The organism is Caulobacter sp. DWR1-3-2b1 (genome assembly GCF_049895765.1).
Lineage (GTDB): Bacteria > Pseudomonadota > Alphaproteobacteria > Caulobacterales > Caulobacteraceae > Caulobacter.
The window spans coordinates 1-57,671 of the sequence record NZ_JAFCSZ010000019.1 but is presented as its reverse complement, the minus strand read 5'-3'; the positions used below and the strand labels follow the sequence as shown (position 1 = coordinate 57,671).

The window sequence follows — 57,671 nt, the reverse complement described above, 5'->3', positions numbered from 1 at the left end:
ACTGTCGCAAAGGCCGGGCTCAGATATTCCATCTCCATCGTGTCGGCCCGCCTGATCCAAAGCACGTCTGTCGAGGAGGCCGCGAACTGCGCGAAACGCTCATCGCTCTCGCGCAGCGCCGCCTCCGCGCGTGCGCGTTCGACCGCTGCCCAAGTGCGTTCGGCGACTTCTTCGACAAGGGAGACCTCGCCCTTTGTCCAGCCTCGAGGGGCGGTTGAGACGGCGCAGATCGCCCAAAGCGGGTTGTTCTCGCCTTTGCGCAGGGTCGCGGCGATCAAAGCACGCATGCCGAGGCCATTGAAACCGGCTCGGTCGACGTCCGAAAGGTCCTCCATCTTCACGACATCGTCGATCACCACCGTCCGACTGAACGCTACCTGAAGGGCGTCGGGAAAATCGGATAAACGCACCTGAGCGGGCAAGGGGGGCAGACGGTCGTTGTGCACCTGGTGGGGAAACTCGCCGATGTCCTCCGCCAGCCGGTAGATCCCGTTGTAGCAGCGATCGAGGCGCATCTGCTCCATGAGCATCCGGAGCGCTCGGTTCGTTATGGCTTCGGCGCTTGGCTCCGCCCGCAGCGCATCGCTGAGTCGCAGCAGGAACGCCTGCCGCTCCCCGCTCTCCTGCGACGCCAACTCGGCGCGCTTGCCTTCAGTTACATCGCTATAGATGGCCACAACGCGGCGGCTGCCGGCAGGGCCGATACGTGCGAGATAGACGCTGAACCAGCGGCCCAGCCCCGACGCCGGCATTTCGAAGCGTACCGCCTCACCGGTCCTCGCGACCTGCCCGAACCGTTCGACCCATTCCGGCTCCCGGTTGGGCACGACCTCGCTGGACAAGCGGCCCTCAATGTCCCTGAGCCCGGTCAGCCGTTCAAGCGCCGGGTTGACCGTCACATAGCGAATATCGATGTCGCGCCCGTCCGCGTCCTGGACGACCTCGACCTCCATGAAGCCTTCGTCGAACGAACTGTACAAGGTGCGATAATGCGCTTCGCTTTTGCGGAGGGCGGCAAGCGCAGCATTGGCTTCGTCTAGCTGGCGCTTCAGCGCCTCGATGTCTGCGTCATGCTCCATGCCTATCAGTCGCATGAACTGAGCAGCTTTGGGAGAACGGTGATCGCGACCAACCCTTTCATTTGAGTGTACAGCGAAGGGTCTTCAGCCACCGCCATTTGGAGGACCGTCGTCGCGTCTGAGCCCGGCCAAAAAAAGACTGAAGCCAAGCGCGCTTCCCACCCCCAGCAGACGATCACAATGCCCGCTGTCGGTGCAGGAAGCGGTGTTTCCCTCGTTCAAGGGCTAGAGCATTTTCCGATTAGTGTGAAACGGTTATCGGATCGAAAAATGCTCTAAACTTTTGATTTAGAGCCCTTTTCGCCCGACCCTGATGAAGCCATCAGATCGGAAAGGGCTCTAGCATGACGGAGAGTTGCTGGCCGCCTAATCCCGCCGCAGCTTCACGACGATCGGTCGATGATCCGAGCCGAGGGCGGGGCCGCGCGTCACGCTGACGGTCTTCCAGGCCTTGCCGGCATAGACGTGGTCGATCGGTAGGAACGGGGCCGGTGCGTCGGCGATGCGCGAGAAGCGTCCCGAGGGCCAGGAGGGCAGGGCGCGGGTGCGGCGCTCCAGGCCCAGGGCCTTGTCCTGACGCTTCAGCGAGAACGACCAGGGGGTAGAGTTGAAATCGCCGGTCAGGATCAGGCTCGACTTGTCGAACCGGGCGACGGCGTCGGTCAGCCGCTTGGACTGCTGTTGTTGCGGGCCGGCCGGGACCGGCCAGGCATAGTGGATGCCGGCCACGGTGAAATCACCCTTGGGGTCGGCCAGGGTCGCCCAGGCGCCGGCCAGTTCACGGCCTTCGGGATAGAAGCCGTTGCGGGCTATCATCCGCTTGCGACTGAAGATCATCGTGCCGCAGCGCTTCTTGCCATCGCAGGTGACGTGGAAGGGGTAGTAGGCCTTCAGCGCCTTGACTACGGGGCCAGAAGCCTCCTCGATCACCACCACGTCGGCATCCTGCTCAAGCAGCCAGCGCAAGGTGCGTTCGGGTGTCTCGTTCGAATGCCAGATGTTGAACTGAATGATCTTCAGGTCATCAGGGCGCGCCGCCAGCCGCTTGGTTCCTGCGGCGGCCAGCAGTTCGGGTCCCATCAGGATCGCGCAGGCAAGGACCGCCGCGCCGCCCAGGCCGACAATGGTCGCGCGCTCGCCCTGCCGGGCGAAGATCCAGCCCAGGACGATCGCGCCCACGCCCATCGCCAGCCAGAGGGGCGTGAAGTGCGTGAAGGCATCCAGCCGGTCGCTGAACACGCCGCCCAGGCAAGCGACGGCGAAGCCTGTCCCAACCACGCCCAGCATCAGGCCCGTGCCCCGGAAGAACAGACTCAAAAGGCGCAGCAACAGATCCATGGCCTGCCCATAACACGGTAGAGAACGGCGCCGGCGACCTTAGTCGCCGGCGTAATAGATGAAGCTGATGTTGCGTATACGCTCGGCGCCAATCTGCAGGCCGCCGGTCAGCACGATCTTTGGCGGTCCAGGTGGGCCGGCGGCCTTGGCTGCCTTCAGGGCAGCGACATCGAACATGCCCGAGAAGATCACCTCGCCAATGCGCGGGTCCTTGCTGCGGAACATCACCTCCCGGGGGGTGACCCGGTAAGTGTCGGCCTGCAGGCGGAAGCTGACTGTGTGATGGATCTGGCCCAGTTCGTTCTCGGTCGTGGGGCTGGTGACATCCTCGAATTCCAGGAAGAACGGCCCGTAATTGCTGGGGCGCTTGCCTTCTTCCCAGGACGCGAAATCGCTGGTCATGCCCATGTTCACGGATGTGAGCTTCCAGTTGCCGACTTGAACGGGGTTCTGGGTGAAGTAATAGCCAAAGGCGTCCAGCGCCGGATCGTGCTGGAAATCGGCGACCGCCGGATCAGCCGCGGGCGTGGTCGCGGTCGCCGTCGCCGCCGGTGTCTGGGCAGGCGCGTCGGCGGCGGGCCTGGTGTCACAGGCGACAAGCAGGAACGGCAGCAGGGCTGCCGAGGCAAGCAGGCGTTTCAAGGCAATCTTCCCCCGAAGACTATTGTATCCGGGAGATTGGCGGCGTCCGCGTGCATTGTCCATGTCGCTCGCGCGACGCGCTATCTTGACCTGAGGGCCTGCCCGTGTCCTTGAAGCCGCCCCATGCGCCTTTCAGATTTCGACTTCGTCCTGCCCGAGGACAGCATCGCCCTGCGTCCGGCCGAGCCGCGGGATTCCGCGCGCCTGCTGGTCGTGCGGCCGGGCCAGGACCTGGCCGATCACGTCGTGCGCGACCTGCCTGATTTACTGCGCCCGGGAGACGCCCTGGTGTTCAATGACACTCGGGTGATCCCCGCGCGGCTGTCGGGCCTGCGCGAAGGTCGGATGACCGGAGGCGGCGACGGCGCGCCGGTGGCGGTCGAGGCCACGCTGCATCGCCGCGTGTCACCCAACCGCTGGAGCGCCTTCATGCGCCCCGGCAAGCGCCTGAAGATCGGTGACCGCGTCGCCTTCGGGTCGCGCGACGACAGAGCGTGCGAAGCCGATCGGCTGGACGCTGCGATCCTCGAAAAGCATGAGGGCGGCGAGGTGTTGCTGGGCTTCGACCTGTCCGGACCCGACCTCGACATCGGCATCGCCCGCCACGGCGAGATGCCGCTGCCACCCTATATCGCCGCCAAGCGGGCCGAGGATGACCGCGACCGCGCCGACTACCAGACTGTCTACGCGCGGGAGGACGGCTCGGTCGCCGCGCCAACGGCGGGCCTGCACTTCACACCTGATCTGCTTGAGGCGCTGAAGGCCAGGGGTGTCTCGCTGCACTTCGTCACCCTGCATGTCGGAGCCGGCACTTTCCTGCCCGTGAAGACCGATATCGTCGCCGAGCACAGGATGCACGCCGAGTATGGCGAGGTGCCGGCCTCGGTGGCAGACGCCCTGAACGCCGTGCGCGCAGCCGATGGCCGGATCGTCTGCGTCGGCACCACGTCCCTGCGTCTGCTGGAAAGCGCCACGGGCGAGGATCGCGTGGTGCGGCCTTTCGCCGACGAGACGGCCATCTTTATCACTCCCGGCTACCGTTTCCGCGCCGCCGATGGGCTGATGACCAATTTCCACCTGCCCAAATCGACCCTGTTCATGCTGGTCAGCGCCTTTGCCGGTCAGGCGACGATGCGCGAGGCCTATGAGCGGGCCATCGCCACCGGCTATCGCTTCTATTCCTATGGCGACAGCTCGCTGCTGTTCCCCGCCGACCCGGCCGAGACTTAAGCCATGGCCGCGTTTCCCTTCGAGATTTCCGCCACCGACGGCAAGGCCCGCACCGGCGTGCTGAGGACCCCCCGCGGCGACATCCGCACCCCGGCCTTCATGCCGGTGGGCACCGCCGCGACCGTGAAGGCCATGACCGTCGATCAGGTCAAGGACACCGGCGCCGAGATCATCCTGGGCAACACCTACCACCTGATGCTGCGGCCCACAGCCGAGCGGGTGAAGCGCCTGGGCGGGCTGCACAAGTTCATGCGGTGGGACAAGCCGATCCTGACCGACAGCGGCGGCTTTCAGGTGATGAGCCTGTCGGGGATCAGCAAGGTCACCGAGGAGGCCGTCACCTTCGCGAGTCACATCGACGGCTCCAAGCATGTCCTCTCGCCCGAGCGATCGATGGAGATCCAGGCCGACCTGCTGGGCAGCGACATCGTCATGCAGCTGGACGAATGCGTGGCCTGGCCGGCCGAGGAGAAGCGGGCCCGCGAGGGCATGGAGCTGTCGGCCCGCTGGGGGGCGCGCTCCAAGGCGGCCTTCGGGATGCGCGACAGCCAGGTGCTGTTCGGCATCCAGCAGGGATCGACCTTCGAGACCCTGCGCCTGGAGTCGTCGCAGCGCCTGCAGGACATCGGCTTCGACGGCTACGCCATCGGCGGCCTGGCGGTGGGCGAGGGGCACGCGGCCATGTGCGAGGTGCTGGACTACGCGCCCGATATGCTGCCCGCCGACAAGCCGCGCTACCTGATGGGCGTGGGCAAGCCGATCGACCTGGTCGAGGCGGTGGCGCGGGGCGTCGACATGTTCGACTGCGTGCTGCCCACCCGCTCAGGCCGCCATGGCCAGGCCTGGACCTGGGACGGCGCGCTCAACATCAAGAACGCCAAATATGCCGACGACGAGTCGCCGCTTGACCCGAACAGCGATTGCTCGGCCAGCCGTGACTACTCGAAGGCCTATCTGCGCCACCTGTTCAAGGCCGAGGAGATCCTGGGCCAGGTGCTGCTGTCCTGGCACAACATAGCCTTCTTCCAGGCCCTGACGGCGGCCATGCGCGACGCGATCAGCGAGGGAAGGTTCGAAGCCTTCCGCCGCGACTTCGCGGCGCGCTATAACACGGCCTGACCAACTAGTTCTTGGTCGGGAAGCGCGGCTTAAAGCCCTCGCGCGGCGGCGGCATTCCGGGATCGACCACGGGGATCGGCGCGGGCGGCTTATGCTGCGGCGTGGCCGGGGGATCGCAGCCGCGCGCCTCGCCCAAGCCCTTTAGATAGGCCCGGCGGACATTGCCCGAGGTAATGGCGCTCTGGACCAGACGGTCGTGGCGTTCTGCGCCGCTCAACTTACGCACCCAGCCGCGCATGGGGATCAGGTCCTGGGCGGCGCTGGCCACGGCGCCCAGGGCGGCGGCTCCGGCGGCTTTGCGGCCACGATCCATCAGGTCTTCGTTCTCTTCCGGCGGATGCTGGTCGAGATCCTCGCCCAGGGCGATATCAAGCGGGCCGACCAGGCCGATCAGTGTCGGGCAGTTGACGCTCAAGGGGCGGGCGTAGGGATCGCTCATCGCCTCGATCAGTACCGGCGGGATCTTGGTGCGGACGATATTGACGTCGCGCAGCGGTGCGCTGACCGCGCCGGAAATGCCGTCCTTGTTGGCGTCAGACGTGGTCTGGATTTTCGAATCAGCGGGCGGCGGAGTGGGAGGAGGAAGCTGTTCCTGCCGCGCAAAAGCCGGCGTACTCGCTAAGGAAAGTGGGAAAACCAGGGTCGAAAGGAATAATCTTCGCATATACCAGCCTTAGCGCGCCAAAAGCGGCGCAGTCATGTCGAACAACCGTCGAACCCCGCTTGCGGCTGCGGCGCCCCCCGACTATGTTCCGCGCCGCTTCCACCGGCCACGCCGCGTCGTAGCGGGCCGGTAGCTCAGTGGTAGAGCATTCGACTTTTAATCGAATGGTCGTGGGTTCGAACCCCACCCGGCCTACCATTTTCGCCAGCTCCAAAGAGCCGGCCGAGCGCGTCGTGGCGCATGCCAATTCCAGGCGCGCCTCGCATCCGATCAAACGTTGCCTTTGAGCTTCCGTTCCGCATCGGGCGAGGGATCGCCCTGATGGCGCGCGGTGAGTTTTTCTGCGACCGTCGCCGGCTAATTCTCAATTGACCCCACTAGCGCGGTGGGGATTTAAGCTGACTAGCTTTTCGACCCGATGCACCCCTTGGGGATCGGGCGCGTTTCATACCGGACTCGCCGGAACCAGGACGACGATCAGACGATGACCGCCGAGACCGCCGCCGCGATCCGTCCGAAACTGCCGGGGGCAGGCCCCGTCGCCCGAAGGCCGCTGTTCCGTCGTCGGTCGGCAATCCCGGGGTTTGGCCTGACCCTGGGCGTGACCCTGACGATCCTGTCGCTGATCGTGCTGATCCCGTTGTCGGCCGTAGCCCTGAAGGCCGCCGAGCTTTCGCCCGCCGAGTTCGCCGCCGCCGCCTTTTCTCAGCGGGCCATGGCGGCCTATCGCCTGACTTTTGGGGCCGCCTTTGTCGCCGCCGCGATCAATGGCGTGTTCGGCGTGCTGACCGCCTGGGCGCTGGTGCGCTACGACTTCCCGGGCAAGGCCCTGGTCAACGCCCTGGTCGACCTGCCGTTCGCCCTGCCGACCGCCGTGGCGGGGATCGCCCTTGCCACGCTCTATTCGCCCAATGGCTGGGTCGGCGCCTATCTGACGCCTCTGGGTATCAAGGCCGCCTATAATCCAATCGGCGTGACCATCGCCCTGATCTTCATCGGCCTGCCGTTCGTGGTCCGCACCATCGAGCCCGTGCTGCGCGACCTGTCGGATGACGTGGAAGAAGCCGCCGCCAGCCTTGGCGCGGGCCGCATCTCCACCATCGCCCGTATCGTTCTGCCCGCTCTGGGACCCTCCTGGCTGACTGGTTTTGCCTTGGCCTTCGCCCGAGGGGTCGGCGAGTACGGCTCTGTGATCTTCATCGCCGGTAACATGCCCTACAAGTCCGAGATCGCGCCGCTGCTGATCATCATCCAGCTGGAGCAGTTCGAATATGCCAACGCCGCCGCCATCGCCGTGGTCATGCTGGGCGCCTCATTCCTGATGCTGCTGGTCATCAACGCCGTCCAGGCCTGGGCGAGAAGGTTCTCCTGATGGCCGCTCCGCGCCTTTCCACCGAAGACCCCGCCTGGGCCAAGGTCCTGATCATCACCCTGGTCCTGGCGTTCCTGGGCCTTGTCCTGGTCCTGCCGCTGGCCGCCGTGTTCGCCGAGGCCCTGCGCAAGGGGCTACAGCCGGCGCTGGACGCCATCGCCGATCCCGACGCCATCGCCGCCGTGAAGCTTACCCTTCTGACCGCCGCGATCACGGTGCCGTTCAACGTGGTGTTCGGCCTCTGCGCCGCCTGGGCCGTGGCCAAGTACGAGTTTCCGGGCAAGGCCCTGCTGATCACCCTGATCGACCTGCCGTTCTCGGTCTCGCCGGTGGTGGCCGGCCTGATCTATGTGCTGGTCTTTGGCCTGCAGGGCTGGGTCGGCGACCATCTGGTCAACAACGACATCAAGATCATTTTCGCCGTGCCCGGCATCGTGCTGGCGACCATTTTCGTGACCTTCCCCTTCATCGCCCGCGAGCTGATCCCGCTCATGCAGGAGCAGGGGACCAGCGAGGAGGAGGCCGCCGTCTCGATGGGCGCCTCGGGCCTCTACACCTTCTGGCGGGTGACCGCGCCGAACGTGCGCTGGGGCCTGCTGTACGGCGTCCTGCTGTGCAACGCCCGCGCCATGGGCGAGTTCGGCGCCGTCTCGGTGGTCAGCGGCCACATCCGGGGCCTGACCAACACCATGCCACTGCACGTCGAGATCCTCTACAATGAGTACGATTTCGTCGCGGCCTTCGCCGTCGCCGCCTTGCTGTGTTTGCTGGCGATCGTGACCCTCGTCCTCAAGACCGCGCTTGAAGTCGCCCAGCCCGGCTCGCGCCGGCGCGGCCACTGATCGGAACGCCAGACCCATGACCATCTCCATCCGTTCCGTCGAAAAGAGATTCGGTCGCTATCCGGCTCTGAACAAGATCGGGCTCGAGATCGCCGATGGCGAGCTGCTGGCCCTGCTGGGGCCGTCGGGCTCTGGAAAGACCACGCTGCTGCGCGTCATCGCTGGCCTGGAATTCCCCGACGCCGGCCAGGTGCTGTTTCACGATCAAGACGTCACCTTCGCCTCGGCCGCCGCGCGCCGCGTGGGCTTCGTGTTCCAGCAATATGCGCTTTTCAAGCACATGACCGTTGCCAAAAACATCGCGTTCGGCCTCGATGTGCGCAAAGGCAAGGACAAGCCGTCCAAGGCCGAAATCACCAAGCGGGTCGACGATCTGCTGCGCTTGGTCGAGCTGGAAGGCCTGGGCGGTCGCTATCCGTCGCAGCTGTCCGGCGGCCAGCGCCAGCGTGTGGCCCTGTCGCGGGCTCTCGCCGTTCAGCCCAGCGTGCTGCTGCTCGACGAGCCGTTCGGAGCCCTGGACGCCACGGTCCGCAAGTCGCTGCGCAAGGAACTGCGTCGCGTGCACGACGCCACCGGCGTCACCACCATCTTCGTCACCCATGACCAGGAAGAGGCCCTCGACCTAGCCGACCGCGTGGCCATCCTCAATCAAGGTGTCATCGAGCAGGTCGGCACGCCGACCCAGGTCCACGACCAGCCGGTTTCGCCGTTCGTCTGCGGCTTTGTGGGCGAGGCCAATCGCTTCGAGGGCGCTGTCTCGAACGGACACTTCACCTCCGGCTCGGTAGTTTTGCCAGCCGACAACGTGGTCGGCGGCAAGGCTGTGGCTTTCGTTCGCCCTCACGATCTGGTGCTCGACGCCAACGGCTTCGAGGTCCAGATCAATCGTGTCCATGTGCAAGGCGCATTGGCCGCCGTTGACGGTCTCACGCCCAGTGGCCAGCGGATCGAGGTGACGGTGTCACGCGACCAGGCCGACCAGTTTAGCGGCGCGGTGAAGCTGTCGGCCCGCCAGGCGCACGTCTTCCCGGCCTGAGCCTATTGCTGCTGTTGTTGCTGCTGCTGGTGCACATCCTGCCGTAGCGCATCGGCGTTCTCCGGGCGACGTCGGCCGCCGGCGAAGTTGGGGCGGGCCATGCGCAGGAACTCCGGTTCTGCCAGGGCCGCGCGCGCTCGGCGCACCGAGACGCCCACCGCCAGCTCGCTGTCTGAATCGCCCTTGTAGACGCCGCGCGAGGGCGTGACGTCGGCATAGTCCCGGCCCACGGCCACGGCCACGTGGCGCTCGCCGGTCATCATGTTGTTGGTGGGATCAAAGCCCACCCAGCGCAGGCTGGGCAAGAACACCTCGACCCAGGCGTGAGTGGCGTCGGGATCGGAGCGGTCGCCCGCTTCGCGGTCGGTGAACAGGTAGCCCGACACATAGCGCGCCGGGATGTTCCACGACCGGCAGATCGCCAGCATGATGTGGGCAAAGTCCTGGCAGACCCCGCGCCCGGCGCTCAGCGCCAGATCGATGGGGCTGTCGGCGTCGGTGACGCCGGGCTGATACTCGAACGCCTGATAGATGATCTCCGACAGCGCTCGCATCGCCGTGAGCGGATCCTTGCGGCGCAGATCGTCCAGATTGTGCTCGTTGGCGAAGGCGCTCAGCGCTTCGGTGGTCTCGACGAAGCCGTGCATCCGCAGGAAATCGAAGCACTCGCCGCGCACGAACTCGCTACGCAGACGGTCCCATTCGCCCATGTCCAGGGCGTTGGGCCGTTCGCCCGGCGACTCGGTTTCGACTGCTGAACGGGCGACTATGGTCAGCTTGTCGTGCGGCTGGGGGACATCGAAGTGATAGACGGCGTTGCCGAAGCTGTCGGCATAGGAGAACACCTGGGCCGCCGGATTGATGTCCAGTTCGAAGCTGACCAGACGCTGGCGAGCGGTCTTCTGGGGCTGCATCCACAGCTCCATCAGGCTTTCGCGAACCGGGCGTTCGTAGTGGTACTGGGTGACGTGGCGGATTTCGAGGAGCACGGGAAGAGTCCTTATTGGGTTGCGTGACGGTCGCCGAAACCGCTGACATTTTCGGCTGTCACGCTCGCAGTCCTTAGGCCGGTAGGCGCATTTCGAGCGGATAGGCCACGAAGGTCTCGTAGATCGCCTCGTGGATGCGCGCGCATTCATTGACCACGGTGGTCAGCAGGGCGCCGGCGCCCTGGTTTTCCAGCTCGTTGATATCGGCGAACTGCAGCCTGGCCTTCAGGCGACCGGCGATGCGCTCCGGCCCAGCCCCTTCGCCACCGGCCCGGCGGGCCAGCACGCTGAGATTGGCTTCGATCTGAGAGGTCGCAAAGCGGATCGAGCGGGGGAAATCCTCGTCGAAGACCAGGAACTCCAGAATATGCCGAGGCTCGATCTCGGCGGTATAGACCCGCAGATAAGGCTCCAGGGCGCAGGCCATGCGCAGCAGGCTGACCAAGGCGAGGTGGTCATTGATCTGCCGGCCGGGCGTTTCGGCGAAGCACACCTCGAGCAGGCGCGAGACCAGCTGCGCGCGCTCCAGATACATGCCCAGCATCATGAACCGCCAGCTCTCACCATGGCTCATGGTGGTGTCGGCCGCGCCCTTGAACAGGTGCAGGTCGGCGATCACGTCATGCAGGAAGGTGGTGGAGCCGTCGGCGAACTCGCGCCCGGCGTTCTCGTCGGTGACCTTTAGATAGAGAAGGTTCAACCGTTCCCAGGTTTCGGTCGTGATGTGATCGCGCACCTGGCGTGCGTTTTCGCGGGCGCGGGACAGCGACGAGACCACCGAATTGTGGTCGGTGCGGTCCAGAACCAGAGCCTCGGCGGCCTCGAACGAGCCGATGGCGCTGCTCACTTCCGGCTCGCCGACAGCGGACAGGGCGATCCACACCGCCTGCACGCCCGAATCGGTCTGATCCAGGGTGGCGTTCAGCATGACGCTGGACAGTCGCGACAGGTGTTCGGCGCGTTCGATGTATCGGCCCAGCCAGTATAGGCTGTCGGCAACCCGAGCGAGCATCATGCGAGCGACCTCTCACGGGAAGGAACAGCGAGCATCATGGGCGCGCGCCCCCATTGCCGTTTCCATTGCCGTTGATGTGATTGTCGTCGGCTAGCACCCAGGTGTCCTTCGATCCGCCGCCTTGGCTGGAATTAACGACCAGCGAGCCTCGTTTCAGCGCGACGCGGGTCAGGGCGCCAGGCGTGACGATAGTCTTCTCGCCCGACAGGATGAACGGCCGCAGATCGACGTGGCGCGGCTCGATCCGCCCATCCACCAGGCACGGCGCGGTCGAGAGCTGGATGGTCGGCTGGGCGATGTAGTTCTCCGGATCGGCCTTGATGGCGATGGCGAAGTCGTCGCGTTCCTTCTGGGTGGCGTGCAGGCCGACCAGCATGCCGTAGCCGCCCGAAGCGCCCACGGCCTTGACCACCAGCTTGTCCAGATTGGCCAGCACATAGCCCAGCTGCGTCGGCTCCCGACACAGGAAGGTCTCGATATTGGGCAGGATAGCGTCCTCGCCCAGATAATAGCGGATGATCGCGGGCACATAGGCGTAGACGGCCTTGTCGTCGGCGACCCCGGTGCCCGGCGCGTTGCAAATCACCACATTGCCGGCGCGATAGGCGTTGAACAGGCCAGCTGCGCCCAGCGACGAATCCCGCCGGAAGGTGAGGGGGTCGATGAAGTCGTCGTCCACACGGCGATAGATCACGTCAACCCGGCGGATGCCGGTGGTGGTGCGCATATAGACCATGTTGTCGTGGACCACGAGATCGCGGCCCTCGACCAGTGGCACGCCCATCAGGCGCGCCAGATAGGCGTGCTCGTAATAGGCCGAATTGTAGACGCCGGGCGTCAGCACCACGACCTGGGGGTTGGGCCGCCACTCGGGGCTCATGCTCTTCAAAGTGGCCAGCAGCAGGTCCGGATAGCGCTCGACCGGCCGCACCCCGGCTGCGCGATAGGTGCCCGGGAAGGTGCGCTTGGCCGCGTCGCGATTGGCCAGCATGTAGGAGACGCCCGAAGGCACCCGCAGATTGTCTTCCAATACCGCGAACTGGCCGTCCTGGCAGCGGATCAGGTCGCTGCCGCAGACATTGGCGTAGGATTTGTGCGGCACATAGATGTGCTGCATCTCGCGGCGATAAGACGGCGCGCCCAGCACCAGCTCGCGCGGCACCACGCCGTCCATCAGGATCTGCTGATCGCCATAGATGTCGGCCAGGAACAGGTTCAGGGCCAGCAGGCGCTGGGTCAGGCCCGCTTCGATCTGGGCCCATTCATGGGCGGGGATGATGCGGGGAAAGAGGTCGGTCGGAATGATCCGCTCGGTCGTGCTCTCGCCGCCATAAACCGTGAAGGTGATGCCCTGCAGCAGGAAAGACCGTTCCAGCGTCTGCTGGCGTTCCGCCAGTTCGGCGCCGCCAAGTGTCGACATACGGGCATGCAGCGGATCGTAGTGCGAGCGCACCGCGCCGTCGGGCGTGAACATCTCATCATAGGCGATGCCAGGCAGGTACGCCGCCTCCGTCATGGGCAGGGTCGGAGCTTCGAGATCTTGAATTTTTGCCGCCACGCCTTCGTCCACGCTTGTTCGCCTTTGGGTCTACGTCGAGTCAGACGCGCCATGAGCACCCTAGAACGGCGCGGCGTCTGAAGTCGGTGATTTTAGCTGTCGCCGCGCCGATGCGCACGACTGCCTGTCATTTGGGCGCCTTTTTCCCAAGGAGGGAAGCGCTGGCCGTCTTGCGCCTCTCGCATTTACGACCGTGACAGCAGCGAGGTCGCCGACTACAGGGGAGCGGGGCGCTCCGCGCGGGGATTACGGCTTGGTGCGTAGACGATTGGCCCTTGGGATCGCGACAGCGGCGTTGCTGGCTGCTGGCGGCGCTTGGGCGGACGAGCCCTCGGCTACGATCACCGGGGTGGAAGACAGGACGCTGCGCGACGCCATCCTGCGCGTGCTCTCCATATCCAAGACAGCGCCCCAGAGCCGGGCCGAAGCCCGCCGTAGGGCCCGCGACGCCGGCGACGATGTGGTCGCGGTGCTGCGCGCCGAGGGCTATTACGCCTATGCCGTCGAGCCCGATATCAGCGAAGAGGATACGCCGCGCGGCGTGGTCAAGGTCACGCCGGGGCCGGTGTTCGTGCTCGCCGATCCCAACATCGTCTGGCGTGGCGCGCCCCCCGACGAGGGGGTGAGCCAGCGAGCCGTATCGGCCATGCGAATCACCCCCGGCGAGCCCGGTCGCGCCGTCGATATCCTGGGCGCCGAGGGGCGGGTGATCGCTCAGGTCCAGCAGTTGGGCTATGCCGACGTAGCCGCCGAACCGCGCGAAGTCGTCGTCGACCACGCCGATCACACCGTGCGCCCGACTTTCAATATCGCCGCCGGGGACCTGACGCGTCTGGACGGTGTGGAACTGATCACCAAGGGGCGGAGCAACCCGGCCTGGGTGGCGCATCTCACGCCGTGGCAAGCGGGCGATGTCTATGATCCCGAGGATGTCGCCGAGCTGGAGCGTCGCCTGCGCGACACCGCCGTCTATGATTCGGTGTCGGTCTCAATCGCGCCGCGAGACAAGATCCTGCCTGATGGCCGCCGCCCCGTTGTCGTCAACCTGGCGGACCGGCCGGAGCGCACCATTGAGCTGGGCGCGGGCTATTCGACCAGCGAAGGGCCGGGCGTCGATGCGCGGCTGATCCGCTACAACCGCCTGCGCCGGGCCGACACCACCACCTACACCGCGCGCCTGGCCAAGCTGGAGCAGCGCGTGGAAGGGCAGGTGGCCTTGCCGCACTGGCGCAAGCCGCAACAGACCTTGAAGCTCAATGGCGCGCTGTTCCGTGAAACCACCGACGCCTATGACGAGACCGGTGCAACGATCAGCGCCGACCTGACCCAACGTCGCAAGACGACGTCCTATCGCACCTATGGCGTGGCCCTGGACGTGTCGCAGTCCGAGCAGTTGGAAGCGACGCCCGGGGTCTCGGTCAAGAAAACCCTCAACCTGGCCACCCTGACAACCCTGGGCGCGATGGCGTGGGATCAATCCGACAATATTCTGGACCCGACGCGGGGCTGGCGCTTCGAGGCGCGCGTCGAGCCGACGACCAGCTTTGGCGACACCACCCTGGCCTATCTGAAGACCCAGGTTCAGGGCTCGGCCTATTTTCCGTTTGGCGAGCGCGCCAGCACGGTGGTGGCCGGCCGCGTCAAGGTCGGGGCGATATTCGGCGCTCTGGTCTCGGAAATCCCGGCCTCGCGTCGCCTGTTCGCGGGCGGTGGTGGTTCGGTGCGCGGCTACGCCTATCAGGCCATCGGACCGCGCCTGGCCGACAACACCCCGCAGGGCGGCGTGTCGCTTGTCGAGACCTCGATCGAGGTGCGTCACCGCTTTACCGAGCGCTGGGGCGGCGTGGCCTTCATCGACGCTGGCGCCATCGGTCCCGAGCGCAAGCCCGACACCGAGGACTTCCGTTTCGGCGCGGGTATCGGTGTTCGCTACGATCTGGGCTTTGGCCCGATCCGCGCCGACATCGCCATTCCGCTTGGAAAGCGCTCGGGCGACCCCGCCTTTCAGATCTATCTCAGCATCGGGCAAAGCTTTTGACCGACGCGCCTGAGCACCCCATCGAAGACGCGGTTGAAGAGGCGGTCGACACCGTCGTCGAGGTGGCCAAGAAGGTCGGTGGTCCCGGCTGGTTGATGATCGTCTCTCTGGTGGCGGTGGTCATCGTGGCGGTGTTCTTCGGCGGCCTGCGCTACGTCCCGATCACGCCTCAAGGCCGTATGTTCCTGGAGGCGCGGGCCAGCGGTTTGAAGCTGGGCCGCATCGGCCGGCTGAAGATCGAGGGCCTGTCGGGCGACATCTGGAAGGACTTCGCCGTTCGCCGCCTGACCATCGTCGACGAGAAGGGCGTCTGGCTGGAAGCCCATGACGTTCGCGTCGCCTGGCGCCCGACCGAGCTCTTCGGACGCCGTTTCCACGCCGAACGCATCGACGCCCGCGACGTCGTCGTGCTGCGCCGTCCAACCCTGACACCCAAGGGCAAGTCCGGCGCGGCGCCGGTTTCGGTGGATCTGGACGCCTTCGCATTTCGGCTGATCACCAAGCCCGAGTTCAGCCGTCAGGCGGGTGACTTCGATGTCGTCGGCGCCTTGGAAATGGCGCGGGTGGGCAGCAAAAAGGGCAAGATCGGCGTGGCCAGCCGGCTGCACCGGGGCGACTACCTGAACCTGGATTTCGACCTCGGTCGCGAAGAGACTATCCGCTTGAACGCCGACGCGGTTGAGGCCAATGGCGGCGCCCTAGCCGGCGCCCTCGGCTTGCCTGTCGACCGGCCGTTCGATCTGAAAGCCAAGGCCGACGGAACGATGAGCAAGGGCGCGTTCACCGTCACAGCGCGTACCGGAAACGACGTGCCGCTCGATGCCACAGGCGCCTGGGCGCCTAGCGGCGGCTCGGCGCGGGGCCGCATGGACCTCGGCGCTTCCAGCCTCACGCGAGGGCTGAAAGTCATGTTCGGCCCCGAGGCCGCGTTCACCATCGATGGCCGCAAGGCCTCGGGCGGGCTTTACGACCTGACCACCCATATCCGCGCCGAGAACCTCGTCCTCGACTCTCGGGGACTGGCCGATATCGGCAAGAAGCGCACCGGGCCAGACGGCCTGCCGTTCACCGCGCGCGTCGGCTCGCTGAAAAGGATCGTCTCGATCCCCGAGATGGGAGCCGGCTCGGTCCAAGGCCGCTTCCGCCTCGATCCCGACGGCTTTACGGTCGAGGGCGACGCCGACGTCTCTAACCTGTCCCTTCTGGGCTATCGGCTGGCGCGGGCCAAAGGGCCGGCCATGGTGCGGTGGTCCAAGAGCGAACTGACGATCAAGGCCGGGGCCGCTGGCCAAGGCGGCGGCGGAAGCGGCGTGCTGGCCGTGCTCGGCGCCAGCCCCAAGATCACATTCGACGGCGCGCGCCTCAAGGACGGCCGGTTCCTGATCCGCTCGGCAAAGGTCACCGGCCCCAATCTGGTGGTCACGGGCGAGGGCGACCGCGGCCTTCTCGGCGGCTTGAACTTCAAGGGCGAAGCGCGGGTCGCCAGCCTGGCGCCGATCCGCGCCGGCGCGCGCGGCAAGCTGGTCGCCAAGTGGTCGGCCAGCAGTTCCAACGGCAAGCCGTGGGCCTTAACAGTGGACGCCAGGGGGCAGGATTTCGCTCTCGGCCTGGCCGAACTGGACCGCCTGCTGGGCAAGGCGCCACGCCTGAGCGGCAAGGGCGCCTGGAACGATGGCGTGCTGTCGATCGCCAACGCCAGGCTCGACGGCGCAGCGGTCGAGGTGCGGACCTCCGGCGCCATGCAACGCGGCGGTGGTCTCGGCTTCAAGCTGGACTGGACGGCCACGGGGCCGTTCCGCGCGGGTCCTATCGAGGTCGCGGGCAAGGCCAAGGGCGATGGCGCGATCACCGGAACCTTGTCTGCTCCAAAGGCCGACCTGACCGCCGATTTCGACTCGATAGACCTGCCAAAGCTTCCGCTGACCAATGCGCATCTGGTTCTGACCTTCGCTCGGACCGCCAGCGGCGCCGACGGCGTGGCGCGGCTGACCGGCCAGAGCAGCTATGGACCGGCCAAGGCCGGCGCGGCCTTCCGTTTCGCCACGGGTGGGCTCGACCTCAGCGACGTGGATATCGACGCCGGCGGGGCCAAGGCGACGGGCTCGATCTCCCTGCGCGGCCGGCGGCCGGCCTCGGCGGATCTAAACGTCGCCATTGGCCCCGGAGCCTTCCTGCCGCAAGGCCGGGTGTCTGGTTCGGCCAGGATCATCGACGCGCCCGGTGGCGGCCGCGCGACCCTGGACCTGACCGCCGAGGAGATCGCCAGCGGCAACTGGAAAGTGCGCTCGGCCCGGATCAAGGCCGACGGACCCATGGCCAACCTGCCGCTGACGCTCGACGCCCAGGGGGTCGCGCCCGGCGGCCGGTGGCGCGTGGCCGGGTCCGGCGCTCTGGCTCAGTCGGGCGACAACTATGCTCTTTCGCTCGACGCCGCCGGTCGCATGGGCCGTACTGACGTCAAGACCCGCGAGACCGCGCTGGTGCGCTTCGGCGGGACCTCCACTGTCACGCGATTGCGGCTGCTGATCGGCGACGGCCAGGCCGACCTCGATGCCGACCTGGGCAGCGAGAACGCCAACCTCAAGGCGCGTCTGGCCGGCGTCAGCCTCACGGCGTTCGACCCCGACCTGGCCGGCGACATAGACGGGACTTTCAACCTGCATGGCCAGGGCGAAACCCTGCTGGGCGACTTCGCGGCCAAGCTGACAGGGGCGCGCGAACGCGGCTCGAAGATCGAGCAGTCGCTGGACGCCCAGATCCAGGGCGAGCTGAAGGATCGCGTGTTGAACATCGCGGCCAACGGCGCCAACCGGCAGGGCCTGAAGGCGGAAGCGCGCCTGCTGCTGCCGGCGGAGGCCTCAGCCAAGCCGCTGCGTCTGGCCATCGACCGTAGGCGGCCTGTGATGGGGACTTTCAAGGCCCAGGGCGAGATCAAGCCGCTTTGGGACCTGCTGCTGGGGCCGGAACGGTCGCTGTCGGGCAAGATCGACGCCGAAGGCACGCTCGCCGGCACCTTAGCCGACCCGCGTCTGGTGGGCAGCGCCGCCCTCGACGGCGGCGGGTTCGAGGAAGGCCAGACAGGGCTGCGGCTGCGCAACATCACGCTGCGCATGAAGCTGGCCGACAATGCCATCGATGTCAGCCAGGCCACGGCCGAGGATGGTCTTGGCGGCTCTCTGGCCGGCGGTGGGCGCATCAGCCTCAACCGCGAAGGTATCAGTGGCTTCAAGCTGGACCTCAAGGGTTTCCGCCTGATCGACAACGATCTGGCCACGGCCACTGCTACCGGACAGGCGACCGTCAACCGGTCGGCCGACGGCAAGGTCAAGCTCAGCGGCGACCTGACCATCGACCGCGCCGACGTCTCGGCCCAGAGCAAGACCCCGGCCGGGGTGGTGAGTATGGATGTCGTTGAGCGCAATCGCCCGACCGACCTGGATCAGGGCACGCAGCCGCGCCGGGCCAGCCCCGGCGGCGGCATCGCGCTCGACATAAACCTGAAAGCGCCGCGCCGTGTGTTCGTAAAAGGTCGCGGGCTGGACGTCGAACTGTCGCTGGACGCCCATGTCGGCGGCACCTCGTTCTCGCCCAGCCTCGACGGCGTGGCACGCATGGTGCGCGGCGAGTACGACTTCGCCGGCAAGCGTTTCGAGTTCGACGACAACGGCGTGGTCACCTTGTCGACCCAGCTGGACCGGATTCGGCTGAACCTCAGCGCCCGCCGCGAGGATACGTCGCTAACCGCCATCGTCCGGATTCAGGGCACGGCCGCCAAGCCGGAAATCACCCTGACCTCAACGCCTGAGCTGCCCAGCGACGAGGTGCTGAGCCAGGTGTTGTTCGGCGCGTCGGCGGCCCAGCTGTCGCCCATCGAGGCCGCGCAACTGGCCTCCGCCTTGGCGGCTCTGGCGGGCGGCGGCGGCTTTGACGTGATCGGCAACCTGCGCAGCTTCGCTCGCCTCGACCGTCTGGCCTTCGCCGAGAGCGCCACCGGCATGACGGTGGCCGGCGGCAAGTACGTCACCGACGACGTCTATCTGGAAATCATCGGCGGCGGCCGCGAAGGTCCCGAGGCCCAGGTCGAGTGGCGGATTCGCCGGACCCTCTCGCTGGTCTCGCGGATCGGCGGGCAGGGCGACGCCAAGCTTTCCGTCCGTTGGCGAAAGGACTACTAAAGGGCAAGGCTGTTGCGCGGGCGCCCGGTTACCTCGTCAGAGGAAGCACGTTTTACCCGCGGCCCTTGGTTTATCGTGACTGAGGGAGGAACGGCATGTCGATGCGACTCAAAGACGAGGATCGCGCTGTTTTGGAGGCTATCGCTTCCGACGGCGGTTGGATCATCGACCGGGCGGTGGCCTGGTGCGCGATAAACTCGGGCAGCCTTCATCTAGCGGGACTGGAGCGTCAGAGGCAGATTTTGCTCGACGCCATCTCGACGCTGCCTGGCGCGCCGACCGAAATCCCTCTGGCCGCTTCCGAGGTGATCGGCCCTGACGGCCGCGTAGGCGAGCAGCATCACACGCCGGCCATCGCCGTGGTTGTGCGCCCCGAGGCGCCGTTGCAGGTCGTGCTGACCGGCCACTACGACACCGTCTATCCCGAGACCAGTGGCTTCCAGACCGTGCAGACCCGCCCTGACGGCGCCCTGCGTGGCCCCGGCATCGCCGACATGAAGGGCGGGATCAGCGTCATGCTGGCCGCCTTGGAAGCCTTCGAACGCCATCCCGACGCGGCAAATGTCGGCTATCGCGTGCTGCTGTCGCCGGACGAGGAGATCGGCTCCATCGCTTCGGGGCCGATCCTCAGCGACTTCGCACGGCTGGGTCATGTGGGCCTGACCTATGAGCCGGCGCTGGCCGACGGCTCTCTGGCCTCTTCGCGCAAGGGTTCGGGCAACTTCCACATTGTCGTGCACGGCAAGGCCGCCCATGCCGGTCGCGACTTCGGCGCTGGCCGTAACGCCGTGATCGGTGCGGCCCGGATCGCGGAGGCCCTGCACGGCCTGAACAACCAGCGCGACGGCGTCACCGTCAATGTCGCCCGCATCGACGGGGGCGCGCCGTTGAACATGGTTCCCGAGGTGGCCATCGCGCGGTTCAATGTCCGCTTCCCCGACGCCGAAGCCGCTGCCTGGTTCGAGGCTAGGGTCGCCAGCATTGTCGCCGAGCCGCGCGAGGGTCTGCATGTCCATTTGCATGGCCTGATCACGCGCGGCGCCAAGCCATTCAACGCCGCCCAGCAGCAGCTGTTCGGCGCGGTCAAGGAGGTCGGGGCGCTGCTGGGCCAGGACATCGCCTGGAAGCCCTCCGGCGGGGTTTGCGAGGGCAACAACCTGTTCGCCTCGGGCCTGCCCAATGTCGACACCCTGGGCGTGCGCGGTGGCGACATCCACAGCGAGGCTGAACACGCCTTCCCGGAAAGCTTCGTCGAGCGCGCTCAGCTCTCGGCCTTGATCCTGATGAAACTGGCCAGTGGCGAAATCGACGGACGCTCGATCCGCGCGGCTATGAACCCTCTTGGGGAGACCCACTAGAATGCTCGTCGTACGTCCCGCCGGCCCCTCCGATTTCGACGCCCTGATGGAGCTGGCCGTGCTGTCGGGCCGCGGCTTCACCAGCCTGCCCGAGGACGAGCAGACCCTGCGCGCGCGCCTGACCCTGTCCGAGGCCAGCTTCCAGGCCGAGGTCGCGGCGCCCGAGGCCTGGTACACCCTGATGCTCGAAGACTTCGAGGCCGGCGATGTGATCGGCGTGGCCGGGGTCAAGGCGGGGGTGGGCCTGAAGCGACCGCACTTCTCGTTCCGGGTCGTGACCCTGGCGCAGTCGTCGCCAACGCTTGAGAAGCGCTTCGACCATACGGCCCTGGTGCTGGTCAACGAATGCGCCGGATGGTCAGAGGTGGGCTCGCTTTTCCTCAAGCCCGAACGCCGCAAGGGCGGGGCGGGGCGGCTGCTGGCCCAGTCGCGCTACATGCTGATCGGCCTGGAGCCGCAGCGCTTCGCCGAGATGGTGCTGGCCGAGTTGCGCGGCTGGTTCGACGAGGACGGCGGCTGCCCGTTCTGGGACCATGTCGCCAACAAGTTCTTCCGGCTGGGGTTCGACGAGGCCGACATGATGAGCGCCTCCACCGACGGTCAGTTCATTCTCGACCTCGCCCCCCGTCACCCGATCTATGCCGAGTTACTGCCCAAGGAGGCGCGCGATGTACTGGGCCGTGTGCACCGCGAGGGCGAGGCGGCGCTGGCCATGCTGGAGAGCGAGGGGTTCCGCTATCAGGGCCTCATCGACATCTTCGACGCTGGACCCACGGTCGCGGCGCGGCGCGACGACATCAAGACGGTGCGCGAGGCCAGGCGGCTTCGCCTGAAGCTGGGCGAGGATGCCTATGGCGAGGAAGCCCTGGTCTCCACGGGCGACATCGGCAAGTTTCGGTCGGTGCGAGCGCCGGTACTGATCGACGGCGAAACGGCGATCCTGGGGCGCGACGCCGCTAAGGCGCTGCAGCTTTCCGAAGGCGACATGGTGCGGGTGAAGGCATGAGCGGCGGTGTGTTTATCGACGGCGTCTGGCGCGCGGGCGCCGGGCCGGAAGCAGTCTCCATCGACCCGACGACCGGCGAGACGATCTGGCGCGAGACGACAGCGTCGCATGCCGATGTGGCCATGGCGGTCGCCGCCGCGCGACGGGCTTTCCCCTCGTGGGCCGATCGACCGCGCGAGGAGCGGATCGCCGTCCTGCGCCGCTACAAGGAGATCCTGGTCGAGCGCACCCCGGCCTTCGCCGAGGCCCTGAGCCGCGAGACTGGCAAGGCGTTGTGGGAGACCAAGGCCGAGCTGGGCTCGATGGCGGGCAAGGTCGATCTGTCGATCAAGGCCTATGACGAGCGCACCGGCGGTGTCGAAAACGCCATGCCCTTCGGCCGCGCCGTGCTGCGTCATCGCGCCCACGGCGTGATGGCGGTGCTGGGGCCGTTCAACTTCCCCGGCCACCTGCCCAACGGCCACATCGTGCCAGCCCTGCTGGCGGGCGACACCGTGGTCTTCAAGCCTTCCGAGGAAACGCCCCTGGCCGGCCAGATGCTGGTTTCGGCGCTGGAGGAGGCTGGCGTTCCACACGGGGCGATCAACCTCGTCCAGGGCGGCCGCGAGACGGGTCAGGCTCTGATCGCCGAGGAGATCGACGGTCTGCTGTTCACCGGCTCGGCCCTGGCGGGAGCGTTCTTCAGGCGCTATTTCGCCGACCGGCCCGATGTGATCCTGGCCTTGGAACTGGGCGGCAATAATCCGCTGGTGGTCTGGGACGCCGGCGACGCCGAGGCCGCTGCGGCTTTGATCGTCCAGTCGGCCTTCATCACCACCGGGCAGAGATGCTCCTGCGCGCGGCGCCTGATCGTATCGGACGACGCGGCGGGCAAAGCGGTGATCGAGGCGGTGGCGGCCCTGTCGGATCGCCTGACCGCCGGGCCGTGGAATGGTCCCAGCGAGCCTTTCATGGGGCCTTTGATCTCGGCCCGCGCCGCCGCATTGGCCAAGGCCGGGGCCGAAGCGCTGGGCGGCCAGAGCATCCGGACGCTGGGCTCGGTGGATGGCTTGAGCGCCGCCTTCGTGTCGCCGGGCTTGGTCGATGTCACCGGCGTCGAAGTGGCTGACGAGGAGCTGTTTGCGCCGCTGCTGCAGGTGCGCCGTGTCGCCAGTTTCGATGAGGCCATCGCCGCCGCCAACGCCACGCGATACGGCCTATCGGCGGGGCTTATCTCAAATCAATCAGAGCTTTGGGGAAAGTTCCTCAACCGTATTCGCGCGGGCGTGGTCAACTGGAACCGGCCGACGACGGGGGCGGCGGGAAGCATGCCGTTCGGCGGGTTAGGGGCGTCGGGCAACCACCGCCCCAGCGCCTATTACGCAGCCGACTACTGTGCCTATCCCGTGGCCAGTTTCGAAGCTGACGCGGTGCTCGATACTCTCGGCGATATCAAGGGCTTGCGGGCATGAGCTCAGCGGTCGAAGCCAATTGCGACGGCCTGGTCGGGCCGACCCATTCCTATGTCGGCCTGTCGCCCGGCAACCTGGCCAGCCAGAAAAACGCCGGCGAGGTTTCCAACCCGCGCGGCGCGGCGCTGGAGGGTCTTGGCAAGATGCGCAAGCTGGCCGACTGGGGCGTGCCCCAGTTCGCCCTACCGCCACATGAGCGACCGGATGTAAGTTTGCTGAAGTCGCTCGGCTTTTCGGGTTCGGACGGCGCGGTTCTGGAGCGCGCCTGGAAGGAAGCCCCCGCCCTGGCCTCAGCCGCCTGCTCGGCCTCGCCGATGTGGGCCGCCAACGCCGCCACGGTGACGCCCAGCGCCGATACGGCCGACGGCCGCGTGCACTTCACGCCCGCCAATCTGCTGACCAATCTGCATCGCAGTCTGGAAGGCCCGCAGACCACCCGAAGCCTGCGCCGGCTGTTTCCGGACGAGGCCCTGTTCGCGGTCCATGATCCGCTGCCCGCCAAACCGCACTTCGCCGACGAGGGCGCGGCCAATCACGTCCGGCTGTGCGCCGAGCACGGCGCGCCGGGCGTCAATCTGTTCGTCTGGGGCCGCGAGGCCTGGGAACATTGGGAGGGCCGCTTTCCGGCCCGCCAGACCCGCGAGGCCTTCGAGGCCGTCGAGCGTCGGCACGGGGCGGCTCGGGGCATCTTCCCGCGGCAGGGCCAAGCGGCGATCAATGGCGGGGCGTTCCACAACGACGTCGTCTGCGTCGGCACGCGCGAGTGCCTGTTCTTCCACGAACGCGCCTTCGAGGATCGCGTTGGCATGGAGGCATCGGTACGCGCGGCCGCAGAGGGCCTGTTCGAACCGGCCTTTGTCGAGATCTCCGAAGCCGATCTGCCGATGGCCGATCTGGTGGCCAGCTACCTGTTCAATTCGCAGCTTCTGGTCATCCCCGGCGGGGATCGCTTGGTGCTGCTAGCTCCGGCCGAGACTCGCGACAATCCTCGCGCCAATGCCGTGGCGCAAAGCCTGGCGACGTCCAACGGCCCCATTGGCCGTGTCGACTATGTCGATGTCCGCCAGAGCATGCGCAACGGCGGCGGGCCGGCCTGCCTGCGTCTGCGGGTGGTCCTGACCGAGAGCGAACTGGCGGCGACCAATCCGGCCCAGCGGTTCGACGCAGTCCTGCATGCGCGCCTTGCCGACTGGGTCGAGCGCCGCTATCGCGACCGCCTGGCCCCGGCCGACCTGGCTGATCCAGCCCTGCTTACCGAGGTGCGCGAGGCACTGGACGAGTTGACGGGCATCCTTGATCTTGGCGGTGACTTCTATCCCTTCCAGAGGACCGCATGAGCTTCCAGATCCGGGCGGCGACGCCCGAAGACGTCACCGCGCTGGTCGGCCTGCACCGGGCGGCTGCGGCTGTTCCTGATGGCCTGGCGCGCCGGCCCGACGAGATCACGCAGGACTATGTGGAGCGCTTCCTCGCCGGGATCAGCTTCGTGGCTGTCGGTCCAGATGGTGGCATCTGGGGCGAGATCCACGGCGCACGCGAAAGTGTGGCGCTGTTTGCCCACGTCGTGTCGAATCTCACCGTCGCCGTACATCCCGATCGCCAGGGCCTGGGGATCGGCTCGAAGCTCTTCGAGGTTCTGATCGCCCATGCCCGAGCGATGGACCCTCCGGTCCTGCGGATCGAACTGGCCGCCGGGGCCGGCAATCCCGGGGCGATCCGGCTCTATGAGCGGCTGGGCTTCAAGCACGAGGGGCGTCAGGTCGCGCGCGGGCGCTATCCCGACGGCCGCCTCGAAGACGACATCCTGATGGGAATGCTGATCTAGCCGCGCAGGGCGGCGAGCGCCTCGGGGAAGCGGCGCGACAGCGGGGCCTCCAGCTCGCCCAGCTCGACGGCGTAGTCACCCGAGCCTTCGGGGCGCAGGCCGGTGACCTTGGCCTTGTTGACCAGCCACGAGCGGTGGCTGCGCACGAAGCCGTGCCCGATCAGGTCGGTCTGGATCGAGGCCAGCGGCGTGCGCATCAGCGGCCGGCGGCTGTCGACCAGCACGAACTCGACATAGTTGCCGGCCGAGCGGACAGCCAGAATGTCGTTTATCGGTACCCGCACCAGACGTGCGCCGTCCTGAATGTCGAACGTCGCCAGCGACGGCGAGATGAGGGCGGCGGCCTGCCGGCTGCCCTGCCGCAGGGACAGGTAATAGATGATCGAGGCCAGGCCGTAGGCCATCATGTCCTTGCGAAACTCGTAGGGGAACTCGCTGGAGACGTCGCCGAAGTCGTAGGTCTGTTGCAGCAGCACCAGATAGGCCAGCTTTCGCAGCGCGACAAAGCCGGCCACGTGCAGGGCCGAATAGGCGAAGACCGCAACGAGATGAACTAGTCCCGCCTGCCACCAGTGTGGGGCCTTCCTGTGCGTCCAGAGGGCCGCGGCGGCGGGGATGGCGAAGATAACCATGGTGACCAGCGCGCTGCTGACCTCCCAGATCGCCGGGGGCAGCGCGCCCAGGTGCGGCGCGTCATGCTGGGTGGTCAGCACGTTCACGACGCAGATGGAGCTGATCAGGCCGATGCCCAGCAGCCAAGCCCGCAGGATCGAACGGTGCTCTTCGCCGCTCATCCCGAAAAGTGCGCCGTTCGTCCCGGTTTGTTTTCCGCTCATCCCCGGCAAGGTCCGCCGATCCCGAGGCTCTTGGCCTGTCGGGACATCACGAGGCACGACCTGCTCATCCCTTTTCAAGCCGGGCGCCTCTTCATGACCACGACGACTTCATCCCTGGACCGCCGCTACGACTTGGACTGGATCCGGGTCGGCGCGTTCTTCCTGCTGATTCTGTACCACGTCGGCATGTTCTACGTACCGTGGGACTGGCACGTGAAGACGCCGCATCCGGTCGAGGCCATAGGGCCCTTGATGCAACTGACCAACCCCTGGCGGCTGACCCTGCTGTTCCTGGTGTCCGGAGCGGCGACACGGTTCATGGCCGACAAGGTCACGGTCGGAAAGCTGACCGGCGCGCGGATCGCGCGGCTGCTGCCGCCGCTGATCTTCGCCATGTTCGTGATCGTGCCGCCGCAGAGCTATTACGAGATCATCGAAGCGGCCGCAGCCAGCCCGACCGCTGGGATTGTCGTCGATCCCTATGGCGCGTTCTGGATGAAGTACGCCACCGCGTCTGGCAACTGGTGCGACGCCGATGGCTGTCTCATCACGCCGACCTGGAACCACATGTGGTTCGTGGCCTATCTGCTGGTCTATTCGCTGATCCTGGCCCTGATGCTGGCGTTCTTTCCCAAATTGGGAGCCAAACTGCAGGGGGGGCTCGAACGCGCGCTGAAGGGACCCGGCCTCCTGCTCTGGCCCATCGCCTTCCTGGCTCTGACGCGCATGTTCCTGATGCCGCGGTTCGAGATCACCCACGCCCTGACAGACGACTGGTACAATCACGCCGTGTCGCTGCCGGCCTTCCTGCTGGGTTTTGGGCTGGCGAAATCCGAACGGTTGCGCGAACGACTGATCGGCATGCGCTGGACGGCGCTCGTGCTGGCCGTCGTCTGCTGGGCCGGCTGGGCGACCTATGCCTGGATCTATCGCGCTGAAGACGCCAATCCGCCGCTGGCGCTACGCCTCTTCATGCGCTGTGTCTATTCGGTCGACCAATGGTGCGCGATCGCGGCGATCCTGGGGTTTGGCGCAAGGCATCTGAACCGCGATGCGCCAGTCCTGCGCTACCTGACCCTGGCGGTGTTCCCGTTCTATATCGTCCACCAGACACTGATTGTGGTCCTGGCCCATCACCTGGCCAAGCTTGGCCTCCCTCAGGGACTGGAAGCGGCGATCCTGATCGTGGCGACCTTCGCGGGGTGCTTCGCGACCTACGAGGTCGTGCGACGCATCCCGGTGGTGTGTTGGCTGTTTGGCCTGAAGTCTCAGCCACGCGCCGAGGCAAGCCGACCACCCGTCTTGGCGTAGGCTTGGGTTCCGCGCGTGATCACGGTGTCGCCGGGCAGTACCGCGGCGATACCGATGTCGCTGGCGGTCGCCAACCGGTCATAGATTGGCGCGAAGTCCTGAAGGGTGACCGCCTGCAGAGTCTGGATCGAGTCGATGACGAAATAGGCCTGTTGGAAGTCGTCGATCCGGTAGGGCGTGCGCATCACCCGCTCCAGATCGAAGCCGATGCGGTTGGGGGAGGGATCGTCCAAGGCGAAGATCGACTCCGCCCGCGACGAGACGATGCCGGCGCCATAGATCCGCAGACCCTCAGGCGTCTGCATCAGGCCAAACTCGACCGTGTACCAGTAAAGCCGCGCCAGATTGGCTAGGCGGCCCAGTTCCAGCGCCCGCTGCCCGCCCTGGCCATAGGCCTGCATATAGTCAGCGAAGACCGGGTCAGTCAGCATCGGCACATGGCCAAACACGTCGTGGAAGATGTCCGGTTCCTGCAGGTAATCCAGTTCATCCGGCTTGCGGATGAACTGACCTGCGGGGAAGCGGCGGTTGGCAAGATGGTCAAAGAAGACGTCGTCGGGCACGAGACCCGGCACGGCAACCACGCTCCAGCCGGTCAGGCGCTGAAGTTCCTCGTTGATCCGCGTGAAGTCGGGAATGCCCGAGCGGTGGAGGTCCAGGGCGTCGAGACCGCGCAGAAAGGCGTCGCAGGCCCGGCGCGGCAGCATAGCCGTCTGGCGCTCGTAGAGCGTGATCCAGACGTCATGCTCGGCCTGGGAATAGCGCTCCCAGCCCTGGTCGATGGTCCAGTCCGCCCGGGCTCCGGGCGGCGGTGAGGTGCTAAAACCGTCTGCGCTCATGCGACGACGTTACGCCCCATGTTCTGCAAATATCGTTCGAAATTTGCGTCAAAAGCCAGGTTCTCTGGACAGACCTTGCGCCTAGTGAGAGATTCGGGGGCGAAGCCTGTAGGCTCCGTGATCGAAGGCCTCGAAGATCACCGCCGTCTGGGGGTGCTGCACCGGCTCGCCCGTCTCATCGGCCAGCAGGTTCTGCTCCGACACATAGGCGACGTAGGTATTCTCGTCGTTCTCGGCCAGCAGGTGATAGAACGGCTGGTCCTTGACCGGCCGAATGTCTTCCGGGATGGATTCCCACCACTCGTCGGTGTTGGCGAACACGGGGTCGACGTCGAACACCACCCCCCGAAACGGGAAGATCCGGTGCTTGACCACCTGGCCGATCGCGAATTTGGCGAATCTCGAATTCATGTCGTGACGATAGCAGGCCCACCTGACTGAATCCTGAACGTAGAATTCCGCCAACGGATAACAAGGCTTCCTCCGGCCGCCGCCGGGTTGCTATGTTCCGCTCGAAGTGAGGCGCGGCGATTTGCAGCGCCTGCGAGACAGGCGGTAAGACCATGTCGGAGGCGCCGCGTGCGCCCGACGCCCCAGCCTCTCCCCGCGAGGAGAGCGGTCGGCGTCGGCGGCCGCCGGGCGAGCAGTCGTGCTATGCGGCGCTCGATCTGGGCACCAATAATTGTCGCCTTCTGGTGGCGACGCCGTCTCCGCGCGGGTTCCGCGTCGTCGAGGCCTATTCCCGCATCGTGCGTCTGGGCGAGGGTCTTTCGCAGACCGGCATGCTGTCCGACGCCGCCATGGAGCGGTCGATGGCGGCGTTGAAGGTCTGCGCCGAGAAGATCCGCCGTCGAAAGGCGATCAAGATCAAGGCCGTGGCCACCCAGGCCTGTCGCGGCGCCGACAACGGCGCGGCCTTTGTCCAGCGCGTCGCCGAGGAAACCGGCCTGCGTTTGCAGATCATCACCCCGCGGGAGGAGGCCCAGCTTTCCGTCGCCGGCTGCATGAGCCTGTTCGACCGCGAGTCTGACGCCGCTCTGGTGGTCGATGTAGGCGGCGGCTCGACGGAACTTTCGTGGGTCGACCTGAAGGGCGAGGGGCTGGATGCCAAGCCGCGCCAGTTCGCTGCGTGGAAACTGCCGATCAAGGCCTGGCTGTCGATTCCGGTGGGCGTGGTGACCCTGGCCGAGCGTTTCCCGGAGGGCGATCGGGTCGAAGAGGGCTGGTTCCGGACCATGGTCGATGACGTCAAGGTCCGGATCGAGGCCTTTCCGCACGCCGAGCCGATGCGCGAGGTGTTCGCCAGCGGGCGGGCGCATCTGGTCGGCACGTCTGGAGCCATCACCAGTCTCGCGGGCCTGCACTTGGGTCTAGAGCGCTATGATCGCAATGTCGTCGATGGCCTGTGGATGGACCGCACGGATTGCGAGGCCGCCGCCGAGTGCCTGCTGCGGTTGACGGCCGCCGAGCGCGCCCTGGAACCCTGCATTGGCTCTGACCGGGCCGATCTCGTCCTGGCCGGAGCGGCGATTCTTCAGGCCGTTCAGGAGGTCTGGCCGTGTTCGCGCGTGCGTGTGGCCGATCGAGGGCTTAGAGAGGGGCTTCTGATGTCCCTGATGTCCGAACAGCAGCGCCGCCCGCGTCGGCGCCGCCGTGGCGGGGCGTCCAAGTTCAAGCCGGTGTCCGAATGACCGAAGAAGAACCGCCCCGCAAGCGCATGGTCAAGCCGCCGGCCGGCGGAACCGACGCTGGCCGCACCAAGCCAGCGCGCCTGAAGAAGACCTATGGCCGCACGACGTCTCAGCAGGCCTGGCTGGAGCGGCAGATCAATGACCCGTTCTCGGCCAAGGCCCGCGCCATGGGCTATCGCAGCCGCGCGGCTTTCAAGATCAGCGAGATCGACGAGAAGTTCGGCTTCTTCAAGAAGGGCGTCCGCGTCATCGACCTGGGCTGCGCGCCCGGCGGCTGGCTGCAGATCGCCGTGGAGCGCGGCGTCACCCAACTGGTCGGCGTCGATCTGCTGCCGGTCGACCCCGTCGAGCCCGCCCACATCCTGGAAATGGACTTCACCGACGACGCCTGTCCGGCCAAGCTGATCGAACTGCTGGGCGGCGCGCCGGACGTGGTGCTGTCGGACATGGCCCCCAACACCGTCGGCCATCGCGAGACCGACCACCTGCGCATTGTCGGCCTGATCGAAATGGGCGCCGAATTCGCCATCGAGGTCCTGAAGCCTGGCGGTTCCTTCGTAGCCAAGGCCTTCCAGGGCGGCGAGACCGCCGACGTCATCGCCCGGCTGAAGAAGAACTTCGACAAGGTGGTTCACTACAAGCCCAAGGCCAGCCGGGCGGATAGCTCGGAGGTGTTCCTGGTGGCGACGGGGTTCCGGGGGCGGTAATCGTCCCTCGGACTGCTGGGCGCGAAATTCATCCCCATTTGTGCTGCGCGGCGGGTCGACACGGACGACCTCGATAGGTATACGCGGCTCGCAAAATGGAGACTCCAATGGAGATTCGCGAAGGGCTCACCTTCGACGACGTTTTGCTCGAACCCGGTCCATCCGACGTCATGCCGACCCAGGTGACGACTGAGACCAAGTTCACGCGTGAAATCAGTCTGAACATCCCGCTTGTGTCCGCCGCCATGGACACGGTGACCGAAAGCCGCCTCGCTATCGCCATGGCCCAGGCCGGCGGCATGGGCATCCTGCACCGCAATATGACGGTGGAAGAGCAAGCCGACCACGTGCGCGAGGTGAAGCGCTACGAGAGCGGCATGGTCATCAATCCCCTGACCATTCACCCCGACACTACCCTGGCCGAGGTCCGCGAGATCACCGCCCGCCGAAAGATCTCGGGCTTCCCGGTGGTCGAGCGCGGCTCGGCAAAGCTGGTCGGCATCCTCACCAACCGCGACATGCGCTTTGAGGGCGACGACAGCGTTCCCGCCTCGGCGATCATGACCCGCGAGAATCTGATCACGGTGCGCGAAGGCGTCGATCCCCGCGAGGCGCGCGAGCTGCTTCGCAAGCACAAGATCGAGCGCCTGATCGTTGTCGACGACGGCTTTCACGCCGTCGGCTTGATCACGGTCAAGGACATCGAGAAGGCCCAGGCTCACCCCCTGGCCGCCAAGGACGATAAGGGCCGGCTACTGGTCGGCGCCGCTTCCACAGTCGGTGACGTCGGTTTCGAGCGCTCGATGGCTCTGGTGGAGGCCGGCGTTGACGTTGTGGTGATCGATACCGCCCACGGCCACTCCAGCCAAGTCGCCCTGGCCGTCAGCCGGCTGAAACGCGAGGCCAATCGTGTTCAGATCGTCGCCGGCAACATCGCCACCTATGACGCGGCGCGGGCTTTGATCGACGCCGGCGCCGACGCGGTGAAGGTCGGCATCGGTCCAGGCTCGATCTGCACAACCCGCATCGTCGCGGGCGTGGGCGTGCCGCAGCTGACCGCGATCATCGAGGCCGTCCGCGCCGCCAAGGAAAGCGGAACGCCGGTCATCGCCGACGGCGGCATCAAATATTCGGGCGACCTGGCCAAGGCCATCGCGGCCGGCGCTAGCACCGCCATGATGGGCTCGATGTTTGCGGGCACCGAAGAGGCCCCAGGCGAGGTGTTCCTGTACCAGGGGCGTTCGTACAAGAGCTATCGCGGCATGGGCTCGGTGGGCGCCATGGCCCGCGGCTCGGCCGACCGCTACTTCCAGAAGGAAGTGACCGACAGCTTCAAGCTCGTGCCGGAAGGCATCGAGGGCCAGACGCCGTTCAAGGGCGCCATCGCTCCGGTGCTGCACCAACTGGTCGGCGGCCTTCGCGCCGCCATGGGCTATGTCGGCGCGCCCACGATCGCCGAGTTCCAGAGCCGCGCCCGCTTCGTGCGCATCACCGGCGCCGGCCTGCGGGAGAGCCACGTCCATGACGTGATGATCACGCGTGAGGCGCCCAACTATCCGAGCGCGGTCTAGATCATGCGGGTCGCCATCGAACTTCAGCTCCTCGCCGTCGCGGTCCTGATCGGGCTGGTCCACCTGCTGTGGGCCAGCGCCGCCGCGCAACCTCAGCGGGGTCTGAAGTGGAATGTCGGCCCGCGCGACGAACCCGTGGTTCTGACGGGCATGGCGGGGCGTCTCGAACGCGCCTTCGCCAACTTCCGCGAGACCTTCCCGCTGTTCGCCGCCGCCGTGATTGTCGTCTATCTGTCGGGCCGGATCGGCTTTGTCAGCGCTCACGGCGCGCTGATCTATGTGGTGGCGCGCGCGATCTATATGCCGCTCTATGCGTTCGGCGTTCCGGTCGTGCGTAGCATCGTCTGGCTGATCTCCTTCATTGGCATCGGGATGGTCCTCGCGGCCATGGTGGTCTGAGACCATGCGCGATGGAGGACGGGTTTCAGCAGCGATCGAGGTTCTGGCCGAGATCGAGGCGCGGCATTTTCCGGTGAAGATGGCGCTCAAGCGCTGGGGCGAGAGCGCGCGCTATGCCGGCTCCAAGGACCGGGCCTTCGTATCCGGACTGGTTCTGGACGCCCTGCGCCGCAAGCGCTCGCTAGGCTTCATGATGGGCGACAGCTCCGCGCGCGGCGTGGTGCTGGGCGTTCTGGCTCACGTCTGGGGGTGGTCCGCCGAACGCGTCGCCGAGATGGCCAGCGAGGAGCATGGTCCGGGCGCCCTGGCCGAGGCCGAGATCAAGGCTCTGGCCACGCCGGCCTCGCTGGATGAAGCGCCAGCGCCAGTGGCAGGTGACTATCTCGACTGGCTGGAGCCGTTCCTGGCCCGCGCGCTGGGCGACACTGTGCGCGCCGAAATGTCGGCCCTGTCGCAACGCGCGCCGGTCGACCTGCGCATCAACACCATCAAGACCGACGCTGAGCGTGGCGCGAAAGCCGTGGCGCTGATTGGCGGCGAACCAGCAGGCGTGCTGGAAACCGCCTTCCGTATCCCCGCGCCGCAAGCGGCTGATCGCACCCCGTCGGTGGAAGCCGTCCCCGCCTTTTCCAAGGGCTGGTTCGAGGTGCAGGACCTCGGTTCCCAGATCGCGGCGGCCATGGCGGGCGAGATCAAGGGCAAGCAGGTGCTGGACTTCTGCGCCGGCGGCGGCGGCAAGACCCTCGCGCTGGCGGCGGCCATGAACAACACCGGCCAGATCTTCGCCCATGACAGCGACGCCCGACGCCTTGCCGACACTATTCGGCGCGGCCAGAGGGCAGGGGTCCGCAACCTGCAGATCCGCTCGCCGATCGAGGCCGAGCCGTTGAAGGGTCTGGAAGCCAAGCTGGACGTCGTCTTTGTCGATGCGCCCTGCACCGGCTCGGGCACCTGGCGCCGCCACCCTGATGCGAAATGGCGTTTGTCGCCCGACCAGTTAGCCAAACGCCAGATCGAGCAGGACAGCGTGCTGATCGACGCCGCTGACTTCGTAAAGCCCGGCGGCCGCATGGTCTATGTGACCTGCTCGCTTCTGGTCGAGGAGAACGAGGACCGGGTCGCCGCCTTCCTGGCTCGCCGTCCAGACTTCGCCGTCAAACCGGTGGCTCTGGAAGCCGTCGCTAAGCACGTGACCTCGGATGGCTATCTGCGCTTGACGCCCCACACCGCCGGCACGGACGGCTTCTTCGCCGCCGTACTGGAGCGAAAATAGAACCCTTCTCCCCTTGCGGGAGAAGGTGGCCGCGTAGCGGTCGGATGAGGGGTTTCATCAGCGATGAGCCGCCTACCGTCCGACGCAGGCGCGACCCTCATCCGTCAGCCTGCGGCTGACACCTTCTCCCGCAAGGGGAGAAGGAAAGACTATTCGAACGCCGGAGACCCACCGCCTATGACCGCCCCCGCCAACCACCAGCGCGTTTTGATCGTCGACTTCGGCAGTCAGGTCACTCAACTGATCGCTCGCCGGGTGCGCGAGGCCGGCGTCTATTGCGAGATCCATCCGTTCGACAAGGCCGAGGCTCTGGTCGACGACTACGCTCCGTCGGCCATCATCCTGTCAGGCGGTCCGGCCAGCGTGCTGGAGGCCGACAGCCCGCGCATTGGCAAGAAGCTGTTCGACCTGGGCGTGCCGCTGCTGGCCATCTGTTACGGCCAGCAACTGCTGTGCGACCTGCTGGGCGGCAAGGTCGAGGGCGGCCATGCCGGCGAGTTCGGCCGCGCCGAGCTGATCATCGGCAAGCAAAGCCCGCTGTTCGAGGGCCTGGCCAGCGTCGGGGAGCTGGAGACCGTCTGGATGAGCCACGGCGACCGCGTCACCGCCATCCCCGAAGGTTTCGAGGTCATCGCCACCTCGGTCGGCGCGCCCTTCGCCGCCATCGCTAACGACGCGCGCAAGATCTATGCGGTGCAGTTCCACCCTGAGGTGGTCCATACCGTCAACGGAACCCAAATCTATCGCAACTTCCTGAAGCTGGCCGGTCTCAAGGGCGACTGGACCATGGCGTCGTTCCGCCAGGAGATGGTCGGAAAGATCCGCGCCCAGGTCGGGCCCGGCAAGGTGATCTGCGGCCTGTCGGGCGGCGTCGACAGCTCGGTCGCTGCCGTGCTGATCCATGAGGCCATCGGTGAGCAGCTGACCTGCGTGTTCGTCGACACCGGCCTGCTGCGCCACAACGAGGCCGAGCAGGTCGTGACCCTGTTCCGCGATCACTACAACATCCCGCTGGTCCATGTGGACGCCGGGGCCGAGTTCCTGGGCGCCTTGGCCGGCGTCAGCGATCCGGAAACCAAGCGCAAGATCATCGGCGGCAAGTTCATCGACATCTTCGACCGCGAGGCCGCCAAGATCGACGGCGCCGACTTCCTGGCCCAGGGCACGCTCTATCCCGACGTGGTCGAGAGTGTCTCGGCGCGCGGTGGCCCTTCGGCGGTGATCAAGAGCCACCACAATGTGGGCGGCCTGCCCGATTTCATGAAGCTGAAGCTGGTCGAGCCGCTGCGTGAGCTTTTCAAGGACGAGGTCCGCGCCCTGGGCGTCGAGCTGGGCCTGGCTCCGGCTTTCGTGGGCCGCCATCCGTTCCCCGGTCCGGGCCTGGCCATCCGCATCCCCGGCGAGATCACGCCTGAGAAGGTCGCCGTCCTGCAGCAGGCTGACGCCATCTATCTGGAGGCCATCCGCGAGGCCGGCTTCTATGACAAGATCTGGCAGGCCTTCGCCGTCCTTCTTCCCGTGAAGACGGTAGGGGTCATGGGGGATGCCCGCACCTATGAAAACGTCCTAGCCCTGCGCGCGGTGACCTCCACCGACGGCATGACCGCCGACTTCTTCGAGTTCCCCTGGGACGTCCTGGGCAAGACCGCTACCCGGATCATCAACGAGGTCCGGGGCGTAAACCGGGTCGTCTATGATGTGACGTCCAAGCCCCCTGGAACCATCGAGTGGGAATGATGGGGCATCGTTCTGGGGCTATCGCCGGCTATCGAGATAATTGACATAAACTACTCAAACAAAACGTGTTCTATGACTTTTGAGAGCGCTGGCTATCGTCAGCGCTTTTTTCATTTGACGGCGCCGGTGACGGCATCGGCCGGGGGCTTGCCGGATTGATTCCAGACGATATACCGTCAGGAAGTACGTCATGACGGCATTTTTTCGACCTCAAGTCCCTGAAATCCCTACCAAAAGAGCGCGGAAGTTGGCCTCAACTAGGCTGACGGCATTTTCGCTCGTCCGCGGGGCATTCCAGGGCCTTTCGGAGACCGTTAATGCTGACTGATAGCAAGCTCAAGTCCCTGAAACCGCAGGATAAAATCTACAGGGTCGCGGACCGTGACGGCATTTACGTCACCGTCGCTCCGAGCGGCTCAATCTCCTTCCGTCTCGACCACCGGATCAACGGCCGTCGCGAGAGCCTGACGCTGGGCCGCTATGGGACTGATGGCATCACGCTGGTACGAGCCCGTGAATTGGCCATGACGGCGCGCAAGGACATCCGCGAAGGTCGCTCGCCGATGATCGAACGCCGGCGCACCAAGGCCAAGCAGAAGGACTGCGGCACGTTTGGCGAGTGGGCCAACCGCGGGCTCGACAAGGCGGTCATGGCCGAGAGCACTCGCGCCATGCGTCGCGGCATCTATCAGCGCGACGTCGCGCGGGCGTTCCAGAACAGGCAGTTGCATGAGATCGAGCCGCAGGACATTCGCATCTTCTGCGAAGGGATCGTCGCGCGCGGCGCTCCGGCGACCGCCATTCATGTGCGCGACCAAGTGAAGCAGGTCTTCGTCTACGCCCGGGCTCTACGGCGTGAAGATCGAAAACCCCGCCGCTGATGTCAGCCCGGCCTCGATCGCGACCTTCACCCCGCGCGAACGCGCGCTGGCCCCGAAGGAAATCCGCATTTTCTATTCCTTGCTGGAGCTCGTCGCGACGCTGCCGACGGTTCGCCTAGAGCATTTTCCGATAAGTGTGAAACACGGTTATTGGATCAAAAAAATGCTCTAAACTTCTGATTTACAGCCTTTTTTGCCCGACCCTGATCAAGCCATCAGGTCGGAAAAGGCTCTAGGGATGAAGCTGATCCTCCTGACGCTGGTTCGGAAAGGCGAGCTGGTGTTCGCAACCTGGGACGAGGTCGACTTCATCAACGCGATCTGGACGATCCCCGCGTCGCGGATGAAGTGCGGACGTCCCCACGACGTCTACCTGTCGAGGCAAGGGCTCGACATCATGGTCGCGCTTCGGACCTGCGCCGGCAATTCTCCCTATTTGCTGCCGTCGCGCTACGAGCCGGATCAGCCGATGTCTCGCGCGACCTTCAATCGCGTCACAACGGCGATTTTCGAGCGCGCGCAACAGAACCTGCAGCCGCTGCAGGCTTTCACGGTCCACGATCTGCGTCGCACGGGCTCGACGCTGCTCAACGAAGTGGGGTTCGACGCCGATTGGACCGAAAAGTGCTTGGCCCACGTCGATCGGCGGACGTCTCGTCGCGTTTACAATGTCGCTGAGTACGCCCACGTCCGAACCCACATGCTCCAGGAATGGGCCGACATGATCGACGCCTGGGTGGCGGGCAAGAAGCGCTTTCTCTTCGGGGAACTCGTAGTGAATTGGCCAGACGCGGGTCGCGTACCTCGTCGTTTCAGGCATGTCCGCCGCGACCCCATACACCAACGGATGCCGGTGCCAAAACCTGCTGGGAACTCGTCATGCTCAGCAACGCATAGCGCACCATCGCTGTGGATCTGCCGTGCTGCGCGCTGTCCGTCGGTGACGGGGCCATATGAAACGGTGCCGATAGTCGCCGGGTCTGTTGCAATCAATGACATGCGCAGAACTTAGCTCGACGTCTGAAGCGGCGTCTATCGACCCGAGTAAGGCCCTACTCATTGATCGGCCCACCTGACGCCTGGCCGACTTGAGTTGGGTCGTTTAGGCGGATGGCCATTATCCGCGACGGAGGACCTATGTCGGTCCGCATTGCTTTCATGCCTAGGCGCTCAGCAAGCGCTCATCCGAGCTCTGCGCCTCGGTCCGCAGGCGGATCCGAGGCCGAATGCGAGGCCTTTAGCGAACGCGGCTACAGCGCCTAAACTAGCATACCCGTACTTTCGTCTGCTCGGGCCATGGCCAAAGCGATGGTGTCAAACAGATGCTGCATCTGAACCGGTTTATGGAGGAGGGCGTTGGCGCCCGCCGCCAGCGCCTGGGCCCGCAAGTCGGGGCCGTCATCGGCTGTGACCATGATGATCGGCAGATGCGCCTTAGCGTCAGGGCGCTCACGGATCGCGCTGATCGCGGCCAGACCGTCCATGCCCGGCATGCGAAAATCCATGAGGATGACGTCAAAGTCTTCAGCCTCGACCAAGGCCAGACCGCTAGCAGCGTCCGCAGCCTCGAGCATAGGAACGTCGGCAGCGGCCAACATGCTCTTGACGACAGTCCGGTTCATCGCGCTGTCGTCGACAAAGAGCACTCGCATCATCGTCTCCAAAGCGTCGCCCTTAAGCATGGGATACTCATGGGTCGCGCCATCCACGAGACTACAACGCTCCAACCTTCAGTCGCGTAGCGGGCTGTTGCGCATTTCGTCGCGGGTGCGCGGGCGACGCCTCATCCAAGTCGTGGAACGTGAACACCGTCTTCAGCCGCTCCACGAGGCCGCTGGCGGCGATCGGCTTTTGCACCACTAGGTCAGCGCCGGCCTCTTGGAGCCGCAACCCCTCTGCGGCTTCGCCGCCCCAGAGTACGACGATTTTGGCCCCACGGACTGTCCCTGCAAATTCATCCAGGACCTCGATAGCGCTGCGTTCGAACACGGAAAGGGCCTTGCCTTCGACCAAGAGGAGGTCGCAGCCACGCAGGGCGATGGCTTCGCGGGCCTGCGCCGTCGACTCAACGATTTCCAGAGCCGCGACCTGATCCGACAACGCAGCCCGCAGGACGCCGCGCGCCAGGGGATTGCTCTCGACGAGCAGGACGGAGGCCGCAGCGAGCGATGCGGGCTGGGCGGTTGTCTCGGAAGTGGCGACAGCCGCGCGCAGTGGCAGTTTGATCGCGAACCGCGAGCCGACCCCGAGTTGACTGTCGACGGAGAGTTCGCCGCCCATGGCGACGGCCAGGCGCCGGGAGATGGCGAGGCCAAGGCCGGTGCCCTCGTACTTGCGCGTCCTGCTGTCGTCGACCTGGGTGAAAGGCTCGAAGATGCGCTCCAGCTCGTCTGGCGCTATGCCGATGCCAGTATCGGCGATGGTGAGGACCAACTGGTCGCCGAGAGGCCCGTTGTCGACGCTGGCGGACAGAGAAACCTCGCCGGCTTCGGTGAATTTTATAGCGTTGGCCAGAAGGTTAAACAGGATCTGGCGGAGGCGGCCTGCGTCCTCTTCAATGAGCGCGGGCGCCGCGGCGCGGTCGCCTGTCAAGCTAAGGCCCTTGACCTGCGCCTTGTCCGACCAGACGGCGAGCGTTTCGTCGAAGAGACGGCGGAAGTCCATCGGCGCCTTAACGATGGAGATTGTCCCGCTCTCCATCTTCGCCACATCAAGAAGGTCATCGACGAGGGCCGCCATGGTCTCGCCGCTGGCGTGGACGAGGCGAACTTTCTCTCGCAAACCGTCGGGCAGGGTCTGGTCCGCCAGAATCACTTGGGTCATGCCCATCACACCGTTCAACGGCGTCCGGATCTCATGGCTGGTCATGGCCAGGAAATCGGTGCGCGCCTTGAGCGCGCGATCAAGAGCCACATTGGCGACAGCGAGCTTGTCGTGGGCGACACTGATGTTGTCGCGGCTTTCGCGCATGTGGTCGGCAAGCTGCACGAGGTGCGCTTCGCGCGCCTGGACGACGGCCTGGGCGCGGCGTTGCAGTTCGTTGCGTACCAGCCAGATCAAGCTGAGCCCCTGAGCTACGAACACTGGGCCGGCGTCCAGGGAGATTGGCATCCAGGCCTGAAGCGCCACAGGCAGCCCGACGGAGGCCGTCCCCACGAGCAGGTGACGTCGAAGGGATCCGGCGTAACCGGATGCCGTCCGTGGGCGGAGGAAGAGCGCCACCAGCGCCGAGCAAGCTATAAGGAACGGGACGCCTAGTGATTGGAGGGCGCGACCGGCGCGGAGGCTCTCATAGGCCAGGGCGTGGATATAGACGCCTTGAAGCACGCCGCGCTTGGGCGTGGCAAACTGATCGCCAAGCTCTACCGCTGTCGAGCCGATTAGGACGTGGCGGTCGCGAACCAGGGCGGGATCAAACTTCCCCGAATAAGCGTCCTGGAAACTGATCCTGTCGATCGCGGCGGCGTCGACGCCGTAGTCGATGAGGAAGTCGCTCACGCTTGGTGGTCGGCCAAGTAGCGTGGCCGCCATGGAGGGCCGCACGCCCGCGGCCGTGTCAAAGCCATGGCGATATCGCCGAACGCGGCCGTCGCTATCCATGGGCACGTTGACGCTGGCGAGCACTGCCTCCTTCGCCAGAGCTTCGATGGGGCGGGTGCTGATCTGGCGCCGGTCGGCGCCGCGTCCAACCTGTTGGTCGAAAGTGGGAAGGACGACCTGACCCGGCCAGCGGCGTATAGACGCCGCCAGAGCATCGTCGGCGATCGTCGTGGAAGGGGCGCTGAAGTCAACGTCCAAGCCAACGACCTTTGCGCCAGCCCCATTTAGGTTGTCGATGACGCGCGCGAAGCGGTCGCGGCCCCATGGCCAACCGCCGGCGGCCCGCAAGCTCTCGGCGTCGATCTCGACAACGGTGAGCGTCGCGCTGGGTGGGCGTTCCAAAAGACGAAACCGCCACTGAGACAAGGCGTCGTCGATCGGATGCAGCACTCCAAGACCATAGACCAGCGCCGCGCACGCCGTGATCAGAAGCACGGCCGCCGCGGACCGAACTCGAGCGGTGAAATCAGCGCGGTGTTCAGGAGCTATGGCGGTCAAATCCTATTCCTTTGGGGTGCCGCCGGCATTGCCGCCACCCGAGCTATTGCCGCCGTTGTTGCCGCCACCAGCATTGCTGTTGCCGCCGCTTGCGCCGTTGCCGCCGCTTGCGCCGTTGCTGCCGCCGCCCGAGATGTTGCCGTTTCCGCCGCCCGCGTTGCTGCCGCCGCCAGCGCTGCTGTTTCCGCCGCCCGAGCTATTGCCGTTGCCGCCTGCGTTGTCGTTGCCACCGCTGCCAGCGTTGCTGTTGCCGCCGCCCGTGTTGCTGCCGCCGCCAGCGCTGCTGTTTCCGCCGCCCGAGCTATTGCCGTTGCCGCCTGCGTTGTCGTTGCCACCGCCCGAGCTGTTGCCGCTGCCACCGGCGTTTACGCCGCCTGAGCTGTCGTTGCCACCGCTGCCAGCGTTGCTGTTTCCGCCGCCCGAGCTGTTGCTGTTTCCGCCGCCCGCGTTGCTGCCGCCGCCAGCGCTGCTGTTTCCGCCGCCCGAGCTGTTGCCGTTTCCGCCGGCGTTGTCGTTGCCACCGCTGCCAGCGTTGCTGTTTCCGCCGCCCGAGCTGTTGCCGCTGCCACCGGCGTTTACGCCGCCTGAGCTGTCGTTGCCACCGCTGCCAGCGTTGCTGTTTCCGCCGCCCGTGTTGCTGCCGCCGCCAGCGCTACTGTTCCCGTTGCCCGAGCTGTTGCCGCCACCCCCAGCGTTGCTGTTGCCGCCGCCCGAGCTGTTGCCGCTGCCACCGGCGTTTACGCCGCCTGAGCTGTCGTTGCCACCGCTGCCAGCGTTGCTGTTTCCGCCGCCCGAGCTGTTGCTGTTTCCGCCGGCGTTTCCGCCGCCCGAGCTATTGCCGTTGCCGCCTGCGTTGTCGTTGCCACCGCTGCCAGCGTTGCTGTTGCCGCCGCCCGAGCTGTTGCTGTTTCCGCCGGCGTTTCCGCCGCCCGAGCTATTGCCGTTGCCGCCTGCGTTGTCGTTGCCACCGCTGCCAGCATTGCTGTTGCCGCCGCCCGAGCTGTTGCCGTTTCCGCCGGCGTTCCCGCCGCCGGCATTGTCATTACCGCCGCCCGCGCTGCTGTTTCCACCGCCCGCGCCGTTGCTGCTACCGCCGGTGCTAGCGCCGCCCGGGTTTTCATTACCGCCGCTAGCGGGCGCCTCTGGAATGCCCGGGCCTGGACTCACGTCGAGGCTGGCCACCGCTGTGTCGCCACTCGTAGCGAGATTGGTTCCGCCGAACGCCATAGTCGACGCTTGCGCCAGAGGTGACGCGACGGGGCCTGCCGCCTGGACGGGAGAGGACGTTTCGGCGGTGCTCCGCATGGGCCCAGACGGTGCGGCGGCGCCGGCCGCCGCGGGTCCCTCGACCAGACCACCCGACACCACATTATAGTCGATGGCCGCTGTTTGCTGGGGGAGGGGCGCGTCGGTGGACGCCCGCGGCGTCTCGACACTGAGTTGTTCTGGCGCTGACCGCGCGATGACACCCGTCGCGCCGGCCCCGACGTCGCGCATCGCGCCGCCTTCGTTGGCGCGAACTTCCACCAACCCTTCGGCGACGTGCACGGAGTCTGCGCTCATTTCCACGTTAACCGTGAAAGTGGTGCCCTTCACGATAGCCGCCAGAAGAGGCGTTTCGACGCTGAAATGCTGCGAGGGTTTCTTGTCGATCTGGAAGAGAATCGAGCCCAGATCCTGCAGGATACGGGTCATGCCGGCGTTCGATTCCGGAGCCACGGTCATACGGCTGTTAGGACCAAGGGTGATGCGCTGTGCGCCGTTGAACAAAGCTGCTCGCCCGCCCGCCGCGGTCGTAACGATACTGCCCACGGGCAGAACCTGGTTGGCGTTTGCGGAAATGGGCGCCTTGCCCGGAGAAGCAATACGGACAACGCCGGCGACCTCTACGAGCTTCCAATCGGCCGCGAACGCCTCGCTGGAACCCAGGGCGAGGAGCGCCGTCAAGGATACCGCGAGCGCTGTTCGAACATAACCCATTTGGTCGCCTCCAAAACTCAGTCGATTTATGCAATTTTGCCGACATATAAATGAATTTACCTAAATCTCCGCTAATCAGCTTGGTTTCCAACCTTCGTTAACGAGAGCTTTAGTTCTACGATCAATCATCACTCCCGATGAGAAACATAAAAACATATGTTAAGGGCAGCGCGCGCCGCGGTATTCGGGTTTTCCTGGGTTCTGTAGTGCTGGCGACAGCGAGCCTGTCCTCGCCCGCCGTGGCCCGGCAACAGCCATCGCAGGGCCAGCCTGTGACTGCGCCTGTGGTTCTCACGGGGCTGACGATCGATGGGGTGAGTGTTTATCCGCTTAAGGCCTTGGCGCCGCTTTACGCTGACTATCTGGCCCGCGAGGTCACCATCGAGGATTTGGTGAAAATCGCCCAGGCCATCACCGACAAGTATCGGGCTGATGGATACTTCCTCTCACGCGCGATCGTGCCCCCGCAGGCGCCGGGCGGCCACGCCCGGATTCTCGTCTATGAGGGCTATATCGAAGAGGTCGAGGTCACGGGCGACGCTGCCCCGGCTCTCGAAGCCATGCTTTCCGGGCTGACTGACCGGCGACCGCTACGGCTCACCGATCTTGAACGGCGGCTTACCCTGGCGGCCGACCTTCCTGGCGTGCAGCCGCGTTCACGCATCGAACCCGTCCTGGATGACCCAGCCCGGCACAAGCTTGTCGTCGCCGCAGGCCTCAGGCGGTGGACGGGTAGTCTTTATATGGACAATCGCGGCGCTGGTTCGGCGGGGCCAGTTCAGGCCAATGCCAGGATCGCCGTAAATAGCCTGGCTCGACCGGGGGATCAGCTGGGACTGTCCTTCCTGACTGTGCCAGACGATCCCGGCGAGTTCCTTCAAAGCGAACTTTCCTACGGCGCCTCGTTGTCTGGGAAGTCGCGCGTGCGAGCCGCGGTTTCGGCGTCCCGGTCCCGGCAGGGAGCCGCGCCCCTCAACAACAAGGTGGGCAACGAGAGTCAGGCGGCCAGTCTGCGTTTAGCCCATCCGCTGGTGCGCGGGCGTAAGCGCTCGGTTTGGGCAGCGGTAACGCTGGATGGCCGCCACGTCGAGCAGTCGTTCCCCAGTGGCGGCTCATACACTGACGATCTGCGGGTAGTGCGCGCCTCTTTACAGGCCGACAGCGGAGAAGGAGGAAGCTCCATCAGCGGCTACGCCCAACTCGCGCGCGGGCTGGAGATATTGGGGGCGACCCGTCGTAACGGGCTCTCAAATTCGCGCTTCGACGCGGATGGCTCCTTTTGGAAGCTCAACTTCGGCGCCAGCCATTATCGGGACCTTGGTCCTCGGGCCGGTATTTACCTTTCGGCGGACGGTCAGTGGAGTCCCGACAGTTTATTGCTTTCCGAGGAGTTTGCTCCTGGCGGGCTTCCCTACGGGCGCGCCTACAACTATGCGGAAGTCTCTGGCGACAGCGGCGCGGCCGCGCTGGCGGAACTGCGGTACGGGTTCGCCCCGAAGTCCTCGGCTGTAACATTTTTCCAAACCTACGCTTTTGTCGACGCCGCCAAGGTTTGGAACAAGGCCTCCGCCCTGAGTGCGCGATCGGCGTCTTTCTCGTCGGCCGGCGTCGGGGTGCGCATTACCTTGAAAGGCCGTTTTACCGCCCGTCTCGAAGCTGCGCGGCCTTTGACCCGCACCCCCTATGAGACGAAAGATAAGGACTGGCGCGCCTTCGCCGCCCTAGCCGGCTGGTTCTAGGACGCGCAACTACGACGGGCGCGGACAAGCGATCTCGACATGTCTTGGGACCTATCTCGGCGCGGTCGGTCGGCGAGATGGGCGTGCAGAGGCTCTACAACACCTGGGCGTCATCGCCCCGCGTCGCCACCACTCGCCCAATCGCGTCAAACAGACGATCCATCGCAACGGGCTTCAGAATTACATCGTCGGCGCCGGCATTCAGGCAGGTGTCACGGATATCGGCCGCTATGTCAGCCGTCACCACGATAATGGGCAAGGTCGCCTTGGCGTCGTCCCGCTCCCGGATGCTGCGGATTGCTGTCAGCCCGTCCATGCCCGGCATGCGCAGGTCCATAAGGATCAGATCGTACTCGTTATCGGCGATCATCTGCAGTCCGGTTTTCGCCTCGGGCGCTTCGGACATTTCAAGACGCGCAACGCTGAGCATGTCGCGAACGACCCGACGGTTCATCTGATCGTCTTCTACATATAGGATACGCATCGGACTGCACCTCACCCCGTCATTGCACGCTTAAGCTCTCAACGCCGCAGCAGGCCTTTCGGGTCCGGCGTCGCGCACTCCAGCTATGTTGCCGGCGCACAGATGAGACGGCGATTGCTTCGACAGCAGATGAACAGGTTAGGCTCATCAGGTTCTTGCGTGTCGTCACACGATTTCGCTAGAAAAAGTGATTGAACCCACTATGGAAGCATTATCTGGAATTTTGATCAGTATTTCTCTTTGTAATGCAAAAATCCTGATGCTGGCGATGAGAAAATCCACCTTGGATGAAGCGCACCAGTGCGTCGAGTTCGAGCGCGGGTGAGACAAGATATCCCTGCGCCAAGTCGCAACCCATCATTTTTAACAGAGCGAGGGTCATTGAGTCCTCTACGCCCTCTGCGGTGACTTCCATGCCTAGCGCGTGGGCAAGATCTATCGTCGAACGAACTAACAAGGGATCGCGATGACTGCTGGTCAGCTGAGAGATGAATAGCCTGTCGATCTTGAGCTCATGAGCCGGAATTTGTTTGAGATATGACAGAGAAGACAGCCCCGAGCCGTAGTCGTCGATAGCGATCTTTAGCCCCGCGGCGGCGAAGCTCTGCAGATTGGCCAAGGCGCGCTCTGGTTCGTTAATGACCGCTGTTTCGGTGATCTCCAGGCCAATGCGACCGGCCGAATGCCGCTCGGTGACCTCCAGGAGCCATAGGGCGAAGGCCGCGTCAGCCACCATCTGGCCTGAGAGGTTGATGTGGATCTCCACATCAAGGCCCATACCCCGCAGGTGCTCTTGATCTGCCAGGGCGCGGCGAACCACCCACCGGGTTAGGTCGTCGATAAGGCCGGTCTGTTCGGCCAGGCCGATGAACTCGTCAGGCGAGACCGCCCCCCGAACAGGATGCTTCCAGCGCACCAAAGCTTCGACTACTTCGACCCGGTCGTTGCTCAACCTGAGCTTGGGTTGATAAGCCAAGGCTAGCCCATCCTGCTCGATCACCTGACGAAGATCCCGCAGTAGGGCCAAGCTCGCTGCTGCGCGCTCGCGGTCTTCTTCGCGATAGATTTGAACTTTTGCGCCGTGCGACTGAGCTTGAACGAGCGCTTCAGCAGCGCAGTCGATTACAAATTCGCCGCACTGATCGCGGCGCGCAGCGCCCAAGGCCACGTCGAGATCGAAACTTTGTCCGTCCGTCAGGTCGAGTCGCCGGTCCAGATCGAGACGCAACGCGCATAGCAGACTCTCGGCTCCAAGGTCGTCGTAGGCCCGGAAGGCAAACTCCAAATTCGTGCGGCCGATGCGGCCAAGCTTTACGCCGGGAACGAGGAGCCTGACGCGCTCACCCAACGCCTTGAGGATTTGACCAGCGACTTGGGAGCCGATCTGCCGACGAAGGCGGCTAAAGCCGTCGAGGCCGAGGATGGCGATATAGGCCACGCCATCCTGCTCGGCAGGCGAGAGGTCGAGGATCAGGAGCGATGCTGGAAGATCGGCGGGCGGCGCCCTGTCCAGATGCTCGGCCAGGCGATTGAAAGCGTCATGTTCGGCATGGAAAGGGCCTGCAAGGGGCGCCCGAAGGCCGCGATGGCCGGCCTCCAGGTCCAGCAACGCTTGAGCGAGGTCGAAGCGATGCAGGTCGTGGCTTGGGCCGCGCGCCTTGGCGGCGGGAATTGCGACGGTCCGGTTACCCATCTTCGCACCCTAGGCGGGCGCGCTGAAAGAGACATTAATCGACGCGCGCTTTGCTTGGGCGCCATCGCCGCTCGGCGCTCTACGCTCTACGCTCTACGCTAGGCCCGGCGGCTCCGCGCGGGTGAGCGTCACAAGAGAAATCCGTCGGCAATGATGGGGGATGGATCGGGAAAACCGCTCCGGTCGTCGCGGGGCCAGGCGGCGTCGGCGGACGGAGATGGACGGAAATCAGGCGCGTCTATGCGGGGTTGAAGCAGGCTCCGGCTCCCGGAGAGGCGCAGCGCTCACCGGCCAGGCCGTCTCGATCCCTGGCCGTGGTTTGATGCCGAGAATGTCGCTGCAGATTTTCAGAGAGTCGAACGGTCATCCGGGTGGCGCGCGACGTCGGCGCACGGCCGAGTGTGACGCAGGCTGGTGATCACGGCGCCATACTTTTCCTGATTGAGCGTGGCAACGCTGGCCGGCTGGCGTGCATTATCAACGCGGAGCTCAGGGACCATCCGTGTTGGCGAGCCGGTGTGGCCCGGGCATAGTCGAACATCGCCAATCCCTTTCCGGGCAATGCCCCGCACCAACAGGAACATGCGCAGCCGCGGAGCCAAGGCACGAATATCGGAGGGAAGTCGATCAGTCTCGCAGGCGAGCTGGCTGGACACCTCACGCCACATATGACGGTCCTGCCGCAGCTTGACGCTGAAGCAATCGCCCCGTTCCGTATCGATGTAAAAGAAGCTTTTCTCGACCGTAACTTTGTGTCAGCAGGCAGGGCATTCGAACCGGTTGAAAGCCCCCGATAGGATGGCTTCGAGAAATGGCCGTCTGCGGACTAGGCCAACCGTCCGGTTCATCCTGACGGCTGGACAGTGGGGCGACGCACCCCAGGCTGGCCCGCTGATCGAAGGTCTGCCCGCCAGGGTCGTCATGGCCGACACCGCCTATGACGCCGATCATCTGCGTCAGGCGATCACCGCCAAGGGCGCCGTCGCCGTCATTTCAAACGATCCCTCGCGCGCCCGGAAATACGCGCTCGATCCGCATCTCTAAGCCCAGCGCCACTTGGTGGAATGCTGCTTCAGCCGTCTCAAGTAGTTCCGCCGTGTCGCCACCCGCTACGAGAAGACGGCCAGGAACTAGAGCATTTTCCGATAAGTGTGAAACGGTTATCGGATCGAAAAATGCTCTAAACTTATGATTTAGAGCCCTTTTCGCCCGACCCTGATGAAGCCATCAGGTCGGAAAGGGCTCTACCTCGCCGTTCTTCACCTCGCCGCCGCCATCCTGTGGATGCGGTAAGTGTCCACAACGCCTAGTCGACCATGCGCCGGCGCAGTCGAATCGACAGCTGATCCAGGGCGACGACCAGCAGGAAGATCGCCAGCAGGATCGTCGCGACATGGCCGTAATTGTACATGTCGTAGCGGCCCTTGAGCTCCTGGCCGATGCCGCCGGCGCCGACCAAGCCGATTACTGTCGCCATGCGAACGTTCCGATCCAAGACATACAGTGTATAGGCGATATATTGCGGGGCGACTTGGGGCAGGATCCCATAGATCAGCACCTTGAGACGGCTGGCGCCTATGGCGTTGAGCGCCTCCTGGGCCCGCGGGTCGGCGTTTTCGATGTCCTCGGCGTAGAACTTGCCCAGAAATCCTGCCGCATGAAAGGCGAGCGCCAGCACGCCGGCGATCGGGCCAAAGCCATAGGCCAGGACAAGAAAGAGCGCGCTGATCAGTTCCGGGATCGACCGGAAAAAGCTGACTACGGTGCGGGCCGCTACATAGACCACGGGATGCGGCGTTAGGTTGCGAGCGCCCAGGATCGCCAGGGGCACGGCTAGAATGACCGCCAGGACCGTTCCCCAAAGCGCGATCTCGAGGGTCTCGACCAGCTTCAGGGCGACATGTCTCAGATAGCCGAAAGGCTCCGTCATATATTGCACGCGCTCGACGGAGCGGTCGGTCTGAAGCGTGTCGGGATTGAGCGTCTCGACTTCGCGCTCGACCGTTTCCAGGCGGGCGAACCGCGGAAGGTGGTTCGGGTCGAAGTTCTCGATGCGACTGGTCTCAGTGCGCTCGGCGATGACCAGGGGGAACATCTGCTGGCCGATTGTGGCGAAGCCCTTGGCGACTTGGGAGTCGTCCTTCAGGCCTACGGCCGCCAGCAACCCGTCCCCGGACAGGGCCAGCATCCGGTCGATCTCGACGCGCGCGCCCGTGAAGAGCAGCACCAGGATCGCGATCAGCGCGAGGCCGAGCCCGCGAGCGTCATAGGGTGCTGGAAAGCGCCAGTCAGCTGGCTGGGCCTTGGAGGAGGGGGCTGTCACGACACCGACTCCGGCTCGGCGCGCGCCAAGCTTGGGGCCGCGCCAGGGATTGGGGCAGCGCCGTAGATCCTGGCGATATGATCTGAAGACAGCTGATCCGGCGGGCCGTCGAAGACCACGCGGCCACCGCCCAGGGCGATGATCCGATCCGAAAAGGCTCGGGCGAGGTCGATCTGGTGCAGGCTGCACAGGACGGTCGCGTCCCGGGACTTGGCTTGGTCTCTCAGAAGGCTCAGCACTTCGGCGCTGATCTTCGGGTCGAGGCTGGCCACCGGCTCGTCAGCCAGCACGACGCTGGGGTCGAGCATGAAGGCGCGGGCGATGCCGACCCGCTGCTGCTGCCCACCCGACATGTCCCTGACCCGCCGCCGCAGATGCTCGGGTCCCAGCCCGACGGCCGCCATCAATTCGCAGGCCTTGCGACGATGGCGTTCGGGGAACAGGCCCAGCGCCGCCCGCGTCAGGGAAATGGCCGGCAGCGCGCCGCACACCACATTGGTGGCGGCCGACAACCGGTCAACGAGCCCGAAGTGCTGGTGGATCATGCCGATTGTCGGCCTCAGAACCGCCAGGGTCTTTCGCTCGACCCTCGTCCCGGCAACCCTGGTTCCCCCGGAGGTCGGGGTCACCAAGCCGTTGACGGTGCGGAGCAGGGTGGACTTTCCGGAGCCGGAACGCCCGAGGATCACGCAGAACTGGCCCCGAGGCACCCGGAAACTGACCCCTGCCAAAGCGACGCAGCCGTCCGGATAGCGCACGTGCACGTCTTCGAAATCGATCATCGCCGCTAACGCTGCGCCGACTTCTTGAGGATCTCGCCCTTCAGCTCCTCGGTCAGCCGGCTCATCTTCTTGGCCGCCACGTTGAACTTGGCGGCGGGGAAGTCTGAGTCATACCGGTCAACCTTGCCGCCGCCATAGCCGCGGATCATGTCGGGCGTCACGCCCGGCGCCTGGTGGACGCTCTTGAACGCCAGCTTCAGCCTGGCCTTCAGCGGCGCGGCCAGGCGGGCGTTCATGATGATCGGCGGATAGGGGATCGCATCGCTACGCGCCACGACCTTGACGCTGTCGGCCTTGACCGCGCCCTGACGGACGGCCTTGTCGAAGGAGTCGAACGAGAGGGCGGCGACGTCGACCTGGCCCTGGGTGAGCGCGGCGAGGCTGTTGGCGTGACTGCCCGTCATGCGAACGTCCTTTAGGTCGCGAACAGGGTCTAGGCCCGCATCGAGGATCATCGCCATCGGATAGACGAAGGAGGAGGTCGAATTTACATCGCCGAACGCCACGCGGGCGCCCTTCAGGCCCTTCACCGACTTGATCGGGGAGTCGGCCTTCGCAAAGAGACCGGCGTAGTAGATCGATTGACCCTTCTCCACCGCGACAGCCAGCAGCTCGGCGCAACGCCGCTTGTTGGCCTGGATGTAGGTTACGGGCCCGACGAAGGCGATGTCGGCGGTGCCGTTGCACAACGCCTCGACCACCGCGCCGTAGGACTGGCCGACGCGGATCTCGAACTTCAATCCGCTGGTGCGCGAGATGGCATTGAACAGCGGCTGATAGTCGGCCTTGGTGCCAGCCTCGGTGCCCCCGTCGGCCGGGATCAGGATCACATTCAGATGACGCTGGACGGCCGCCGCGGTCGCGACCGACGGAGCCAGAACCAATAGAATGAGCACCAATATCAAGCGTCGCATGCTAGCGTCTCCAAGTTTGCCGGGCCGGGGGAGGCTTAGCGCAAGCTTGTGACGTCGCGATGAAGGCGTCTCAGATTTGATCTTTCCTGAAATGAGTATATCTCAAGCCGCGTTGGCTAAAGAGCCGGGGCGAGGAGATCTCGTCACGGTTCTCGCGCAAGACGGACCGAGGCGACTCGCTTAGGTCGAGTACTCTGGCTGCGCACCGTGGCCACGCCCAACTATGTCATCCGTACTTGGTTGAAAGCAGGGATCCGTGTCCGACCAGAGGTCCATTCCAGCAAAGTCGCGGCCGCGAGCCACCGGCCATACACCCGTGCACAACGTGATCGCCCGTATCCAGTCGACCTACAAGACCCTGGGGCCGACCTCCCGCCTCATCGCCGACTTCATCCTGAGTCAGCCGGATGCCGTTATGCGGATGTCGGTTACGGAGCTCTCCGAATTGACCGGATCAAGCCAGGGGAGCGTGGTCAATTTCTGCCAGAATCTTGGATTGTCGGGATTTCAGCAAATGAAGCTGTCGCTTGCCCAGGCTGTCGTGCAGCCGGTGCAATATATTCAGGAGGACCTGGCCAGAACCGACGATGTCGAAACCATCTGCCGGAAGATGTTCCACGCCGGGATCCAAGCCCTGCGCGACTCCATGAGCGTTCTTGATCCCAAGTCCGTCGCTGCGGCTGTCGAGGCGATCCGCAAGGCCAAGCGCATCGAGATCTATGGCATTGGCTCTTCGGCCCCGATCGCCGAGGACGCCCACTATCGGATGCTTCGCATCGGGCTGGACGCCAAGGCCGTCACCGATAGCCACATCCAGGCGATCAGCGCCTCGCGCACGGGGCCCGACGTGGCTGTTCTGACGATCTCCCACACGGGATCGACCCATGAGACGGTGGTGGCGACGCAACTGGCCAAGGAAGCCGGGGCGACGACCATCGCTTTGACCAACTATGCGCGATCGCCGATCCAGTCCCACGCCGACGTGACGCTCTTCACCATGGCGCGAGAGACGATGTTCCGCACCGAAGCCATGACCAGCCGCATCGCCCAGCTCTGTGTCATCGACACGCTGATCGCCGCGCTGGCCTTGGCCGACTACGAGCGCGCGACCACCACGCTGCGGGAGACCTTCGACGTCCTGTCGCTCAAACGGTTCTGACCCGGCGCGCGATCAGCAGAGTTCATCCAGGCCAAGCGCCGAGCCCGGGCTAACCAGCAGGGCCGGGATGCCGAGCTGACGCGCGCCTTCGATATCCGTAAGCGGATTGTCGCCGATCATCAGAACCTGAGAAGGCTGAAGGGCGAGAGCTTCGCAGGCTATGTGGAACATGTGGGCCTGGGGCTTGCCGAGCACGTCTACCGAGACTCTGTCCAAGGGCACGCAGGCGGCGAGCGCCGCCAGCAGGGCGCCGGTTTCGGGTACGGTCGCTCCCCCGGGGCCGGGGTGAGTGAGGTCAGGGTTGGCGACGATCAGGCGCGCGCCTTTGGCCAGCGCGTTGACCGCGAACTTCAGCCGCGAGTAGGTGAATTTGGTGTCGCGCAGCAGCACGATGATCTCAGGATCGACAGTGACCTGGTTTACGCCGAGCCGTCGCGCCAGGGCCCTCATGTGCGAGGTTCCAAGCACCGTGGTCGCCAGGCCCAGGCGCGCGGCCAACAGCAGGGCATGGTGCCCCGCCAGAATGATCCGCTCGGCCGGGATAGCCACCGCCAGGCCCGCTAGCAGGTTCTGGATGTCGCTCGGCCAGAGGGTGGAGCTGTTGGAGATGATCGCGATCTTGTCTGCATAGCGGCGCAGGAAGTCCAATCCCGCCGCATGGGGAACCTCGTCGTGCGCGACGCACCCGTCCCAGTCTAGCAGGATCCCCGCCGCACTCTGCACCATGCCCCTGGGGTCGGGGACGGGCGGAGGACTTGTGACGAAGGGAAGGCGCAGGGGGTTTCGAGTCATGGGTCCGCAGCCCTAGGACGTGAAGTGGACGGTCCTCATACACGCGCCGCAATGAATTGAAATATGTTCATTAACTTCCCACAAAGTTTTCATCGTTCCGTCACTCGCCATCCTTAGGTCTCTGAAAATGAGGGGTTTGGCGCGGCCGAGGCGTGTCGCCCATCTCGATAATCATTCGGCAATTGAAAATATTTCAGAGACGCAAGGGGACACATCATGGCGGGACCTAAGGCCAAGAAAATCGGGGCGCGCCTATTGCCGCTGCTCCTGCTGTCGAGCGCTATACCGGCCCTGGCGATGGCCCAGGATACGGGAGCCGCTCGGACCGGAAACGCCCAGCCGACGTCGTCGACTGAAAATCAGGTTTCCGCCGTCACCGTGGAAAGCGAGCGCAGGAGTGCTCAGGCTACGGTCGTGGCAAAGGAGCTGGCTCAGTACGGTACCGATGTACAGGTTATCAGCGGTGAACGTGTCGAGCAGAGTGGCGCGCTGAACTTTGCCGAGGCGCTGCAGTTCCTCGTCAAGGGCGTGAACATTGGCTATTCGCCGGACGAAGGCGAATACACCATCCGCCTTGATGGGGGCGGCGACCGCGACACCCTGGTCGCGCTCGACGGCGTGCCCCTGTATGACCGCGGCCCGGTGCTTGAGAACATCTGGGGCGCCACGACCATCGACAATCACATGGTCGAGAACATCGAAGTGTTCCGCGGTGGCAACAGCCTCTACTTCGGGTCCAATGGCGGCATCGGCGTCGTGAACGTGATCACCAAGAAGCCGGACGGCACGCGCAAGGGCGACTTTGGCGTGTCCTATGGCTCCTTCCAGACCCGCGAGGTCTGGGGCAATTACAGCTTCCCGCTCGACGAGGCCGGCGACCATTCGCTGATGGTCTACGGATCGATGCTGGCGACCGATGGCCCGCGGATCTTCGATCCGGCTCTGTTCACCGACAATGTCGCCCTGTCGGGCGGTGTTCAGGATTACCCGCTGAACAAGAACCACGTCGGGGCCAAGTATCTGTGGAAGATCGACGACGACACCGAGTTCCGGGCCAATGCGATCTATACGGAAAGCTGGTTCCAGGACCCCTTCCCATCGGGTGAGTCCTATTCGCCCAACACCCTGCGCTACCCGATCATCGACGTGGCGTTCAAGCGGCGCTGGAGCGACCGGATCCTGACCGAGGCCTCGGCCTACTATTCCAACCCGCAACTCTGGAACGCCGAACTCTATCCCGTGGTATGCCGCATCGTGGCCGGTTGTCCGTCGGCCAACACGGTCAATGCGGCGGGCGTTTCGACGCGGATCGTGCCTCTGGGGGCCTATACCGGCGCGGTGGAGCCGGCGTTCGCGCACGGCTTTGGCAAGAGCAACCAGTTCAAGAGCGGCTTCCTTGAAATGGGTGCGACCGCCCGGGCCACTGTCCAACTCCACCCCTATCTGGAAGCCGTGGGTGGCGTTCAGTGGGTGTCCTACAAGGACGACTCCGACGCCCGTTTCGCTGTGCCCAACAACGACTCGGCGACGACTGGCGTGTTCGTCGATCTGCACCCGACGCTGCCCTTCAGCCCGGAAACAAAGATCTCGCTCGCTGTGCGGACGGATTTTTCGGACGCCTTCGACAGCAAGTCGATCTGGAAGTTCAGTTTCAAGCATCCTTTCCTGAACGACTTCTACGTGCGCGGCAACGGCGGCACGTCCTACAGCCTGCCCCAAACCAACGAGCTCTATCTGAACAATCCCCGCCCGCCGACCGCGGTGGCCGGCGCCGCCTTCACGGTGGTCGGCAACTCCGCCCTGCTGCCCGAGGAGACCAAGACCTACAACGGCGCGCTGGGTTACAATCACGACTTCGGCTTCATGCAGGTCTTTGGCGAGGTCGGCGCGTTCAAGACCGAGGTCACCAACCGCATCTCGACCACGTCGGGCCGGCCGCTGATCGTCAGCAGCAACGGCGTCAACGTGCCCGTCGACACCTATTTCAACAACAGCGCGATTAACCGGATCAACGGCTGGACGGCCGAGTTCGACCTGCGGCTTGGCGAGCAGTGGCACGCCAATATCGGCTACACCAATCAGGACTCTTCACTGGTCGCCGGCTCCCGCAAGGGCGAGCAATTGAGTGAAACGCCGGTCTGGTTCGCCACGGCCTCGCTCGACTGGACATCGAAGGACAGGCGCCTGAAGTTCCAGGTTCTGCCGCGCTTCCAAGGACCCGAATACGCGACCGGTGGCCCGGCGATCCCGGGCACGACCAGGCCGGCCGTCAATGGTCGCGGCGCCGACACCGGCATCCCTCGCTATCGCTACAACTTCGGTGACTACACCGTCGTCAACGCCACGGTCACCTATCTGGCCGGCGCCGAGTTGCAGCACCGGTTCCAATTCCGCGTCGTCAACCTGCTCGACACCAAGTACGCCGAGCGATGGGGTTTCGGGAACAACTTCTACGGTTCGGCCTTCAATCGCGGCGAATACACCAACCAGGACGACCGTTACTTCTACGGCTATCCGTTCGAGGGCAAGCCGCGCAGCTTCTACGCCACGGTTGCGACCAAGTTCTAAGACTTAAGGCGGTCCGAGGCGGGAACGCCCGCCTCGGACCTTGAAGTTCATTGCATGGATGGGGATCTCATGTTCTCGCGCCGCGACTCGCTTCTGGCCCTGATGGCCCTGCCGCTCCTGACGCCGCGCGACGTGTTCGCGGCCGGCGGCGTCAATCCGTTCACGCTCGGCGTCGCTTCAGGCGCGCCGCGCCCTGACAGCGTGGTCCTCTGGACCCGCCTCGCGGTCGACCCCCTTCGCGGGGGCGGGATGCCGCGTGGCAGGGCAGAGGTTCGCTGGACGGTCTGGCAGGACGCCGAGCGCCGTCGGGTGCTCCGCGAAGGTCGCACCTGGACTTCCGACGCCGACGCCCACAGCATCCATGTCAAGCTAGACGGCCTGCAGCCCGGGCGCGAATATTGGTACCAGTTCAGCTTCGGCGACGCGCAGAGCACTGTGGGCCGCACCCGGACCTCCAGCGCAGCGGATCGAACGGCCAAGCTCGCCCTGGCCAGTTGCAACGCCTGGGAGTCTGGTCACTTCGCGGCCTTCGCCGACATGGCCGAGTGGACGCCCGACTGCGTAATCCATGTGGGCGATTATATCTACGAAGGCGGTATCGGCCGCCTTGGGCTCAACACCCGCAAGGTCGGCGGCCGGGACGTGACGTCCGAAACCGTGCGCCTGCACAACAGCCCCGAGATCAAGTCGCTCTGGCATTATCGCAATCGCTACGCTCTCTACAAAGGCGATCCTAGCCTTCAAGCCGCCCACGCCGCGGCGCCGTGGATCGTTGCGATGGACGACCACGAGATCGACAACAACTGGGCCGGGGACATGCCCGAGGACCCGGACCAGCAGACCCTGCTGGAGTTCAAGGTCCGCAAGCTTGCAGCCATGAAGGCCTATTACGAGCACATGCCGATCGAGCGCCCTCCGGCGATCAATGGGCTCGAGGCCAGCCTGCCGATGTACGGCGCCTTCCGCTTTGGCCCGGCGCTCGTCCACCTGCTGGACACGCGCCAGTTCCGCTCCGACCAGCCGTGCGGCCAGGGTTTCCCCGGCGACGCCGCCTGCGAGGCGATGAACGATCCCGCCCTGACCATGACCGGCCGCGAGCAGGAGCGGTGGCTGCTGGACAGCCTCAAGCGCTCCGACGCCGCCTTCAATGTCCTGGCTTCGCAGACCTGGTTCGCGCCTTATCGCTACAACGCTCCTCCCGAAGCCCCGAGGGTCAATATGGACCAATGGGACGGCTATGGCGTTCAACGCCAACGCATCATTGACGCCCTGGCCGACGGGGTCTCCAATCCCGTGGTGCTGAGCGGCGACTGGCATGCGGCGGCCGCCATGCGGATCCATCAGCGGCCGTTCGACGCCCGATCCGCCCGGGTCGGACACAATTTCTGCGGCACATCGGTGTCGTCGAACTGTCCTTGGGCGGGCGCTCTGGAGGACGCCAAGTCCTTCAATCCGCACGCCGACTATCTGGACGGGACGAAGCGCGGCTATATCCGGTCCACGGTGGGATCAGGGCACTGGGTCGCGGCGTTCCGGACCGTCGATGCGCCGACGGATGCGGCTTCGCGCTGCAGCACCGCGATCGAAATGCGCACCCGCGACCTGTGATCCGGCCCCCTGCGGCGGGAACTCCGCTGTATTCGCCCCGACAAGTCCGCGTACCCGTCTCACCGCGTCGCGGGTCTTCGCGCCGCCCTGCAGGACCATCGCCATGCGCCGCATCCTTTGCTCCGCCCTGATCTTCGTCGCCCTGGCCGCGCCCGTCGCCGCGCAGGACAGCTACCGCGCGCAGACCCGCTGGTGGAAGGGCAACACCCATACCCACAGCTGGTGGAGCGACGGGGACACGCCGCCCGAAGTCGTGGCCGACTGGTACAAGAAGCGCGGCTACAACTTCCTCGTCTTCAGCGATCACAACGTCATGCAGACGGGCGAGAAGTGGTACCCCATCAAGCGTGACGCCATGCGCCAGGCGCTGACGGGCTACCGCGCCATGTTCGGCGACGACTGGGTCGCCAGCCGCACCGCGAACGGCGTCGAGGAGATCAAGCTCAAGACCCTGGATGACTTCCGCACCCTGTTCGAGGAGCCCTCAAGCTTCATCTTCGTGAAGGGCGAGGAAATCACGGACAAGTTCAACAACCAGCCGCTGCACCTCAATGGCGTCAATCTGGTCGAGAAGATCGAGCCGCGGGGCGGCGCGAGTGTGACCGAAGTGCTGCAGAACGACCTGAACGCCGTGGCCGAGCAGTCGCGCAGGCATGGCCAGGCCATGCTGATCCACCTCAATCACCCAAACTTCCACTACGCCGTTCAGGCGGAGGACCTGATCGGGTTGGAGCACAAGGCCGGCGAAGGCTTCTTCGAGATCTATAATGGCCACCCGACGGTCAACAACCGCGGCGACGCGCTGCACATCGCCACCGAGCGCATGTGGGACGTGGTCCTGTCCCACCGCCTGGGCCGTCTGGGTAAGACTGTGGTCTACGGCATGGCCGTTGACGACGCCCACGAATATACCGCCTGGGGCCTTGGCGAGACCAACCCCGGCCGGGGCTGGGTCATGGTGCGCGCCAACCGGCTTACGCCCAACACCATCGCAGAGGCCATGCAGCGGGGAGACTTCTACTCCAGCACGGGCGTCACCTTGAAGTCGCTCAACATTGGCGAGGGAACGCTCTCGCTCGAAGTCGAGCCCCAGCCTGGCGCCGAGTACGTCATTGAATTCGTCGGCGCCCTAGCCACGACCGATCTGACGAGCCGGGGTAAGGTCACGTCACATGCGCACGAGGGCAAGACCGAGCACACTCACCAGACAGTCAACACCTACAACGCCGATATCGGCGCCGTGTTGAAGCGGGTGAAAGGCCCCAAGGCTGAGTACCGTGTGACCGGCAAGGAGCTCTATGTCCGCGCCCGGGTGATCTCCACCTTGCCCCATCCCAACGGGTCGGTGGCAAGTGAGATGCAGACCGCCTGGACCCAGCCATTGGTCGTCAAGCGTTGATGGCCCTCATCGGCCGGCAACGCGACGGAGCTGAACCGCGCCGGGTTTGCCGGAGGCCTCAACTCCTGAGAGGAAGAGGCCATGACAAGCAAGACGACGAACAAGTTTTCACCTGAGGTTCGCGAGCGAGCGGTTCGGATGGTTGTGGAT

General features: G+C 65.2%; 46 protein-coding genes, 1 tRNA gene and 1 pseudogene (1 of these 48 running past the window's edge). 29 read left to right on the top strand and 19 right to left on the bottom strand.

Annotation, left to right across the window (positions count from 1 at the left end; translation table 11 throughout):
- The 3 genes from ACP69S_RS15720 to ACP69S_RS15710 all read right to left on the bottom strand — a co-directional run.
- A protein-coding gene (locus tag ACP69S_RS15720; protein WP_425998779.1) for a PAS domain S-box protein crosses the window boundary here: on the bottom strand, window positions 1-1,079 show its start. It extends 1,291 nt beyond the left edge of the window; the window shows 1,079 of its 2,370 coding nt (coding positions 1-1,079); it begins with the start codon at window positions 1,077-1,079; its stop codon lies off the left edge, out of view.
- A 366-nt stretch (window positions 1,080-1,445) separates the two neighbouring features.
- The gene (locus ACP69S_RS15715; protein ID WP_425998777.1) at window positions 1,446-2,417 is read right to left on the bottom strand and encodes an endonuclease/exonuclease/phosphatase family protein; all 972 of its coding nucleotides are present in this window, start codon (window positions 2,415-2,417) and stop codon (window positions 1,446-1,448) included.
- A gap of 39 nt (window positions 2,418-2,456) precedes the next feature.
- The gene (locus ACP69S_RS15710; RefSeq protein ID WP_425998775.1) at window positions 2,457-3,059 is read right to left on the bottom strand and encodes a hypothetical protein; all 603 of its coding nucleotides are present in this window, start codon (window positions 3,057-3,059) and stop codon (window positions 2,457-2,459) included.
- Between the two features lie 123 nt (window positions 3,060-3,182).
- Between ACP69S_RS15710 and queA the strand changes: the two genes are divergently transcribed.
- Window positions 3,183-4,289, top strand: a complete 1,107-nt coding sequence (queA, locus tag ACP69S_RS15705) for a tRNA preQ1(34) S-adenosylmethionine ribosyltransferase-isomerase QueA (protein WP_425998773.1) — start codon at window positions 3,183-3,185, stop codon at window positions 4,287-4,289.
- A 3-nt stretch (window positions 4,290-4,292) separates the two neighbouring features.
- Window positions 4,293-5,408, top strand: coding sequence for a tRNA guanosine(34) transglycosylase Tgt (gene tgt, locus ACP69S_RS15700; protein ID WP_425998771.1), 1,116 nt, complete (start codon window positions 4,293-4,295; stop codon window positions 5,406-5,408).
- 4 nt (window positions 5,409-5,412) lie between these two features.
- On the opposite strand, the gene ACP69S_RS15695 is transcribed toward tgt, so the two are convergent.
- Window positions 5,413-6,072 carry a hypothetical protein gene (locus ACP69S_RS15695; protein ID WP_425998769.1) on the bottom strand — a complete coding sequence of 220 codons (660 nt, stop codon included), beginning with the start codon at window positions 6,070-6,072 and terminating at the stop codon, window positions 5,413-5,415.
- Between the two features lie 123 nt (window positions 6,073-6,195).
- On the opposite strand from ACP69S_RS15695, the gene ACP69S_RS15690 reads away from it, so the two are divergent.
- The 4 genes from ACP69S_RS15690 to ACP69S_RS15675 all read left to right on the top strand — a co-directional run bounded on the left by ACP69S_RS15690 (window position 6,196) and on the right by ACP69S_RS15675 (window position 9,322).
- Window positions 6,196-6,270 (top strand) — tRNA-Lys (locus tag ACP69S_RS15690).
- Between the two features lie 286 nt (window positions 6,271-6,556).
- The gene (gene cysT / locus ACP69S_RS15685) at window positions 6,557-7,444 is read left to right on the top strand and encodes a sulfate ABC transporter permease subunit CysT (protein WP_425998767.1); all 888 of its coding nucleotides are present in this window, start codon (window positions 6,557-6,559) and stop codon (window positions 7,442-7,444) included.
- Window positions 7,444-8,286, top strand: a complete 843-nt coding sequence (gene cysW / locus ACP69S_RS15680) for a sulfate ABC transporter permease subunit CysW (protein WP_425998765.1) — start codon at window positions 7,444-7,446, stop codon at window positions 8,284-8,286. The genes cysT and cysW overlap by 1 nt, the downstream gene beginning before the upstream one ends.
- 16 nt (window positions 8,287-8,302) lie before the next feature.
- Window positions 8,303-9,322, top strand: coding sequence for a sulfate/molybdate ABC transporter ATP-binding protein (locus ACP69S_RS15675; protein WP_425998763.1), 1,020 nt, complete (start codon window positions 8,303-8,305; stop codon window positions 9,320-9,322).
- 2 nt (window positions 9,323-9,324) lie between these two features.
- Here ACP69S_RS15675 and ACP69S_RS15670 read toward each other — a convergent pair whose 3' ends face one another.
- The 3 genes from ACP69S_RS15670 to ACP69S_RS15660 form a co-directional block, all read right to left on the bottom strand.
- Window positions 9,325-10,311 (bottom strand): transglutaminase family protein, encoded by a 987-nt coding sequence (locus tag ACP69S_RS15670; RefSeq protein ID WP_425998762.1) that lies wholly within the window; start codon window positions 10,309-10,311, stop codon window positions 9,325-9,327.
- A 73-nt stretch (window positions 10,312-10,384) separates the two neighbouring features.
- Window positions 10,385-11,326 carry an alpha-E domain-containing protein gene (locus ACP69S_RS15665; protein WP_425998760.1) on the bottom strand — a complete coding sequence of 314 codons (942 nt, stop codon included), beginning with the start codon at window positions 11,324-11,326 and terminating at the stop codon, window positions 10,385-10,387.
- A 34-nt stretch (window positions 11,327-11,360) separates the two neighbouring features.
- Window positions 11,361-12,884 (bottom strand): circularly permuted type 2 ATP-grasp protein, encoded by a 1,524-nt coding sequence (locus ACP69S_RS15660; protein ID WP_425998812.1) that lies wholly within the window; start codon window positions 12,882-12,884, stop codon window positions 11,361-11,363.
- Window positions 12,885-13,137: 253 nt separating this feature from the next.
- Between ACP69S_RS15660 and ACP69S_RS15655 the strand changes: the two genes are divergently transcribed.
- The 7 genes from ACP69S_RS15655 (at window position 13,138) to ACP69S_RS15625 (ending at window position 24,737) form a co-directional block, all read left to right on the top strand.
- Window positions 13,138-14,922: an autotransporter assembly complex protein TamA gene (locus ACP69S_RS15655; protein WP_425998758.1), complete on the top strand. Its 1,785-nt coding sequence runs from the start codon at window positions 13,138-13,140 to the stop codon at window positions 14,920-14,922.
- Window positions 14,919-19,097 (top strand): translocation/assembly module TamB domain-containing protein, encoded by a 4,179-nt coding sequence (locus ACP69S_RS15650; protein ID WP_425998756.1) that lies wholly within the window; start codon window positions 14,919-14,921, stop codon window positions 19,095-19,097. The genes ACP69S_RS15655 and ACP69S_RS15650 overlap by 4 nt, the downstream gene beginning before the upstream one ends.
- A gap of 101 nt (window positions 19,098-19,198) precedes the next feature.
- Window positions 19,199-20,455, top strand: a complete 1,257-nt coding sequence (locus ACP69S_RS15645; RefSeq protein WP_425998811.1) for a hydrolase — start codon at window positions 19,199-19,201, stop codon at window positions 20,453-20,455.
- A gap of 1 nt (window position 20,456) precedes the next feature.
- Entirely contained in the window at window positions 20,457-21,461 is a 1,005-nt protein-coding gene (locus ACP69S_RS15640; protein WP_425998754.1) for an arginine N-succinyltransferase, read from the top strand.
- Entirely contained in the window at window positions 21,458-22,912 is a 1,455-nt protein-coding gene (gene astD / locus ACP69S_RS15635) for a succinylglutamate-semialdehyde dehydrogenase (protein WP_425998752.1), read from the top strand. Before ACP69S_RS15640 ends, astD begins: the two co-directional genes overlap by 4 nt.
- Window positions 22,909-24,249 carry an N-succinylarginine dihydrolase gene (astB, locus tag ACP69S_RS15630; protein ID WP_425998750.1) on the top strand — a complete coding sequence of 447 codons (1,341 nt, stop codon included), beginning with the start codon at window positions 22,909-22,911 and terminating at the stop codon, window positions 24,247-24,249. The genes astD and astB overlap by 4 nt, the downstream gene beginning before the upstream one ends.
- A complete protein-coding gene (locus ACP69S_RS15625; RefSeq protein ID WP_425998749.1) occupies window positions 24,246-24,737 on the top strand; it encodes a GNAT family N-acetyltransferase in 492 nt (163 codons plus the stop codon). Before astB ends, ACP69S_RS15625 begins: the two co-directional genes overlap by 4 nt.
- On the opposite strand, the gene ACP69S_RS15620 is transcribed toward ACP69S_RS15625, so the two are convergent.
- Window positions 24,734-25,573, bottom strand: a complete 840-nt coding sequence (locus tag ACP69S_RS15620; protein ID WP_425998747.1) for a LytTR family DNA-binding domain-containing protein — start codon at window positions 25,571-25,573, stop codon at window positions 24,734-24,736. The genes ACP69S_RS15625 and ACP69S_RS15620 overlap by 4 nt on opposite strands.
- 93 nt (window positions 25,574-25,666) lie before the next feature.
- Between ACP69S_RS15620 and ACP69S_RS15615 the strand changes: the two genes are divergently transcribed.
- A complete protein-coding gene (locus tag ACP69S_RS15615; protein WP_425998745.1) occupies window positions 25,667-26,884 on the top strand; it encodes an acyltransferase family protein in 1,218 nt (405 codons plus the stop codon).
- On the opposite strand, the gene phhA is transcribed toward ACP69S_RS15615, so the two are convergent.
- Both phhA and hspQ read right to left on the bottom strand, forming a co-directional pair.
- Window positions 26,842-27,723, bottom strand: coding sequence for a phenylalanine 4-monooxygenase (phhA, locus tag ACP69S_RS15610; RefSeq protein WP_425998743.1), 882 nt, complete (start codon window positions 27,721-27,723; stop codon window positions 26,842-26,844). The genes ACP69S_RS15615 and phhA overlap by 43 nt on opposite strands.
- An 81-nt stretch (window positions 27,724-27,804) precedes the next feature.
- The gene (hspQ, locus tag ACP69S_RS15605; RefSeq protein WP_425998741.1) at window positions 27,805-28,134 is read right to left on the bottom strand and encodes a heat shock protein HspQ; all 330 of its coding nucleotides are present in this window, start codon (window positions 28,132-28,134) and stop codon (window positions 27,805-27,807) included.
- 152 nt (window positions 28,135-28,286) lie between these two features.
- Between hspQ and ACP69S_RS15600 the strand changes: the two genes are divergently transcribed.
- The 9 genes from ACP69S_RS15600 to ACP69S_RS15560 all read left to right on the top strand — a co-directional run bounded on the left by ACP69S_RS15600 (window position 28,287) and on the right by ACP69S_RS15560 (window position 36,994).
- On the top strand, window positions 28,287-29,414 hold the full coding sequence (locus ACP69S_RS15600; RefSeq protein ID WP_425998739.1) for a Ppx/GppA phosphatase family protein: 1,128 nt from the start codon (window positions 28,287-28,289) through the stop codon (window positions 29,412-29,414).
- Window positions 29,411-30,121: an RlmE family RNA methyltransferase gene (locus ACP69S_RS15595; protein ID WP_425998737.1), complete on the top strand. Its 711-nt coding sequence runs from the start codon at window positions 29,411-29,413 to the stop codon at window positions 30,119-30,121. Before ACP69S_RS15600 ends, ACP69S_RS15595 begins: the two co-directional genes overlap by 4 nt.
- A gap of 107 nt (window positions 30,122-30,228) precedes the next feature.
- Window positions 30,229-31,692 (top strand): IMP dehydrogenase, encoded by a 1,464-nt coding sequence (guaB, locus tag ACP69S_RS15590; RefSeq protein ID WP_425998735.1) that lies wholly within the window; start codon window positions 30,229-30,231, stop codon window positions 31,690-31,692.
- A gap of 3 nt (window positions 31,693-31,695) precedes the next feature.
- Window positions 31,696-32,091: an MAPEG family protein gene (locus ACP69S_RS15585; protein ID WP_425998733.1), complete on the top strand. Its 396-nt coding sequence runs from the start codon at window positions 31,696-31,698 to the stop codon at window positions 32,089-32,091.
- 4 nt (window positions 32,092-32,095) lie between these two features.
- On the top strand, window positions 32,096-33,364 hold the full coding sequence (locus ACP69S_RS15580; protein ID WP_425998731.1) for an RsmB/NOP family class I SAM-dependent RNA methyltransferase: 1,269 nt from the start codon (window positions 32,096-32,098) through the stop codon (window positions 33,362-33,364).
- Between the two features lie 177 nt (window positions 33,365-33,541).
- Window positions 33,542-35,101 carry a glutamine-hydrolyzing GMP synthase gene (gene guaA, locus ACP69S_RS15575; RefSeq protein WP_425998730.1) on the top strand — a complete coding sequence of 520 codons (1,560 nt, stop codon included), beginning with the start codon at window positions 33,542-33,544 and terminating at the stop codon, window positions 35,099-35,101.
- 317 nt (window positions 35,102-35,418) lie between these two features.
- The gene (locus ACP69S_RS15570; RefSeq protein WP_425998728.1) at window positions 35,419-35,982 is read left to right on the top strand and encodes a tyrosine-type recombinase/integrase; all 564 of its coding nucleotides are present in this window, start codon (window positions 35,419-35,421) and stop codon (window positions 35,980-35,982) included.
- Entirely contained in the window at window positions 35,957-36,154 is a 198-nt protein-coding gene (locus tag ACP69S_RS15565) for a hypothetical protein (protein ID WP_425998726.1), read from the top strand. The genes ACP69S_RS15570 and ACP69S_RS15565 overlap by 26 nt, the downstream gene beginning before the upstream one ends.
- A gap of 66 nt (window positions 36,155-36,220) precedes the next feature.
- Window positions 36,221-36,994 carry a tyrosine-type recombinase/integrase gene (locus tag ACP69S_RS15560; RefSeq protein WP_425998724.1) on the top strand — a complete coding sequence of 258 codons (774 nt, stop codon included), beginning with the start codon at window positions 36,221-36,223 and terminating at the stop codon, window positions 36,992-36,994.
- Between the two features lie 247 nt (window positions 36,995-37,241).
- Here the strand turns inward: ACP69S_RS15560 and ACP69S_RS15555 are convergent, their stop codons facing one another.
- The 3 genes from ACP69S_RS15555 to ACP69S_RS15545 are packed head-to-tail and all read right to left on the bottom strand — an operon-like array spanning window position 37,242 to window position 42,027.
- Window positions 37,242-37,664, bottom strand: coding sequence for a response regulator (locus ACP69S_RS15555; protein ID WP_425998722.1), 423 nt, complete (start codon window positions 37,662-37,664; stop codon window positions 37,242-37,244).
- Between the two features lie 31 nt (window positions 37,665-37,695).
- Window positions 37,696-40,080, bottom strand: a complete 2,385-nt coding sequence (locus ACP69S_RS15550) for a CHASE2 domain-containing protein (RefSeq protein ID WP_425998720.1) — start codon at window positions 40,078-40,080, stop codon at window positions 37,696-37,698.
- 3 nt (window positions 40,081-40,083) lie between these two features.
- Window positions 40,084-42,027: a FecR domain-containing protein gene (locus tag ACP69S_RS15545; protein ID WP_425998719.1), complete on the bottom strand. Its 1,944-nt coding sequence runs from the start codon at window positions 42,025-42,027 to the stop codon at window positions 40,084-40,086.
- 239 nt (window positions 42,028-42,266) lie between these two features.
- Between ACP69S_RS15545 and ACP69S_RS15540 the strand changes: the two genes are divergently transcribed.
- On the top strand, window positions 42,267-43,799 hold the full coding sequence (locus ACP69S_RS15540; protein WP_425998717.1) for a ShlB/FhaC/HecB family hemolysin secretion/activation protein: 1,533 nt from the start codon (window positions 42,267-42,269) through the stop codon (window positions 43,797-43,799).
- 94 nt (window positions 43,800-43,893) lie between these two features.
- Here ACP69S_RS15540 and ACP69S_RS15535 read toward each other — a convergent pair whose 3' ends face one another.
- Both ACP69S_RS15535 and ACP69S_RS15530 read right to left on the bottom strand, forming a co-directional pair.
- Complete coding sequence (locus tag ACP69S_RS15535) at window positions 43,894-44,283, bottom strand: response regulator (RefSeq protein ID WP_425998715.1); 390 nt, start codon at window positions 44,281-44,283, stop codon at window positions 43,894-43,896.
- A gap of 211 nt (window positions 44,284-44,494) precedes the next feature.
- On the bottom strand, window positions 44,495-45,976 hold the full coding sequence (locus ACP69S_RS15530; RefSeq protein WP_425998713.1) for an EAL domain-containing protein: 1,482 nt from the start codon (window positions 45,974-45,976) through the stop codon (window positions 44,495-44,497).
- Window positions 45,977-46,787: 811 nt separating this feature from the next.
- Between ACP69S_RS15530 and ACP69S_RS15525 the strand changes: the two are divergent.
- Window positions 46,788-47,062, top strand: a pseudogene (locus ACP69S_RS15525) (IS5/IS1182 family transposase); the annotation flags it as partial.
- A gap of 220 nt (window positions 47,063-47,282) precedes the next feature.
- Here the strand turns inward: ACP69S_RS15525 and phnE are convergent.
- The 3 genes from phnE to ACP69S_RS15510 are packed head-to-tail and all read right to left on the bottom strand — an operon-like array spanning window position 47,283 to window position 49,995.
- Entirely contained in the window at window positions 47,283-48,299 is a 1,017-nt protein-coding gene (gene phnE / locus ACP69S_RS15520; RefSeq protein ID WP_425998712.1) for a phosphonate ABC transporter, permease protein PhnE, read from the bottom strand.
- A complete protein-coding gene (locus ACP69S_RS15515) occupies window positions 48,296-49,081 on the bottom strand; it encodes a phosphonate ABC transporter ATP-binding protein (RefSeq protein ID WP_425998710.1) in 786 nt (261 codons plus the stop codon). The genes phnE and ACP69S_RS15515 overlap by 4 nt, the downstream gene beginning before the upstream one ends.
- A gap of 5 nt (window positions 49,082-49,086) precedes the next feature.
- Entirely contained in the window at window positions 49,087-49,995 is a 909-nt protein-coding gene (locus tag ACP69S_RS15510) for a phosphate/phosphite/phosphonate ABC transporter substrate-binding protein (protein ID WP_425998708.1), read from the bottom strand.
- Window positions 49,996-50,251: 256 nt separating this feature from the next.
- Here ACP69S_RS15510 and ACP69S_RS15505 point away from each other — a divergent pair, with 256 nt between their 5' ends.
- Window positions 50,252-51,154, top strand: a complete 903-nt coding sequence (locus tag ACP69S_RS15505) for a MurR/RpiR family transcriptional regulator (RefSeq protein ID WP_425998706.1) — start codon at window positions 50,252-50,254, stop codon at window positions 51,152-51,154.
- A gap of 12 nt (window positions 51,155-51,166) precedes the next feature.
- On the opposite strand, the gene ACP69S_RS15500 is transcribed toward ACP69S_RS15505, so the two are convergent.
- Window positions 51,167-51,880 (bottom strand): HAD-IA family hydrolase, encoded by a 714-nt coding sequence (locus ACP69S_RS15500; RefSeq protein WP_425998704.1) that lies wholly within the window; start codon window positions 51,878-51,880, stop codon window positions 51,167-51,169.
- Between the two features lie 282 nt (window positions 51,881-52,162).
- On the opposite strand from ACP69S_RS15500, the gene ACP69S_RS15495 reads away from it, so the two are divergent.
- The 3 genes from ACP69S_RS15495 (at window position 52,163) to ACP69S_RS15485 (ending at window position 57,521) form a co-directional block, all read left to right on the top strand.
- A complete protein-coding gene (locus tag ACP69S_RS15495; protein ID WP_425998702.1) occupies window positions 52,163-54,514 on the top strand; it encodes a TonB-dependent receptor plug domain-containing protein in 2,352 nt (783 codons plus the stop codon).
- Window positions 54,515-54,568: 54 nt separating this feature from the next.
- Complete coding sequence (locus ACP69S_RS15490; RefSeq protein WP_425998700.1) at window positions 54,569-56,122, top strand: alkaline phosphatase D family protein; 1,554 nt, start codon at window positions 54,569-54,571, stop codon at window positions 56,120-56,122.
- A gap of 103 nt (window positions 56,123-56,225) precedes the next feature.
- Window positions 56,226-57,521, top strand: a complete 1,296-nt coding sequence (locus ACP69S_RS15485) for a hypothetical protein (protein ID WP_425998698.1) — start codon at window positions 56,226-56,228, stop codon at window positions 57,519-57,521.
- The last annotated feature ends 150 nt before the right edge of the window (window positions 57,522-57,671 follow it).

What these genes read in the sequence shown, in the direction of transcription:
- astB (WP_425998750.1), top strand. Translation starts at nt 22,909, where the DNA reads ATGAGCTCAGCGGTCGAAGCCAATTGCGACGGCCTGGTCGGGCCGACC.
- ACP69S_RS15640 (WP_425998754.1), top strand. Translation starts at nt 20,457, where the DNA reads ATGCTCGTCGTACGTCCCGCCGGCCCCTCCGATTTCGACGCCCTGATG.
- ACP69S_RS15595 (WP_425998737.1), top strand. Translation starts at nt 29,411, where the DNA reads ATGACCGAAGAAGAACCGCCCCGCAAGCGCATGGTCAAGCCGCCGGCC.
- ACP69S_RS15675 (WP_425998763.1), top strand. Translation starts at nt 8,303, where the DNA reads ATGACCATCTCCATCCGTTCCGTCGAAAAGAGATTCGGTCGCTATCCG.
- ACP69S_RS15585 (WP_425998733.1), top strand. Translation starts at nt 31,696, where the DNA reads ATGCGGGTCGCCATCGAACTTCAGCTCCTCGCCGTCGCGGTCCTGATC.
- ACP69S_RS15530 (WP_425998713.1), bottom strand. Translation starts at nt 45,976, where the DNA reads ATGGGTAACCGGACCGTCGCAATTCCCGCCGCCAAGGCGCGCGGCCCA.
- ACP69S_RS15495 (WP_425998702.1), top strand. Translation starts at nt 52,163, where the DNA reads ATGGCGGGACCTAAGGCCAAGAAAATCGGGGCGCGCCTATTGCCGCTG.
- ACP69S_RS15555 (WP_425998722.1), bottom strand. Translation starts at nt 37,664, where the DNA reads ATGCTTAAGGGCGACGCTTTGGAGACGATGATGCGAGTGCTCTTTGTC.
- ACP69S_RS15560 (WP_425998724.1), top strand. Translation starts at nt 36,221, where the DNA reads ATGAAGCTGATCCTCCTGACGCTGGTTCGGAAAGGCGAGCTGGTGTTC.
- ACP69S_RS15535 (WP_425998715.1), bottom strand. Translation starts at nt 44,283, where the DNA reads ATGCGTATCCTATATGTAGAAGACGATCAGATGAACCGTCGGGTCGTT.
- ACP69S_RS15625 (WP_425998749.1), top strand. Translation starts at nt 24,246, where the DNA reads ATGAGCTTCCAGATCCGGGCGGCGACGCCCGAAGACGTCACCGCGCTG.
- ACP69S_RS15500 (WP_425998704.1), bottom strand. Translation starts at nt 51,880, where the DNA reads ATGGTGCAGAGTGCGGCGGGGATCCTGCTAGACTGGGACGGGTGCGTC.
- ACP69S_RS15695 (WP_425998769.1), bottom strand. Translation starts at nt 6,072, where the DNA reads ATGCGAAGATTATTCCTTTCGACCCTGGTTTTCCCACTTTCCTTAGCG.
- queA (WP_425998773.1), top strand. Translation starts at nt 3,183, where the DNA reads ATGCGCCTTTCAGATTTCGACTTCGTCCTGCCCGAGGACAGCATCGCC.
- guaA (WP_425998730.1), top strand. Translation starts at nt 33,542, where the DNA reads ATGACCGCCCCCGCCAACCACCAGCGCGTTTTGATCGTCGACTTCGGC.
- ACP69S_RS15490 (WP_425998700.1), top strand. Translation starts at nt 54,569, where the DNA reads ATGGATGGGGATCTCATGTTCTCGCGCCGCGACTCGCTTCTGGCCCTG.
- ACP69S_RS15715 (WP_425998777.1), bottom strand. Translation starts at nt 2,417, where the DNA reads ATGGATCTGTTGCTGCGCCTTTTGAGTCTGTTCTTCCGGGGCACGGGC.
- ACP69S_RS15620 (WP_425998747.1), bottom strand. Translation starts at nt 25,573, where the DNA reads ATGAGCGGAAAACAAACCGGGACGAACGGCGCACTTTTCGGGATGAGC.
- hspQ (WP_425998741.1), bottom strand. Translation starts at nt 28,134, where the DNA reads ATGAATTCGAGATTCGCCAAATTCGCGATCGGCCAGGTGGTCAAGCAC.
- ACP69S_RS15665 (WP_425998760.1), bottom strand. Translation starts at nt 11,326, where the DNA reads ATGATGCTCGCTCGGGTTGCCGACAGCCTATACTGGCTGGGCCGATAC.
- ACP69S_RS15615 (WP_425998745.1), top strand. Translation starts at nt 25,667, where the DNA reads ATGACCACGACGACTTCATCCCTGGACCGCCGCTACGACTTGGACTGG.
- ACP69S_RS15570 (WP_425998728.1), top strand. Translation starts at nt 35,419, where the DNA reads ATGCTGACTGATAGCAAGCTCAAGTCCCTGAAACCGCAGGATAAAATC.
- phhA (WP_425998743.1), bottom strand. Translation starts at nt 27,723, where the DNA reads ATGAGCGCAGACGGTTTTAGCACCTCACCGCCGCCCGGAGCCCGGGCG.
- ACP69S_RS15510 (WP_425998708.1), bottom strand. Translation starts at nt 49,995, where the DNA reads ATGCGACGCTTGATATTGGTGCTCATTCTATTGGTTCTGGCTCCGTCG.
- cysT (WP_425998767.1), top strand. Translation starts at nt 6,557, where the DNA reads ATGACCGCCGAGACCGCCGCCGCGATCCGTCCGAAACTGCCGGGGGCA.
- ACP69S_RS15515 (WP_425998710.1), bottom strand. Translation starts at nt 49,081, where the DNA reads ATGATCGATTTCGAAGACGTGCACGTGCGCTATCCGGACGGCTGCGTC.
- ACP69S_RS15645 (WP_425998811.1), top strand. Translation starts at nt 19,199, where the DNA reads ATGCGACTCAAAGACGAGGATCGCGCTGTTTTGGAGGCTATCGCTTCC.
- ACP69S_RS15485 (WP_425998698.1), top strand. Translation starts at nt 56,226, where the DNA reads ATGCGCCGCATCCTTTGCTCCGCCCTGATCTTCGTCGCCCTGGCCGCG.
- cysW (WP_425998765.1), top strand. Translation starts at nt 7,444, where the DNA reads ATGGCCGCTCCGCGCCTTTCCACCGAAGACCCCGCCTGGGCCAAGGTC.
- tgt (WP_425998771.1), top strand. Translation starts at nt 4,293, where the DNA reads ATGGCCGCGTTTCCCTTCGAGATTTCCGCCACCGACGGCAAGGCCCGC.
- ACP69S_RS15580 (WP_425998731.1), top strand. Translation starts at nt 32,096, where the DNA reads ATGCGCGATGGAGGACGGGTTTCAGCAGCGATCGAGGTTCTGGCCGAG.
- ACP69S_RS15600 (WP_425998739.1), top strand. Translation starts at nt 28,287, where the DNA reads ATGTCGGAGGCGCCGCGTGCGCCCGACGCCCCAGCCTCTCCCCGCGAG.
- guaB (WP_425998735.1), top strand. Translation starts at nt 30,229, where the DNA reads ATGGAGATTCGCGAAGGGCTCACCTTCGACGACGTTTTGCTCGAACCC.
- astD (WP_425998752.1), top strand. Translation starts at nt 21,458, where the DNA reads ATGAGCGGCGGTGTGTTTATCGACGGCGTCTGGCGCGCGGGCGCCGGG.